36 protein-coding genes, 1 tRNA gene and 1 pseudogene are annotated in these 42,165 nt (G+C 70.7%); 21 read left to right on the top strand and 17 right to left on the bottom strand.

The features are described from left to right. The first annotated feature begins 264 nt into the window (after positions 1-264). The 3 genes from JL475_RS30000 to JL475_RS30010 all read left to right on the top strand — a co-directional run bounded on the left by JL475_RS30000 (position 265) and on the right by JL475_RS30010 (position 2,021). Positions 265-462, top strand: a complete 198-nt coding sequence (locus tag JL475_RS30000; RefSeq protein WP_202281116.1) for a hypothetical protein — start codon at positions 265-267, stop codon at positions 460-462. Between the two features lie 285 nt (positions 463-747). Next, positions 748-1,011 carry a hypothetical protein gene (locus JL475_RS30005; RefSeq protein WP_202281117.1) on the top strand — a complete coding sequence of 88 codons (264 nt, stop codon included), beginning with the start codon at positions 748-750 and terminating at the stop codon, positions 1,009-1,011. Beyond that, positions 1,011-2,021 (top strand): hypothetical protein, encoded by a 1,011-nt coding sequence (locus JL475_RS30010; protein WP_202281118.1) that lies wholly within the window; start codon positions 1,011-1,013, stop codon positions 2,019-2,021. The genes JL475_RS30005 and JL475_RS30010 overlap by 1 nt, the downstream gene beginning before the upstream one ends. 203 nt (positions 2,022-2,224) lie before the next feature. Here the strand turns inward: JL475_RS30010 and JL475_RS30015 are convergent. After that, positions 2,225-2,845 (bottom strand): annotated as a pseudogene (locus JL475_RS30015) (ATPase, T2SS/T4P/T4SS family); the annotation flags it as partial. A 131-nt stretch (positions 2,846-2,976) separates the two neighbouring features. Then, positions 2,977-4,083 carry a septum site-determining protein Ssd gene (gene ssd, locus JL475_RS30020; protein WP_202281119.1) on the bottom strand — a complete coding sequence of 369 codons (1,107 nt, stop codon included), beginning with the start codon at positions 4,081-4,083 and terminating at the stop codon, positions 2,977-2,979. 565 nt (positions 4,084-4,648) lie between these two features. On the opposite strand from ssd, the gene JL475_RS30025 reads away from it, so the two are divergent. Next, the gene (locus tag JL475_RS30025) at positions 4,649-5,494 is read left to right on the top strand and encodes an HAD family phosphatase (RefSeq protein WP_202281120.1); all 846 of its coding nucleotides are present in this window, start codon (positions 4,649-4,651) and stop codon (positions 5,492-5,494) included. A gap of 378 nt (positions 5,495-5,872) precedes the next feature. Here the strand turns inward: JL475_RS30025 and JL475_RS30030 are convergent, their stop codons facing one another. Further along, positions 5,873-6,736 carry an oxidoreductase gene (locus JL475_RS30030; RefSeq protein WP_237408689.1) on the bottom strand — a complete coding sequence of 288 codons (864 nt, stop codon included), beginning with the start codon at positions 6,734-6,736 and terminating at the stop codon, positions 5,873-5,875. A 94-nt stretch (positions 6,737-6,830) separates the two neighbouring features. Continuing rightward, the gene (locus JL475_RS30035; RefSeq protein WP_202281121.1) at positions 6,831-8,096 is read right to left on the bottom strand and encodes a hypothetical protein; all 1,266 of its coding nucleotides are present in this window, start codon (positions 8,094-8,096) and stop codon (positions 6,831-6,833) included. A gap of 367 nt (positions 8,097-8,463) precedes the next feature. On the opposite strand from JL475_RS30035, the gene JL475_RS30040 reads away from it, so the two are divergent. The 6 genes from JL475_RS30040 to JL475_RS40440 all read left to right on the top strand — a co-directional run bounded on the left by JL475_RS30040 (position 8,464) and on the right by JL475_RS40440 (position 16,842). Beyond that, positions 8,464-10,992, top strand: coding sequence for a bifunctional SulP family inorganic anion transporter/carbonic anhydrase (locus tag JL475_RS30040; protein ID WP_202281122.1), 2,529 nt, complete (start codon positions 8,464-8,466; stop codon positions 10,990-10,992). Positions 10,993-11,211: 219 nt separating this feature from the next. Further along, on the top strand, positions 11,212-13,167 hold the full coding sequence (acs, locus tag JL475_RS30045) for an acetate--CoA ligase (protein WP_202281123.1): 1,956 nt from the start codon (positions 11,212-11,214) through the stop codon (positions 13,165-13,167). A 255-nt stretch (positions 13,168-13,422) separates the two neighbouring features. Further along, complete coding sequence (gene nhaA, locus JL475_RS30050) at positions 13,423-14,859, top strand: Na+/H+ antiporter NhaA (protein ID WP_202281124.1); 1,437 nt, start codon at positions 13,423-13,425, stop codon at positions 14,857-14,859. A 220-nt stretch (positions 14,860-15,079) separates the two neighbouring features. Further along, entirely contained in the window at positions 15,080-15,574 is a 495-nt protein-coding gene (locus tag JL475_RS30055) for a phage holin family protein (RefSeq protein ID WP_202281125.1), read from the top strand. Further along, positions 15,571-16,536, top strand: a complete 966-nt coding sequence (locus JL475_RS30060; RefSeq protein WP_202281126.1) for an alpha/beta fold hydrolase — start codon at positions 15,571-15,573, stop codon at positions 16,534-16,536. Before JL475_RS30055 ends, JL475_RS30060 begins: the two co-directional genes overlap by 4 nt. A 123-nt stretch (positions 16,537-16,659) precedes the next feature. Beyond that, positions 16,660-16,842: a hypothetical protein gene (locus JL475_RS40440; protein WP_237408690.1), complete on the top strand. Its 183-nt coding sequence runs from the start codon at positions 16,660-16,662 to the stop codon at positions 16,840-16,842. Positions 16,843-16,879: 37 nt separating this feature from the next. On the opposite strand, the gene JL475_RS30065 is transcribed toward JL475_RS40440, so the two are convergent. The 3 genes from JL475_RS30065 to nth form a co-directional block, all read right to left on the bottom strand. Further along, entirely contained in the window at positions 16,880-18,079 is a 1,200-nt protein-coding gene (locus JL475_RS30065) for a MarP family serine protease (RefSeq protein ID WP_202281127.1), read from the bottom strand. Between the two features lie 117 nt (positions 18,080-18,196). Beyond that, a complete protein-coding gene (locus JL475_RS30070; RefSeq protein WP_202281145.1) occupies positions 18,197-18,892 on the bottom strand; it encodes a CoA pyrophosphatase in 696 nt (231 codons plus the stop codon). A gap of 118 nt (positions 18,893-19,010) precedes the next feature. Beyond that, positions 19,011-19,946, bottom strand: a complete 936-nt coding sequence (gene nth, locus JL475_RS30075; protein ID WP_202281128.1) for an endonuclease III — start codon at positions 19,944-19,946, stop codon at positions 19,011-19,013. A gap of 334 nt (positions 19,947-20,280) precedes the next feature. Between nth and JL475_RS30080 the strand changes: the two genes are divergently transcribed. Then, a complete protein-coding gene (locus tag JL475_RS30080; protein WP_109377225.1) occupies positions 20,281-20,955 on the top strand; it encodes a Crp/Fnr family transcriptional regulator in 675 nt (224 codons plus the stop codon). Positions 20,956-21,089: 134 nt separating this feature from the next. On the opposite strand, the gene JL475_RS30085 is transcribed toward JL475_RS30080, so the two are convergent. From JL475_RS30085 to JL475_RS30100, 4 genes are all read right to left on the bottom strand, one after another. Then, positions 21,090-21,920 (bottom strand): MBL fold metallo-hydrolase, encoded by an 831-nt coding sequence (locus JL475_RS30085; protein WP_202281129.1) that lies wholly within the window; start codon positions 21,918-21,920, stop codon positions 21,090-21,092. Beyond that, positions 21,917-22,798: an NUDIX domain-containing protein gene (locus JL475_RS30090; protein WP_202281130.1), complete on the bottom strand. Its 882-nt coding sequence runs from the start codon at positions 22,796-22,798 to the stop codon at positions 21,917-21,919. Before JL475_RS30090 ends, JL475_RS30085 begins: the two co-directional genes overlap by 4 nt. 273 nt (positions 22,799-23,071) lie before the next feature. Next, on the bottom strand, positions 23,072-23,542 hold the full coding sequence (locus JL475_RS30095; protein ID WP_202281131.1) for a RidA family protein: 471 nt from the start codon (positions 23,540-23,542) through the stop codon (positions 23,072-23,074). Next, positions 23,539-23,700 carry a DUF4177 domain-containing protein gene (locus JL475_RS30100; protein WP_019355547.1) on the bottom strand — a complete coding sequence of 54 codons (162 nt, stop codon included), beginning with the start codon at positions 23,698-23,700 and terminating at the stop codon, positions 23,539-23,541. The genes JL475_RS30095 and JL475_RS30100 overlap by 4 nt, the downstream gene beginning before the upstream one ends. Positions 23,701-23,857: 157 nt before the next feature. Here JL475_RS30100 and JL475_RS30105 point away from each other — a divergent pair, with 157 nt between their 5' ends. Both JL475_RS30105 and JL475_RS30110 read left to right on the top strand, forming a co-directional pair. Next, positions 23,858-24,835: an ArsA-related P-loop ATPase gene (locus JL475_RS30105; RefSeq protein WP_202281132.1), complete on the top strand. Its 978-nt coding sequence runs from the start codon at positions 23,858-23,860 to the stop codon at positions 24,833-24,835. A 145-nt stretch (positions 24,836-24,980) separates the two neighbouring features. After that, positions 24,981-26,396, top strand: a complete 1,416-nt coding sequence (locus JL475_RS30110; protein ID WP_202281133.1) for an ArsA family ATPase — start codon at positions 24,981-24,983, stop codon at positions 26,394-26,396. An 89-nt stretch (positions 26,397-26,485) separates the two neighbouring features. On the opposite strand, the gene wblA is transcribed toward JL475_RS30110, so the two are convergent. Beyond that, entirely contained in the window at positions 26,486-26,824 is a 339-nt protein-coding gene (wblA, locus tag JL475_RS30115; RefSeq protein ID WP_202281134.1) for a transcriptional regulator WblA, read from the bottom strand. Between the two features lie 428 nt (positions 26,825-27,252). Between wblA and JL475_RS30120 the strand changes: the two genes are divergently transcribed. Next, positions 27,253-29,574 (top strand): transglycosylase domain-containing protein, encoded by a 2,322-nt coding sequence (locus JL475_RS30120; protein ID WP_202281135.1) that lies wholly within the window; start codon positions 27,253-27,255, stop codon positions 29,572-29,574. Between the two features lie 107 nt (positions 29,575-29,681). On the opposite strand, the gene JL475_RS30125 is transcribed toward JL475_RS30120, so the two are convergent. Then, positions 29,682-30,146, bottom strand: a complete 465-nt coding sequence (locus JL475_RS30125; RefSeq protein WP_109377217.1) for a GatB/YqeY domain-containing protein — start codon at positions 30,144-30,146, stop codon at positions 29,682-29,684. A gap of 153 nt (positions 30,147-30,299) precedes the next feature. Here JL475_RS30125 and JL475_RS30130 point away from each other — a divergent pair, with 153 nt between their 5' ends. The 3 genes from JL475_RS30130 to JL475_RS30140 all read left to right on the top strand — a co-directional run bounded on the left by JL475_RS30130 (position 30,300) and on the right by JL475_RS30140 (position 33,253). Then, positions 30,300-31,226 (top strand): metallophosphoesterase, encoded by a 927-nt coding sequence (locus JL475_RS30130; RefSeq protein WP_202281136.1) that lies wholly within the window; start codon positions 30,300-30,302, stop codon positions 31,224-31,226. A 148-nt stretch (positions 31,227-31,374) separates the two neighbouring features. Next, positions 31,375-31,448, top strand: a tRNA-Pro gene (locus tag JL475_RS30135). A 188-nt stretch (positions 31,449-31,636) separates the two neighbouring features. Next, positions 31,637-33,253 (top strand): PE-PGRS family protein, encoded by a 1,617-nt coding sequence (locus JL475_RS30140; RefSeq protein ID WP_237408691.1) that lies wholly within the window; start codon positions 31,637-31,639, stop codon positions 33,251-33,253. On the opposite strand, the gene JL475_RS30145 is transcribed toward JL475_RS30140, so the two are convergent. From JL475_RS30145 to JL475_RS30155, 4 genes are all read right to left on the bottom strand, one after another. Beyond that, a complete protein-coding gene (locus tag JL475_RS30145; RefSeq protein ID WP_202281138.1) occupies positions 33,183-34,025 on the bottom strand; it encodes a PE-PGRS family protein in 843 nt (280 codons plus the stop codon). The two genes, JL475_RS30140 and JL475_RS30145, sit on opposite strands and share 71 nt — an antisense overlap. A 150-nt stretch (positions 34,026-34,175) precedes the next feature. Continuing rightward, positions 34,176-35,711 (bottom strand): LacI family DNA-binding transcriptional regulator, encoded by a 1,536-nt coding sequence (locus tag JL475_RS30150; protein ID WP_202281139.1) that lies wholly within the window; start codon positions 35,709-35,711, stop codon positions 34,176-34,178. A 27-nt stretch (positions 35,712-35,738) separates the two neighbouring features. Further along, on the bottom strand, positions 35,739-36,113 hold the full coding sequence (locus JL475_RS40445; RefSeq protein ID WP_237408692.1) for a helix-turn-helix domain-containing protein: 375 nt from the start codon (positions 36,111-36,113) through the stop codon (positions 35,739-35,741). Positions 36,114-36,241: 128 nt separating this feature from the next. After that, on the bottom strand, positions 36,242-36,796 hold the full coding sequence (locus JL475_RS30155) for a helix-turn-helix transcriptional regulator (RefSeq protein WP_202281140.1): 555 nt from the start codon (positions 36,794-36,796) through the stop codon (positions 36,242-36,244). 301 nt (positions 36,797-37,097) lie between these two features. Between JL475_RS30155 and JL475_RS30160 the strand changes: the two genes are divergently transcribed. From JL475_RS30160 to JL475_RS30175, 4 genes are all read left to right on the top strand, one after another. Further along, positions 37,098-38,585, top strand: coding sequence for a DnaB-like helicase N-terminal domain-containing protein (locus JL475_RS30160; RefSeq protein ID WP_307825196.1), 1,488 nt, complete (start codon positions 37,098-37,100; stop codon positions 38,583-38,585). 395 nt (positions 38,586-38,980) lie between these two features. Then, on the top strand, positions 38,981-40,198 hold the full coding sequence (locus tag JL475_RS30165) for a hypothetical protein (protein WP_202281146.1): 1,218 nt from the start codon (positions 38,981-38,983) through the stop codon (positions 40,196-40,198). A gap of 47 nt (positions 40,199-40,245) precedes the next feature. After that, the gene (mobC, locus tag JL475_RS30170; protein WP_237408693.1) at positions 40,246-40,872 is read left to right on the top strand and encodes a plasmid mobilization relaxosome protein MobC; all 627 of its coding nucleotides are present in this window, start codon (positions 40,246-40,248) and stop codon (positions 40,870-40,872) included. Next, positions 40,869-42,165, top strand: a 1,297-nt coding sequence (locus JL475_RS30175) for a relaxase/mobilization nuclease domain-containing protein (protein WP_202281142.1), incomplete at its 3' end; no start/stop codon positions are given. The genes mobC and JL475_RS30175, both read left to right, overlap by 4 nt.

Raw genomic sequence — 42,165 nt, forward strand, 5'->3', positions numbered from 1 at the left:
TCCTCCGGTGTCACACCCGAAAGAAGATCACACCCTATCCGACAAGGATCAGCCGGGGCACCTAACAAAGCCCTACTAGGCGCGTTGTCCGCAAACTCGATCATGTATCCCACGGTGGCACTGGATAGTGCGTCACGCGATGTACAGGAATGCGTCCACTTCTGTAGCGCGCTACCCCGCGCTATGGCTACTCTGCGGGCAGAGAAGACCCCCGCAGCCTGGCCGGGCTCGGGGGCGTGGACGGCACTTCGAAGGAGCACCGTCATGACGCAGACTATGCAGCCCACCACTGAGACCACCACCCCGCGCGCGTTCGGCTGGTGCCACTGGCACGAGGAGAACGTGGAGGGCGTCCGGCTCATCACCGTCATCGAGCAGGGCAGCGGCTCGGGCATCACCCACTTCGCCTGCCCGCCCTGCATGGCCGCCCACCGCCTGGTCCCGTTCGCCAACCGGCCGTGAACGCGCTGCCGTCCGCCGACGACCTCACCCACGCCCAACACCAGGGCTGGGCCTGCGTCTGGTGCGGCGCCTCCCTCTGCACCGCCCTGGGTGGCGTCAGCGCCGGCCGCGCCCAAGGCGCAGGCGGCTTCAGCATCGAGGTCTACGCCTGCCCCGACGCCGCTGGCTGCGCCCCCTCAGCACCTGCCCGCTCCGAACCTCGTGAGCACACCGGAGCGGGCGGGTTCCACCACCAAGGGGCCAGCCCCCGCTAGGGCGGCCCCACTACACGCAAAGGATGCCGCCATGACCGCTCCGTTCGCCCTCCTCGCCGAGGTTCCCGCACCGCCCGTCACCGACCGGACGCCGATGCACACGTTCGACCGGCTCCGCCAGCTCAACGTGACCCAGACCGGTGACGCGGTGGTCGACGTCGCCGACGTCCAGGCCCCCTCGCACACGCACAACTCCGAGGGCTGGAAGAAGGACGACGACTGGAGCACCCCGTACCTGCTGTTCGGGCCGTCCTACACCCACAACTCCGAGGGCCGTAAGAAGGACGACGACTGATGCCGCTCCCACCCACGGTGCTGGTCGTCACCGCACCGGACGACCTCGGCGCCGACCTCGTGATACGGCAGATCCAGGACCACGGGGTCGCCGTCCACCGCATCGACCCCGCTGACCTCGCGCGCCCGGGGGTCCTGCGGATGACCGGTGTCTCGGATGGGGAGCCGCTGCGGTTCACGATCGAGGACGACCACCGCTGCACGCTCTCGCAGTCGATCGTCTCCGTCTTCTGGTGGCACCCGGGACCGCCCGTCGGGTGGGAGCAGCAGGAGTCCAGGACCATCCTGGAGGAATACCTCTACGGCCTGGACGGAGTGCTGTGGGTCAACCACCCCCTCCGGGCCGTACAGGCCAGGCCGGGTCCGAGGCAACTGAAGCTCGCTTCCTCGCTCGGGCTGCGGACCCCGCCCGCCCTGTTCACCAACGACCCGAACCGGGCCGCCGAGTTCGCCCGCAAGCAGGGCGGCAAGGTCGTATGCAAGACACTCGTCGCGCACCCCAACCGGTTCATTCAGGCTCGGTTGGTGACCGCCGAGGAGATCCGGGCGTCCGCCGACCACGTGCGTCAGGCTCTCTGTTACCTCCAGCGGCCGGTGGACAAGACGCACGACATCCGGCTGACGGTGATCGGCGACCGGATGTTCCCGTGCAAGGTCACGGCGAACGGCGCATTCGACTGGCGGGTCGTTCCCGAGGGCGAGCTGGGGTTCGAGGCCGTAGCAGCCGGCCGACCGCTGACGCACAAGGTCCAGCAGCTCATGAACGCGCTGGGGCTGGAGTACGCGGCCCTGGACTTCGCCGTCGACCGGGGCGGCACCTGGTGGTTCCTGGAGGCGAATCCGGCCGGGCAGTTCGGATTCATCCAGGCCGCCACCGGAATGGTCATCTCGCGCGCCATCGCAGACCACCTCACCCAGGCCGCCATGGCGCCGCGCACATTCACCCCGGACGGCGGCCATCGCGCCTCCTCCAGACCCGGACCTGGGCGCCGTAAGACCGCCGGGGCGTAACCCTCCCCAAGCCGGCCCCGTCTGTCCGCTCCCCCCGTGGCGGATGGGCGGGGCCGCTTTTTGCCCTCACCTTGGATTCGAAGGCGATCACGCGAGCCGCCGAATCGGACCGCAAAGTCGCAGGTCAGAGGCAGGGGTCCTCGCCAGTGAGGACCCTTCCGAGCAAGATCGTTCGAGAGGCGTCACAGCGGTACATTGGGGTTCCCGGTCCCGGTGCCGCCGCTGACCAGGAAGGACAGTCGCGCGTCGAGCAGTGCGCGCAGGATCCGGTCGCCGCCCGGTGGCACCGTTCCCGCCGCGGTGAGTTCGTCCAGGGTGAAGGCGCGGGGCCGTACGACCCGCAGCGACAGGCAGGTGCAGCCGACGGCCACCGGGGGGAGCACCGCGTGGAGCCGTGTCCCGTCGGGCAGCCGCGCGTCCACCCACGGCCGGGCGTCGTCCAGGCGCCGGCCGGCCACGGCGGCGAGCCGCTGGGCGAGCCGCCGTACGGCGACCGCGTCCGGGAAGGAGACGCGGGTGAGCTCCAGTCCGCCGCCGCGGTCCACCCAGACCCGGTCCGGTGCCGACACGAGCACATCGGTCACCGACCGGTCGGCGAGGAGCGCATCCAGCGGGCCGCTGCCGATCAGCTCGGACCGCAGGTGTTCGGCGGCCCCCAGCACTTCGGCGTCGCCGAGGACTCGCCCCTGCTCCCGCGGCGCCTGCGCCACCCGCGCGGGCGTCGGCTCGGACCCGCTCTCCGCGAGCCACCGCCGTACCCCGTCGAGCAGGCCTAGAGGCGTCCCCGGCCCGCCCACCGGCGTGCCGGGCGTCTCTCCCCTCATCGGCGCCCCGACCGAGGTCACGCCCCGCAGGCCCGTCGACGGCACACCGTGTGTCCCGTCGAGCGCCGCGCTCTTCGGGCCGCCCACCGGCGCGTGACGCGGCCTCTCCGCCCTCCTGACGCTCCGGATGCTCATGCCGCCCTCGCCTCCACCAGCGCCCGCTCCCAGAACTCCTTGCAGAAGCGGGCCAGCGGGCCCCGGCCGGATGCCGCGGGTGGTTGTCCCGACCCGGACGGACGCTGCAGGGCGGGCTCGACGGGTACGTCGCCGGCGAGGGGCAGTCCGAGCAGCCGGGCGACCTCCCGGTCGTCGAGGCCGGGCATGTACGGGCCGCGCACCGCCACCCGCAGGTCGCGCAGGACCATGCCGACGGCGGAGGCGACCCGTCCGGCCGCCGCGACGGCACGCAGCTCGGCGGGGACGACCAGGAGCCCGAGGTCGAGTTGTGCGAGGGCCTCGGCCACCCCGCTGTCGACGCGGCGGGGCAGGTCGACCACGACCGTGCCGCCCCCGCGCCGGGCCGCGGCGAGCACCGCCCGTACGGCCTGGGGCGGTACGGCGACGCAGTCGCCCCGGTCCCAGCTGAGCACCCGCAGCGAGTGCAGTTCGGGCAGCGACTCCTCCAGGGCTCCACCGCCGACCCGCCCCCGTGAGGCGGCGAACGCGGGCCAGCGCAGCCCTTCCGCCGTTTCGCCCCCGAGGACCACGTCGAGTCCGCCGCCCAGCGGATCCGCGTCCACCAGGAGGGTGCGCAGTCCCTCCCGCGCCGAGGTGACGGCGAGCGCGCATGCCAGGGTGGAGGCTCCGGCCCCGCCCCGGCCGCCGAGGACGCCGACGGTCAGGGCCGGCCTGCCGACGCCCTCGGCCACGTCGGCGATACGGTCGACCAGCCACTGCTCGCCGTCGGGCAGCATCAGCACATGGTCGGCGCCGATCTCCACGGCCCTGCGCCAGACCCCGGAGTCGTCCTGGTCGCGGCCGACCAGCACCACTCCTCGCCGGCGCGCGGCACCGCGTACGCGCCGAGCGGCGTCGTCGCCGACGAGGACGAGCGGCGCGGCCTCCCAGCTGCCCCTCGGCTCCGGAACTCCGTGGTGGACCTCCGGGGTGGCGCCGGCCGCGGCGCACAGACGCAGCAGATCGTCGAGAAGTCCGGGGTCTTCGGTGACGATCAGCGGTCCGCCCTGTCCGCCTCCTCCGACGGCGGGCGGCGGATCGTGTGTGACGGTTCCTGCCATTTTCGTCCCCCTTCGCTGCATCTCACGGCGCCCCTGCGGCCCCGCGATTCCCAAACGTGTGAAGAACCGGCAAGCGGTCTCCATATGAACGGCCGCCAGAAACCGGCCATACGCGACTCGACAAAACAGAACCGGCGATGAACTCGCCGCGAGCGGGACGCGCTGGAATCACGGTGCAGCGATCCGGAAAACCGTGTGGATCTTGGTCAAAAACTGTGGACGGACCAACGGTTGTGAATATCGCCGTCACCCATACCGGCGAGCCCGGCACACCCCCGCACGGCCTCCGCAGAGCAGTTCGACGACTACGCAGAGTTGAAGGTCATGCTCATGCCAAATCTTGACCGGTCCTGGTCGACCGATCACGTCCCGGCCGTGGAGAGAAGAGGAAAACCCACCCGGACATGCGACGACCCCCGCCGGGGGGGAGAGCGGGGGTCGTCCCCACGGCCGACTCGGGGGGGGAGGAGTCGGACCGGGTTAGCACGGTCGCGAACGATCCGTGACTTCCATGGTGTACCCGAGAGGCCTCTCAGGCAAACCCACGCGCCACACCTTACGCCGAATGGGCTGCGCCTATGCTCAAGGCGTGGAAAACCACTCACTGCCCCGTGCGGCAGCCTTCTTCGATCTGGACAAGACGGTCATCGCGAAGTCGAGCACGCTCACGTTCAGCAAGTCGTTCTACCAAGGCGGCCTGATCAACCGCAGGGCAGCCTTGCGCACCGCATATGCCCAGTTCGTCTTCCTGGCCGGCGGCGCGGACCACGACCAGATGGAACGGATGCGCAAGTACCTGTCCGCGCTGTGCCGCGGCTGGAACGTCCAACAGGTCAAGGAGATCGTCGCGGAGACCCTGCACGACCTGATCGACCCGATCATCTACGACGAGGCCGCCACTCTCATCGAGCAGCACCACACCGCCGGCCGCGACGTGGTGATCGTGTCCACCTCGGGCGCCGAGGTGGTCGAGCCGATCGGAGAGCTGCTCGGCGCGGACCGGGTCGTGGCCACCCGCATGGTCGTGGGCGACGACGGGTGCTTCACCGGGGAGGTGGAGTACTACGCGTACGGCCCCACCAAGGCCGAGGCGATCAGGGAACTGGCCGAATCCGAGGGCTACGACCTCGCCCGCTGCTACGCCTACAGCGACTCGGCGACCGACCTGCCGATGCTGGAGTCCGTGGGCCATCCGCACGCCGTGAACCCGGATCGGACACTGCGCCGCGAAGCGGTCGCGCGCGAGTGGCCGGTCCTGGACTTCCACCGGCCCGTCCGGCTCAAGCAGCGCCTGCCCGCACTCTCCGTACCTCCTCGCCCGGCCCTCGTGGCGGCTGCCGCCATAGGCGCCGCCGCGGCCACCGCGGGTCTGGTCTGGTACGCGAGCCGACGCCGGGCGACGGTGGCCTGACCTGTCACCCCGTACGACGCGCCGACAGGCCGGCTCCCCTTCGCCGGACGAGTGCCCGATTGACGCCTATTTGAACATAAAAGTAAAGAAGCGGGTCCAGCACTTCCGCTTGCTTCGAACCTGGAGTACAAAGGATTCAACGGCCCGCGAGACCAAGGACATCCGAGAGGATCCCCTTTAGAACGCATTTGGCCCCACGGACCGAGCATGGCCACAGGGCACCCACGCGACGTCGACCCGTCGATTACGGGCCAGCCGCACCAGGGACGGGCAGATGTTCCCGACCTGATGGGCATATATCGAGGACGCTTGGTAACCAGGTGGGCGTGCCAGCGGCGGTACGAGTTCTCGTACCGCCGCATCTCTGCGCGACCGCGGCTACGCCGCCCCGCGCTGCAGCGCCTCGCACACCGCCGTGGATTCACGCGCCCCCAGTTCGACCGCGCGTCCGCAGTGGGCGATCCAGGAGGCCACACCCTCGGGGGTGCCCGAGACATAACCCTCCAGAGCGGCCAGATAAGCCTCCTGCCCCAGTTCGGCATGGCCGACCTCGGCCGGGCAGACCGACTTCGGGTCCAGCCCGCTGCCGACCAGCACGATGCGTTCGGCCGTACGCGCGAGAAGGCCGTTGTGGGAGGTGAAGGGGCGCAGTGCGAGCAGTTCACCGTGCACGACGGCGGCCGTCACCAGCGCCGGGGCGGAACTGCCCGCGATGATCAGTTCCGCCAGGCCCTCCAGCCGGCCGTGTGCCTCCGCCGCGGCGGGCAGCGGAAGCCCGACCAAGGGCTCGTCGACCGGCTCGCCCTCCTTCCGCGGCCGCCCGACCTGGTCGGCCTGGTCGGCCGCCGCGACCAGATGCAGCCGGGCGAGCACCCTCAGCGGCGACTGACGCCAGATGGACAGCAGTTGCCCCGCCTCGGCGGACAGCCGCAGGGCCGCACCCATCGTGCGCGCCTCGTCGCCGCTGCCGAAGTCGGTGCGCCGGCGCACCTCCTCCAGGGCCCAGTCCGCCCCGGACAGCGCCGCCGAGCCGCGGGCGCCGCGCAGGGCCGCCTCGGAGGTGATCTCGTTGCTGCGCCGCCGCATGACCCGGTGCTTGTAGACCCGGTCCACGGCCTTGCGGACGGATTCCACGGAGTCGGACACGCCGGGCAGCGAGCCCAGGGCCGCGAGGGGGTCCCCGCTGCTCGAACTCTTCCGAGAGCCCGGGGGTGGATCGGCGGTCGCGCCTGTCGTACTCATGAGTACGACATTACGCACCCGGGGCGCCCGCCCTGCGCAGGAGTGGCCTTCCTCACTCCGGACCGACCGCCAAAGCCGCGGCGGAGGCCGCAGCTCACCCCTTCGCCGCGGACGCCCCGGGCGCGCCCTTGGGAGCCGGGGCCGAGAGGTCGGACAGGAAGGACTTCCAGCCCTGCTTCGGGGCCTCGCCCACGGTCAGGGTGCGCAGTTTCGCCAGGGTCCTCGGGTTTTGGACGTCCAGCCAGTCCACGAGCTGCCGGAAGGAGACACAGCGCACGTCGGACTTGGTGCACACCTCCTTGACCACCTCCTCGACGGCCCGCATGTAGGTGCCTCCGTTCCAGGACTCGAAGTGGTTGCCGACGATCAGAGGTGCCCGGTTGCCGTGGTAGGCCCGCTCGAAGCCCGCGAGCAGGCCGTCCCGCATCTCGTCACCCCACTGTCCGTGCTTGGCGGGGTCGCCCTGGGTTTTGGTGCCGGACTGGTTGACCATGAAGTTGTAGTCCATGGCGAGCTGTTCGAAGGAGTGCCCGGGGAACGGGACGAGCTGCAGCGACAGGTCCCACAGCCCCTGCTTCCTCTCCGGCCACACCTGGTTGTTGACACCACTGGTGTCGTAGCGGAAGCCGAGCTCTCTCGCCGCCTTCGTGAAGTTCTCCTGACCCTCCAGACAGGGGGTGCGGGCGCCGATGAGCTCCTTGTCGTAATCGAAGGGGAGAGGGGCCCCGTTCTTCATGCCGGTGTGGGTCTTCCATGCCTTCACGAACGATTTGGCCTGGGCGATCTCGTCCTTCCACTCCGCCACCGACCACTCGCCGACCCCGCCGTCGGGGCCGCAGAAGTGACCGTTGAAGTGGGTGCCGATCTCGTTGCCCTCGAGCCACGCCAGGCGCAGCTGCTCCACGGTGGCGGCGATGCCCTCGGCGTCGTTGAAGCCGATGTCGGACCGGCCCGGTGAGTGTTGCGGCGGGCGGTACAGGTCGCGCTTCTCCTCCGGGAGCATGTACACGCCGCTCAGGAAGTACGTCATGGTCGCGTCGTTCTCCTTGGCGACCCTGCGGAAGTGGGAGAAGAGCTTCTGGCTGTCCTCACCCGCGCCGTCCCACGAGAAGACGACGAACTGCGGGGGCTGCTCGCCCGGCTCCAGCCGCTCGGGCTCGGGCAGGTGCGGCTGGGCCCCGGTGTACGCGGTGGAGCCGTCGCCGATCAGCCGGATCACGTTCTTCGGTGCCGGCGCCTCCTTCTTCGGATCCTGAGATCCCTTGCCGAAACCGTCGATGCCGGCCCCGCAGCCGGCGAGCGGGACGGCACAGGCCGCGGCGATCACGGTGCCCACGGCGATCCTTCGGGTGGCGGCCATGCCCGCCCACCTTCTTCCTTCTCTCGGGCCGGCCCTGTGGCGGCGATGTCGGGTGCCTGCCGGTCCGCGCCGACAACGCCGCCAAAGTCGCATGGGAGTGAGAAGGAATTAATACGACAAGCCGATAAAACATCTAATTCACCCGCAAGGAGTATTCATTAGACCGTTTGCCCGAAAAGCAAAGACTCGTCCTTTACTCTGAATTACGATTCGTTTACTGATGGTTGGGGTTCTTGCCGTCGAGGCTCCTCGCCGCCGTTGACCGATCCCGCCGTCCTGACACCGTGCCCCACGGCCGCGACCGCCCCGCCGCCGAGCGAGTCACCCCCACTTCCGCGACCGCGCAGCCCCGGAGGAGACGGGAAGCATGCCAACCTGTGTTCCCACCACCCACGCCAGCGACCCGAACCGGACCGGGCGTGCCCACCCACCCCACAGCCCTCCGCCGACCGGGCCCCGGCGGCTCCGTATCGCGGGCGCCGATCTGTCGGCCGCCGTCGCGGTCTTCCTGATCGCTCTGCCCCTGTCCCTCGGCATCGCTCTCGCCACCGGAGCTCCGCTTCAGGCCGGTCTGGTCGCCGCCGCCGTGGGCGGCCTCGTCGCCGGACGGCTCGGCGGCTCCCCGCTCCAGGTCAGCGGTCCGGCCGCCGGACTCACCGTCGTCACCGCCGACATCATCCAGCAGTACGGCTGGCGGACGACCTGCGCCATCACCGTCCTCGCCGGACTCTCCCAACTCGGCCTGGGCTGCCTGCGGGTGGCGCGCGGCGCACTCGCCGTCAGCCCCGCCATCGTGCACGGGATGCTCGCCGGTATCGGCGTCACCATCGCCGTCGCCCAGGTGCACATCGTCCTCGGCGGCACCCCGCAGAGCTCCGTCCCCGACAACCTCCGGGCGCTTCCCGCCCAGTTGGCGAACCTGGACCCCGCCGCCGTCGCGGTGAGCGTGCTCACCCTGGCCCTGCTCCTGCTGTGGCCCCGGATCCCCGGTGGAGCGGGGCGCGTTCTGCGCAGGGTCCCGGCCGCGCTCGTCGCCGTCACCGGGGCCACCGCGGTCGCGGCCGCGTCCGGTCTCGTCCTGGCCGAGGTCGACCTGCCGTCCTGGCGCAGCCACGCGCTGGCCGGACTGCCCGACGGGCCCGCACTCGGTCTCGTCGCCGCTGTGCTCACCACCACGCTGGTGTGCAGCGTGCAGTCGCTGCTGGGCGCGGTCGCCGTGGACAAACTGGTCTCCCGCCGCCCCGGTCCGGGCCACGGCCCACGCTCCGACCTGGACCGTGAACTGCTCGGTCAGGGCACCGCGAACATCGCCTCCGGCTGCCTCGGCGGACTGCCCGTGGCCGGGGTGGCCGTGCGCAGTTCCGCGAATGTGAACGCGGGTGCCGTGAGCCGGAACTCCACGATGCTGCACGGCGTTCTCGTAGTGATCGCCGCCTTGCTGATGGTTCCGATCCTGGAGTTCATCCCGCTCGCCTCGCTCGCCGCCCTGGTGATGGCCGTCGGCATCCAGATGGTGTCCCTGCACCACATTCGTACGGTGACCCGGCACCGTGAAGTCCTCGTCTACGCGGCGACCGCCCTCGGCGTGGTGTCCGTGGGGGTCCTGGCGGGGGTCGCCCTCGGCATCGCCGCGGCCGTCGGCGTGGCCCTGCACCGCCTCACCCGCACCCGGATCACGCATGAGGAGAAGAAAGGAGTCCATCACGTACATGTCCGAGGGCAGTTGACGTTCCTCGCCGTACCCCGGCTCAGCCGGTCCCTGCATCTCGTGCCCCAGGGGGCCACCGCCGTCGTGGCGCTGGGCGGGTCGTTCATGGACCACGCGGCGTACGAGACCTTGCAGGACTGGCAGAACACGCACACCGCCCGGGGTGGTGCGGTCGAGATCACCGGCCGCCGGCCCGGAGCCGGAGTCCGGATCGCCGAGCCCGCGGTCCTCGCCGCCGCACCCTCTTCGGACGGCACCGACGTGGCGGACCCGGCCACCGGCGCCGGGTGCCGTTGCCGGCCCTGGACCGCCTGGCGCAACCACCGGTGCGAGCCCCCACGATCCGTGCCCACCGGCGACTCCGTACCGAACGACGACCGCAGCGTCCACGATGTCCCCGAAGTGCCCGGGGCTCCCGGCGCCCCCTGCGCCCCGGTGCTCCACAGCGGCTCGGACACACGGACGATCCGCTCCGGCACAGGAGGCCCGCCCGGTGAGGGCGACGCGTCCCGTGCGGCCGGCACGTCCGGTGCGGGCGGGCCGGAGTCGTCCCGCGCCGAGGTCGGCCGGGAACTGGTGCGCGGTGAACCGGCGCGGCCGACACGCGAGGGACAGCGGCCGGCCCAGCTCTTCCTCACCTGTGCCGACTCACGACTGGTCACACCGACGGGCACCTCCAGCGATCCGGGAGACCTCTTCGTGGTCCGCAACGTCGGCAACCTCGTGCCGCCGCCCGGCGAGGAGAGCGGTGACGACTCGGTGGCGGCCGCCCTCGAGTACGCCGTGGAGGTGCTAGCGGTGCGGTCCATCACGGTCTGCGGGCACTCGGAGTGCGGTGCCGTGCAAGCCCTGCTCGACCCGGAGCCGGACGGTGCCCGGACTCCGCTGAGACGGTGGCTGCGGCACGGGCTGCCGAGCCTGGAGCGGGTCGGTGACGGGCGCGGGCCCTGGGCGCGCCTCGGCGGACGGGCGCCGGCCGACCCGGCCGAGCGGCTCTGCCTGGCCAACGTCGTCCAGCAGCTCGACCATCTGCGCGCCCACGAGTCGGTGGCCCGTGCTCTGAAGAACGGGAACCTGACGCTCCACGGCATGTACTTCCATGTGGGTGAGGCGCAGGCGTATCTCCTCACCGAGACGGCGGGAGAGGGCAGGTTCGACCGGGTGAGGGCGGCGGACCTGGCGCGGTGAGGGACCGTCGCGGGTATGAGTGGTGTGACAGGGGCTGAACCGCGTGCCCTCGGTGTCCGTGGGTACGGGTGACCCCGGGCCACGGAAGCGATCGGTTGACCTCAGAGAGCTGACCTCAAAAGGTCTAAACCACTTTGCCGTCGGCCCTTGTCAGCCCGCCCCCGGGTCTGATGAGCTGTGCCCCGGGACACAACGGACACTCCGGGAAAGGCAGATGCCGTGAGCAACGAAAGCCTGGCCAACCTGCTCAAGGAAGAACGCAGGTTCGCACCCCCCGCCGACCTGGCCGCCAACGCCAACGTCACCGCGGAGACGTACGAACAGGCCAAGGCTGACAGGCTCGGCTTCTGGGCCGAGCAGGCCCGCCGACTGACCTGGGCCAAGGAGCCCACCGAAACGCTCGACTGGTCGAACCCGCCGTTCGCCAAGTGGTTCAAGGACGGCGAGCTCAACGTCGCCTACAACTGCGTGGACCGGCACGTGGAGGCCGGGCACGGCGACCGGGTCGCCATCCACTTCGAGGGCGAGCCCGGCGACAGCCGCACGATCACCTACGCCCAGCTCAAGGACGAGGTCTCCCAGGCCGCCAACGCCCTGCTGGAACTGGGCGTCCAAAAGGGCGACCGGGTGGCGATCTACATGCCGATGATCCCCGAGACGGCGGTCGCCATGCTGGCCTGCGCCCGTATCGGCGCCGCGCACTCCGTCGTCTTCGGCGGTTTCTCGGCGGACGCGCTCGCGACCCGTATCCAGGACGCCGACGCCAAGGTCGTCATCACCGCCGACGGCGGCTACCGGCGCGGCAAGCCGTCCGCGCTCAAGCCCGCCGTGGACGAGGCGGCCGACCGCGTCGACACCGTGCGGCACGTCCTCGTCGTCCGCCGCACCGGCCAGGACGTCGCCTGGACCGAGGGCCGCGACCTGTGGTGGCACGAGACGGTGGGCCGCCAGAGCACCGAGCACACCCCGGAGGCGTTCGAGGCCGAGCAGCCGCTGTTCATCCTCTACACCTCCGGCACCACGGGTAAGCCGAAGGGCATCCTGCACACCTCCGGCGGCTACCTCACCCAGACCGCTTACACACACTGGGCGGTCTTCGACCTCAAGCCGGAGACGGACGTGTTCTGGTGCACGGCCGACGTCGGCTGGGTCACCGGACACTCGTACATCGTCTACGGGCCGCTCGCCAACGGCGCGACCCAGGTCATGTACGAGGGCACGCCCGACACCCCGCACCAGGGTCGCTTCTGGGAGATCGTGCAGAAGTACGGCGTGACGATCCTCTACACGGCGCCCACCGCGATCCGGACGTTCATGAAGTGGGGCGACGACATCCCCGCGAAGTTCGACCTGTCCTCGCTGCGGGTCCTCGGTTCCGTCGGTGAGCCGATCAACCCCGAGGCGTGGATCTGGTACCGCAAGAACATCGGCGCGGACCGCACCCCCGTGGTGGACACCTGGTGGCAGACCGAGACCGGCAGCATCATGATCTCGCCGCTGCCCGGCGTGACCGGCGCCAAGCCGGGATCCGCCCAGACCCCGTTGCCCGGCATCGCCGCGACCGTCGTCGACGACGAGGCGCGCGAGGTGCCCGACGGCGGTGGTGGCTACCTGGTCCTCACCGAGCCGTGGCCGTCGATGCTGCGCACCGTCTGGGGCGACGACCAGCGGTACATCGACACGTACTGGTCGCGGTTCGAGGGCAAATATTTCGCCGGCGACGGCGCCAAGAAGGACGACGACGGCGACATCTGGCTGCTCGGCCGGGTCGACGACGTGATGCTGGTCTCCGGGCACAACATCTCCACCACCGAGGTGGAGTCGGCGCTCGTCTCCCACCCGTCGGTCGCCGAGGCGGCCGTGGTCGGCGCGGCGGACGAGACGACCGGGCAGGCCATCGTCGCCTTCGTGATCCTGCGCGGTACGGCGGCGGAGACCGAGCAACTGGTCGCCGAGCTGCGCGACCACGTGGGCGCCACACTCGGCCCGATCACCAAGCCCAAGCGGATCCTGCCGGTCAACGAGCTGCCGAAGACCCGCTCCGGCAAGATCATGCGCCGGCTGCTGCGGGACGTCGCGGAGAACCGCCAGCTCGGTGACGTGACCACGCTGACCGACTCCACCGTGATGGACCTGATCCAGGCGAAGCTGCCCCAGTCGCCCGGCGAGGACTGAGCACGGGACGGCCGGCCGCTGAACACGGGGGACGGCCGGCCGCAGGAACACGGGGGTGCCCGGCGCCACGCACGCGCCGGGCACCCTCCCCGTGACATCCGTCACGAAAGCCCTCGGTGCGCCCCGGAAGCACGTTGGTTAGAGTGGACACGAAGGTGGCCGCAGCAGGCCACCCGCACACATGCTGTCTCATGGAGCGCCGGGAAGTCTGGTCGGCACACGATTCGTGCTGCCCGACGACCAGAGGACCACCCCGTGACCGCGCCCCGCACCCCCAGCCCCCGCAAGGCCCTCGGCCGCCTCTCCCTGCCCGAGCGGAACTTCGTCGCGGACGCACTGCGCACCGAGACCGTCGGCGGCGTGCTGCTGCTCATCGCCGCGATCACCGCGCTGATCTGGGCGAACGTGCCCGCCCTGCACGACAGCTACGAGAGCGTCAGCCACTTCCGCTTCGGCCCCGAGTCGCTCGGCCTGAATCTGTCCGTCGCGCACTGGGCCGCCGACGGACTGCTCGCGGTCTTCTTCTTCGTCGCCGGAGTGGAGCTCAAGCGCGAACTCGTCGCCGGTGATCTGCGCGACCCCCGGGCCGCCGCGCTCCCCGTCGTCGCCGCCCTGTGCGGCATGGCCGTACCCGCGCTCGTCTACACGCTCACCAGCGGCATCGGCGGCGGCTCACTGGCCGGCTGGGCCGTGCCCACCGCCACCGACATCGCCTTCGCGCTCGCCGTGCTCGCCGTCATCGGCACCTCCCTGCCGAGTGCGCTGCGCGCCTTCCTGCTCACCCTCGCCGTCGTCGACGACCTCTTCGCGATTCTGATCATCGCGGTCTTCTTCACCGCCGACCTGAACCTCGTCGCGCTCGGCGGTGCCGTGGTGGGCCTGGCCGTCTTCTGGCTGCTGCTCCGCAAGGGCGTGCGCGGCTGGTACGTGTATGTGCCGCTCGCCCTCGTCGTCTGGGGCCTGATGTACAACAGCGGCATCCACGCCACCATCGCCGGTGTCGCCATGGGCCTGATGGTGCGCTGCCACCGCCACGAGGGTGAGGAGCAGTCTCCGGGTGAGCGCATCGAGCATCTCGTCCGGCCCCTCTCCTCGGGCCTCGCCGTCCCGCTGTTCGCCCTGTTCAGCGCGGGCGTGGCGGTCTCCGGCGGCGCGCTCGCGAACGTGTTCACCACGCCCGAGACGCTCGGCGTCGTCCTCGGCCTCGTCGTCGGCAAGACGGTCGGCATCTTCGGCGGTACGTGGCTGACCACACGCTTCACCAGGGCCTCGCTCAGCGAGGACCTCGCCTGGGCGGACGTGTTCGCGGTGGCGACGCTGGCCGGGATCGGGTTCACCGTCTCCCTGCTCATCGGTGAACTCGCCTTCGAGGGCGACGCGGCGATGACGGACAGCGTCAAGGCCGCCGTGCTGACCGGTTCGCTGATCGCGACCGCCGTGGCGACCGTGCTGCTGAAGATCCGGAACGCCAGGTACCGCAGGCTGTCCCAGGAGGAGGAGCGCGACGACGACCTCAGCGGCGTCCCCGACGTGTACGAGGAGGACGACCCGGCCCACCACCTGCGGATGGCGGAGATCCACGACCGCAAGGCCGCCGAGCACCGGCGGCTCGCCCGGGAGAAGGCCGAACAGCGGCGCGGGCTTGCCGAAGTGCCGGGCGGGGCAGGCGAGGACCACGACGGTCCGGCATGATCTGACGAGACGGTACAAAAGTCAGGACAGTCGGACGCCCGCGGACACACATGGACGCCCGCGGACACACACGACCGGTCACGCCACGCCCGGCCCACGAGGTCGGACACACGCGGTCGGACGTGGCGGCCGGCCGGACAGGAACCGTCAGACGGCAGACTGAACCGTACGCAGCGGCACACAGTGGCACGCGATACGTACGCAGGAGAGGGAGACCGCGATGAGCGCACCCGACGGCAGCCCGGTCGGCGCCGAACGCAGCATGGGCGAGCTGTTCGCCTCGGCGACGGAGAACATGTCGGCGCTGGTGCACGACGAGATCGCGCTGGCGAAGGCGCAGCTCAAGCAGGACGCGAAGCGGGGCGCGAGGAGCGGCGGGGTGTTGACCCTGGCCGGCCTCGTCCTGCTGTTCTCCCTGCCGATGCTGAGCTTCGCCCTGGCCTACGGCATCCACACCTGGAGCGACTGGAACCTCGCGCTCTGTTTCCTGCTGTCCTTCCTGGCGAACTGCCTCGTCGCCGGCGTCCTCGCGCTGATCGGCATGGTCTTCGCGAAGAAGGCGAAGAAGAGCCGTGGCCCGCAGAAGGTCGCCGCCTCCATGAAGGAGACCGCGAGCGTGCTGCAGAAGGCCAAGCCGCACCCGCGTCCCGAACTCGAGCTGTCCAAGGACCGGGCCCCCGCGGCGATCGAAGCTGTGGGACGCTCGTCCTCATGACGGGCTCCTCCCTCCCCTCGGGGCAACCTCCCTCGGCGCACCCCCTCTCGGCCGTACGCCTCGACATCCCGGGCGGCGCCGAGGTGACCCACCGGGACGTGGCCGCCAACGGCGCGCGCTTCCACATCGCGGAGCTCGGCGACGGGCCGCTGGTGCTGCTGCTGCACGGCTTTCCGCAGTTCTGGTGGACCTGGCGGCACCAGCTGACGGCACTCGCCGACGCCGGGTTCCGCGCCGTCGCCATGGACCTGCGGGGTGTCGGGGGGAGCGACCGCACACCGCGCGGTTACGACCCGGCCAACCTCGCGCTGGACATCACCGGGGTGGTCCGTTCCCTCGGCGAGCCGGACGCCGCGCTGGTGGGGCACGACCTGGGCGGCTACCTGGCCTGGACGGCGGCGGCGATGCGTCCCAAGCTCGTACGACGGCTCGCGGTCGCGTCCATGCCGCATCCGCGGCGCTGGCGGTCGGCCATGCTCGCGGACGTCAGGCAGTCGTCCGCCATGTCCCACATCTGGGGGTTCCAGCGGCCCTGGGTCCCGGAGCGGCAGCTCGCCGCCGACGACGGGGCGCTGGTGGCCAGACTCATCCAGGACTGGTCCGGGCCGCGCCCGCCCGAGAAGGAGGCGCTGGAGAACTACCGGCGCGCCATGTGCATCCCGTCCACGGCGCATTGCTCGATCGAGCCGTACCGCTGGATGGTGCGCTCCATGGCCCGGCCCGACGGCATCCAGTTCAACCGCCGGATGAAGCGGCCGGTGCGGGTGCCGACGCTGCATCTGCACGGATCGCTGGACCCCGTGGTGCGCACCCGGAGCGCCGCAGGGTCCGGACAGTACGTCGAAGCGCCCTACCGCTGGCGGCTGTTCGACGGGCTCGGGCACTTCCCGCACGAGGAGGACCCGGTCACGTTCTCCACCGAGCTGATCAACTGGCTGAAGGACCCGGAACCCGACCGCTGAGCGGAGACGTCCCGATCATCAAAATTGAACACCTGTCCTATGAACGGCCATTTGCCGCGCGCATAGGCCAATTGGCTCCCCCTGAAGCGGTTATCGACCATGAGGTGGGGGCACGGTCGGGATATGGGCTGGACGCACGACTACAGTGACGCAGGCCGCGACCGCCGCTCGGCGGGCGGCAGAGGACCCCACCAGCGAGGCGGTGCACCGCACATGGCGGGCACGGACCTCAGGGTGGGGATTCCACATATCCTCCGCCGCCGGGCCCGCTGGGTCTCGGCACGGCTACGTCACCCACGCGGGTGACCCGACAGCGGCGCGCCGGCCATGTCCCGCGCGCCGCTCAGAGCGCGCAGCTGTCGCTGTCCACCTGCTGGTTCGCGGCACGGCCCTTGGTGATGTCGTCCTGGATCTCGTCCACGGTGAGCGCGTACCCCGTCTCGGCGTCGTCGAGGGACTTGGCGAACACCACGCCGTAGACCCGCCCCTCGGGCGTGAGCAGCGGGCCGCCGGAGTTGCCCTGACGGACCGTCGCGTACAGGGAGTAGACGTCACGGCGGACCGTGCCCCGGTGATAGATGTCCGGGCCGTTGGCCGTGATCCGCCCGCGGACCCGCGCGGACCTGACGTCGTACGCGCCGTTCTCCGGGAAGCCGGCGACGATCGCGCTGTCGCCGCTGCCCGCGTCCTCGGTCGTGAACCGCAGCGCCGGCGCCTTCAGGTCCGGGACGTCGAGGACCGCGATGTCGCGCTTCCAGTCGTAGAGGACGACCGTCGCGTCGTACTTCCTGCCCTCGCCGCCTATCTGCACGGTCGGTTCGTCGACGCCGCCCACGACATGCGCGTTGGTCATGACGCGGCGTTCGGAGAACACGAAGCCGGTGCCCTCCAGAACCTTGCCGCACCGCGGTGCGGTGCCCATGACCTTGACGATGGACCGCTGGGCCCGGGCGGCCACGGGGCTGCCGACCAGGGCGGGGTCGGGGGGCTGGACATCGGTGATCGGCTCGTTCGCGAACGGGCTGAAGACCTGCGGAAAGCCGTTCTGCGCGAGGACGGAGGAGAAGTCGGCGAACCAGGTGTCGGCCCGATCGGGCAGCGCGCGGGAGACACCGAGCAGGACCTTGGAACCGCGGACCTCCTTGCTGAGCGTCGGCAGCGTCGTACCGGCGAGGGCGGAGCCGATCAGCCAGGCGACCAGGAGCATGGCGACGACGTTGACCAGGACACCGCCGGTCGCGTCGAGCGCCCGGGCCGGGGACCAGGTGATGTGGCGGCGCAGTTTGTTGCCGAGGTGGGTGGTCAGCGCCTGGCCGACGGAGGCGCAGACTATGACGACGACGACCGCGACGACGGCCGCGACCGTGCCGACCTCGGCGTTGTCCGTCAGGACGTCCCAGATGACGGGAAGTACGTAGACGGCGGCGAGACCACCGCCGAGGAACCCGATCACCGACAGGATGCCGACGACGAACCCCTGGCGGTAGCCGACGACCGCGAACCAGACGGCGGCGACCAGCAACAGCATGTCCAGCACGTTCACTGCTTCCAGCCTCGCCTCGTCATTCCGGTCGCTCCCACTCGGCCGGAGTCCGGGGGCGTACGGCACGAACCACCCTCGTCACCAGCCCCCGTACCGCACGGCACGGCGCCCACCCTGTCATGACCTCTGGTCCAGCGGGACCCGCTTGTCCCGGTCCCAGGGACGCTCCCACCCCGCGTAGTGGAGCAGCCGGTCGATGATCCCGGCCGTGAAACCCCAGACGAGAGTCGATTCGACCAGGAATGCCGGACCTTGGTGGCCGCTGGGATGGACCGCGGTCGCCCGGTTGTCCGGATCGGTGAGATCCGCCACCGGGACCGTGAAGACCCGGGCGGTCTCGTTGGGATCCACGACGCCGACCGGGCTGGGGACCTGCCACCAGCCCAGCACCGGGGTGACGACGAAGCCGCTGACGGGGATGTAGAGCTTGGGCAGGACACCGAAGAGCTGGACACCGGCCGGATCGAGCCCGGTCTCCTCCTCGGCCTCGCGCAGCGCTGCCCGCAGCGGCCCGTCGGCCAGCGGGTCGCCGTCCTCGGGGTCGAGGGCGCCGCCGGGGAAGGCCGGCTGCCCGGCATGCGAGCGCAGCGCCGTCGACCGCTCCATGAGCAGCAGTTCCGGGCCGCACGCGCCCTCGCCGAACAGGATCAGGACCGCGGACTGGCGCCCCGAGCCGTTCGCCGGCGGCAGGAAGCGGCTCAGCTGTCCCGGCGCGACCGTCTCCACGGCCCGCACCACCGGGTCCAGCCAGGTGGGCAGGCCCTCCTGACTGAGCGTCGCCCGGTCACCCCGGATGTTGCCCGCCCGCGTCATCGCCACCCCCGTCGTCCTGCCCCCTGCCCGTCCGTTCCCGGCGACAGGTCCAACGCCCGGCGGCCCCCGGAACGTTCCATCAAAGATCGTTCCACCTGCGGCCGCCGGGTACGCCCTGTCATCCGGCGCCCAGCGGCGGGGCCGGCCGGCCGCCCGCGTCGAGGTAGGCCTGCGGGGGGTTCAGACGCTGGCCCGGGAAGCCCCCCTTCTCGTACTTCAGCAGCTTCCGCGCCTTCTCCGGGTCCGTCTCCCCCTCGCCGTACGCCGGGCAGAGCGGGGCGACGGGGCAGGCTCCGCAGGCGGGCTTGCGGGCGTGGCAGATGCGGCGGCCGTGCCAGATCACATGGTGCGAGAGGTCGGTCCAGTCGCTCTTCGGGAAGAGCGCGCCGACGGCCGCCTCGATCTTGTCGGGGTCGGTCTCCTCCGTCCACTTCCAGCGGCGCACCAGGCGCTGGAAGTGCGTGTCCACGGTGATCCCCGGACGGCCGAAGGCGTTGCCGAGGACGACGAAGGCCGTCTTGCGGCCCACACCGGGCAGCTTGACGAGATCCTCCAGCCGACCCGGCACCTCGCCGCCGAACTCCTCCGCCAGCACCTTCGAAAGCCCTGTCACCGACCTGGTCTTGGCCCGGAAGAACCCGGTGGGGCGGAGGATCTCCTCCACCTCCTCCGGGTCGGCGGCGGCCAGGTCCTCGGGGGTGGGGTACTTCGCGAAGAGGGCGGGGGTCGTCTGGTTGACCCGCAGGTCGGTGGTCTGGGCGGACAGGACCGTGGCGACCACCAGTTGGAAGGGGTTCTCGAAGTCCAGCTCGGGGTGGGCGTACGGGTACACCTCGGCGAGCTCCCGGTTGATCCGCCGGGCCCGGCGGACCAGCGCGGTACGCGACTCGGCCCTCGGCTGCCCGACGGCGGTCTTCTTCCCGGGTGCGGGGCTCTTCGCGGGCGCCGCCTTCTTCGCGGGCGCCGCCTTCTTTGCAGGCGCGGAGCCCTTCGCGGACGCGGGCCTCACCTCGGCCGCCGCTTCGCTCGCACTCGCGGTCGAATCCTTCTTCACCGGTGCCTTCTTCGTCGGTTTCGCCGTTCCCCTGCCACTGCCGGAGCCCTGTTCGCCCACAGCGGAATCATGATGTACCGCCGCCCGTGCAACCCCCTGAGCGCGTGCTCTCACCGGCGATTTGGACACCCGACCAGCCTACGGCTCGGCACCGACATCCGCCCCGGACCCTGCGGATCGGCGCCCAATTGGACCCCTGCCGCTTACCCAGGCACGCCTGTGCGGCATCCTTGTGACAGATCACACTGTTTGGACTGTCCGGCAAAATGGGCACCTCGGTCCCCTGGTACGCGGGGAACAAGATCCCCTGAGCAGGTCGACAAGGAGAGAACACGTGGACGACGTTCTGCGGCGGAACCCGCTCTTCGCGGCGCTCGATGACGAGCAGGCCGCGGAGCTTCGCGCCTCGCTGAGCGAGGTGACCCTCGCACGGGGCGACTCCCTGTTCCACGAGGGCGACCCCGGAGACCGGCTCTACGTGGTCACCGAGGGCAAGGTCAAGCTCCACCGGACCTCCCCCGACGGCCGCGAGAACATGCTGGCCGTCGTCGGTCCCGGCGAGCTCATCGGTGAGCTGTCGCTCTTCGACCCGGGCCCGCGCACCGCGACCGCCACGGCGCTGACCGAGGTCAAGCTGCTCGCCCTGGGCCACAGCGACCTCCAGCCCTGGCTGAACGCCCGCCCCGAGGTGGCCACGGCGCTGCTGCGGGCCGTCGCGCGCCGGCTGCGCAAGACCAACGACGCCATGTCGGACCTGGTCTTCTCCGACGTCCCGGGCCGGGTCGCCCGCGCCCTGCTGGACCTCTCCCGCCGCTTCGGGGTGCAGTCCGAGGAGGGCATCCACGTCGTCCACGACCTCACGCAGGAGGAGCTGGCCCAGCTGGTCGGCGCGTCCCGCGAGACGGTCAACAAGGCCCTGGCGGACTTCGCGCAGCGCGGCTGGCTCCGTCTGGAGGCCCGCGCGGTGATCCTCCTGGACGTCGAGCGCCTCGCGAAGCGCTCCCGCTGACGGGATTCCCGGCACGCGTGCCGAAGGCCCCGGTGCCTCGCAGGCCTCAGCGCCTGCCGGGCCCCGGGGCCTTCGGGTGAGCCCGTGCCCCTGCCGGACGAGCCGTTCCCCTGCCGGACGAGCCCGTGCTCCCGCTAGATGAGCCCGTGCTCCCGCAGGTATTCCAGTTGCGCGCGGACCGACAGTTCCGCGGCCGGCCACAGGGAGCGGTCCACGTCGGCGTAGACGTGGGCGACGACCTCGGACGGGGTGAGCCGGCCGTTCTCGACGGCCGTCTCCACCTGGGCGAGGCGGTGGGCCCGGTGCGCCAGGTAGTACTCGACCGCGCCCTGGGCGTCCTCCAGTACGGGGCCGTGACCGGGCAGGACCGTGTGGACGCCGTCGTCGACCGTGAGCGAGCGCAGGCGGCGCAGGGTGGCCAGGTAGTCGCCGAGGCGGCCGTCGGGGTGGGACACCACGGTCGTACCGCGTCCCAGGACGGTGTCGCCGGTGAGGACGGCCCCGTCGGCCGGCAGGTGGAAGGACAGGGAGTCGGCGGTGTGGCCGGGGGTGGGGACGACCCGCAGCTCCAGACCGCCCACGTCGATGACGTCCCCGCCGGACAGGCCCTCGTCCCCCAGCCTCAGCTCCGGGTCCAGCGCCCGTACCTTCGTGCCGGTCAGCTCGGCGAAGCGGGCGGCGCCCTCGGCGTGGTCGGGGTGACCGTGCGTCAGCAGGGTGAGGGCGACGCGCTTGCCGGCCCGCTCGGCCGTGTCGACGACGTTGCGCAGATGCCCCTCGTCCAGCGGGCCGGGGTCGACGACGACCGCCCGCGCGGAGTCGGGTTCCGAGAGGATCCAGGTGTTGGTGCCGTCCAGGGTCATGGCCGAGGCGTTCGGGGCCAGGACGTTGACCGCGCGCGCGGTGGCGGGCCCGGAGAGGACCCCACCGCGCGGTTGGCCGGGAAGGGCTGCCGCGTCCGTCATGCGGGTGCTCCACCGGTCGGGATGTGCTTGGTGAACTCGTCGTGTCCGGGCCAGGACAGCACGATCTCCTCGTCGTCCAGGCGCGCGGTGGCCAGTACCGGCGTGAGATCCCGCGCGGACGCCGCGTCGAGCGCCTGCGCCGCCGCCGGGTACGCCGTCAGCTGGCGCAGGGTCGCGATCGTCGGCGGCATCATCAGCAGCTCGCCCCGGTCGTACGCGGCGGCCGCCTCGCGCGGGGCGATCCACACCGTGCGGTCGGCCTCCGTGGAGGCGTTGCGGGTGCGCTGTCCCTCGGGGAGCGCGGCGACGAAGAACCAGGTGTCGTAGCGGCGGGGCTCGAACTCCGGGGTGATCCACCGGGTCCACGCGCCGAGCAGGTCCGAGCGCAGGACCAGTCCTCGGCGGTCGAGGAACTCCGCGAAGGACGTCTTTCGCGCGACGAGTGCCGCGCGGTCCGCCTCCCAGTCCGCGCCCGTCGTGTCACCGACCACGGAGTCGGACGTCGGACCGGCGAGCAGCACACCGGCTTCCTCGTACGTCTCGCGTACGGCGGCGCAGACGATCGCCTGGGCGGCGGCCTCGTCGACGCCGAGCCGGTCCGCCCACCACGCGCGTGTGGGGCCCGCCCAGCGGACGTGGTGGTCGTCGTCCCGCGGGTCGACGCCACCGCCGGGGTAGGCGTAGGCGCCTCCGGCGAAGGCCATGGAGGCGCTCCGGCGCAGCATGTGGACGACGCAGCCCTCGCCGGCGTCCCTCAGGAGCATCACGGTGGCCGCCCGCTTGGGCGGGACCGGGGTGAGGGTGCCCTCCGCGAGCGCACGGATGCGGGCCGGCCACTCGGATGGGTACCACTGCCCACCAGCCTGCACATTCACCATGGCCGGAGGCTATCCCGGGACGGGCGGATGTTCGAGTGCCCAGCCGGAGAAGAAGGGGGTGAAAGGAGGTGAAAAAGGAGGCGAAAGAGGGCGAAAGGGAGCGAGGGGACGCGCGGCGCCGGGAGGCGGCAGGGGGACGCGGCGAGGAGGAGTGGCGGACCCGGCGGACCGCACGGGCCACGCGGCCCTCCGCCGAACACCGGCCCGCCTCCGCCTCCGCCTCCGTCGGACGCCGGCCGCCTCTGCCTGCCCGCGTCCGTCAGCGCGCGTCCGTCAGCCTGCGTCCGTCAGCTCCACCTGGATCTCGACCTCCACCGGTGCGTCGAGGGGCAGTACCGCGACGCCCACCGCGCTGCGGGCGTGGACGCCCTTGTCGCCGAGGACCTCGACCAGCAGCTCGCTCGCACCGTTGAGGACGCCCGGCTGGCCCGTGAAATCCGCGGCCGAGGCCACGAACCCGACGACCTTCACCACGCGCGCGACGCGGTCCAGATCACCGGCGACGGACTTCACGGCGGCGAGGGCGTTCAGCGCACAGGTGCGCGCCAGCTCCTTCGCCTCCTCGGCCGTGACCTCGGCACCGACCTTTCCGGTCAGCGGAAGCTCACCGCCCACCATGGGAAGCTGGCCGGCGGTGTGGACGTACCGCCCCGACAGCACGGCCGGGCGGTACGCGGCCAGCGGCGGAACGACCTCCGGCAGACTCAGCCCGAGTTCGGCCAGTTTGGCCTCGACCGCGCTCACGCCTGCTTCTCCCGCTTCAGGTAGGCGACCAGCTGCTCGGGGTTGTTCGGGCCCGGCACGACCTGCACGAGCTCCCAGCCGTCCTCGCCCCAGGTGTCCAGAATCTGCTTCGTGGCGTGGACCAGCAGCGGAACCGTGGAGTACTCCCATTTCGTCATGCGGCGACTCTAGCCGCTGCCGCCCTCCGCCCGGGAAGCACGGGAAGCCTCGAAAGCCCGGGAAACCTGGGAAACCCGGGTACCCGGGAGCGCGGGAAGCCCGGCAACTCGCCCCCGGAGCCGCCGGGGCGCACGGGGAGGAATTAGGCTCAAAGGCGTGAGCAGGCTTCAGGTGGTCAGTGGCAAGGGCGGAACCGGCAAGACCACGGTGGCCGCGGCCCTCGCGCTGGCCCTGGCCACGGAGGGGAAGCGGACGCTTCTCGTCGAGGTCGAGGGCCGCCAGGGCATCGCGCAGGTCTTCGAGACGGAGGCGCTGCCGTACGAGGAGCGGAAGATCGCCGTCGCTCCCGGGGGCGGGGAGGTGCACGCCCTCGCCATAGACGCCGAGCGGGCCCTTCTGGACTACCTCCAGATGTTCTACAAGCTGGGCAGTGCCGGGCGGGCGCTGAAGAAGCTCGGCGCGATCGACTTCGCGACCACCATCGCGCCCGGTGTGCGGGACGTCCTGCTGACCGGCAAGGCGTGCGAGGCGGTACGGCGCAAGGACCGGAGCGGGCGGTTCGTCTACGACTACGTCGTGATGGACGCCCCGCCGACCGGGCGCATCACCCGTTTCCTCAACGTCAACGACGAGGTCGCCGGGCTCGCGAAGATCGGCCCGATACACAATCAGGCCCAGGCCGTGATGCGGGTGCTGAAATCGCCGGAGACGGCGGTGCACCTGGTCACCCTGCTGGAGGAGATGCCGGTCCAGGAGACCGTGGACGGCATCGCCGAACTGCGGGGGGCCCGGCTGCCGGTGGGGCGGGTCATCGTGAACATGGTGCGGCCCGAGGTGCTGGACGCGACCGACCTGGAACTCATGGGGACGGTCGAGCGTTCCTCTGTCGCGCGGGCACTGTCGTCCGCCGGTCTCGGCGGCGCGCGGCGCGGCGGGCACGCCGAGCGGCTGGTGGACCCGTTGCTCGCGCAGGCGAAGGAGTACGCCGAGCGGTACACACTGGAAGCCGAACAGCGCGCCGTGCTGGCCGAGGTGGACCTGCCCCTGCACGAGCTGCCCCTGCTCGCGGAGGGCATGGACCTGGCGGGCCTGTACGAACTGGCCGAGGAACTCCGCGCACAGGGTGTGTCATGACCGGCGGAAACCTGCCCGTGTCCGTGCCCATGCCCGTGCCCGGCGGGAACCCTCCCGCCGGGCCCGCCGCCCCCGTCAGGCCCGCCATGCCCGTCACGCCCGTCACGCCCGTCACGAGTCGGAAGTATCGGAAGCAGGGGATGTCATGAGTCGTCATCCGGAACCGGCGCACCCGCGCGCACACGATCCGGCCCACCCGGCCCGCCACCACCTCTCCTCCGTGCGCACGCTCGACATCGACCCACTGATCGAGGACCGGACCACCCGGATCGTGGTGTGCTGCGGCTCGGGCGGGGTCGGCAAGACGACCACCGCCGCGGCCCTGGGACTGCGCGCGGCCGAACGGGGACGCAAGGTGGTCGTCCTCACCATCGACCCCGCCCGCAGGCTCGCCCAGTCCATGGGCATCGACTCGCTCGACAACATCCCCCGCCGGGTGAAGGGCGTCGACGACTCCGCCGGCGGCGAACTGCACGCCATGATGCTCGACATGAAGCGCACCTTCGACGAGATCGTCGAGGCGCACGCGGACCCGGAGCGCGCCTCCGCGATCCTCGGCAACCCCTTCTACCAGTCCCTCTCGGCGGGCTTCGCGGGCACGCAGGAGTACATGGCGATGGAGAAGCTGGGGCAGCTGCGGGCCCGCGACGAGTGGGACCTCATCGTCGTCGACACACCGCCCTCCCGCTCCGCACTGGACTTCCTGGACGCCCCCAAGCGGCTCGGATCCTTCCTCGACGGCAAGCTCATCCGCGTCCTGCTGACCCCGGCGAAGGTCGGCGGCCGTGCGGGGATGAAGTTCCTGAACGTCGGGATGTCCATGATGACCGGCGTCCTGGGGAAGGTGCTCGGGGGGCAACTGCTGCGGGACGTACAGACGTTCGTGGCGGCGATGGACTCCATGTTCGGCGGGTTCCGTACGCGCGCGGACGCCACGTTCAAACTGCTCCAGGCGCCCGGGACGGCGTTCCTGGTGGTCGCGGCCCCGGAGCGGGACGCGCTGCGCGAGGCCGCGTACTTCGTGGAACGGCTGGCCGCGGAGGACATGCCGCTGGCCGGTCTGGTGCTCAACCGGGTCCATGGCAGCGGCGCCGACCGGCTGTCGGCCGAACGGGCACTCGCCGCCGCGGAAAATCTTGAGGACTCCCGCATTGTGGATCAGGAGGACGGGAAAGCTGAAGTTCGTAACTCCCGCGACAAAAAAGCCAGTTCAGACGTCCCCGACGGAGGCTCCCCCGCCACCGCGGACGACACGGACCCACTCACCAGCACCACCGACACAGGCACCGACGGGGTGGACGCGGAGCGGTCCTTCGACCAGCTCACCGCGGGCCTGTTGAGACTGCACGCCGAGCGGATGCGGCTGCTCTCACGCGAGCAGCGCACACGTGACCGCTTCACCGCGCTCCATCCCGAGGTGGCGGTGACGGAAGTGGCCGCGCTGCCCGGCGACGTGCACGACCTCGCGGGCCTGCGGCAGATCGGCGACCGGCTCGCGACCAACAGGCCGGAGCTGCCCGAAACACCCGAGGCGACCGCCTCACCCGAGGCGCCCGCCTGACGCACGCCGACCCGCCCCACTCCGCACCGAGACGGTCCAAGGCGTCCCGGCACAGCCCGAGACGCCCGCCGAGAACCCCCCGAGAGTCCTCAGCTCACCGCCGCGTAGTTCGCGTACACCTCGTCGTCGTCGAGGGGCACGACGCCCGTCCCCCGCTCGTACTCCGTGCGCGCGGTCTCCAGCAGCCGACGCCAGGACGTCACGGTGGGCCGCCGGCGCAGCAGTGCGCGGCGCTCCCGTTCCGTCATGCCTCCCCACACGCCGAACTCGACGCGGTTGTCGAGCGCGTCGGCCAGGCACTCCGTACGCACCGGGCATCCGGTGCACACCGCCTTGGCCCTGTTCTGCGCTGCTCCTTGAACGAACAGTTCATCCGGATCAGTAGTGCGGCAGGCAGCCTGCGCACTCCAGTCGATAACCCAGCCCATACCGGCGCCGTCCTCTCCCGAATCGAGGCTCCCCCACGGCGGCAGCGGCATATTCACCGCCGCCAGTTGAGGACGTTACGGAAGGTGGGCACAGCGCAACACCCCCAGCGGGCCCAATCTTGAATGGCCCGAACGGACTATGCGTAAGCGGCAGATCACCCGGGGGAGTGACCTGACGACATGCGCGACAACCCCGGCGTTTCGGGTCAGTTCCATTGCGCCACAACGGACACCGAATGACACACAAGGCGGATCCGGACACGCACCCACCACACCCCGACAGAAAAAGTCGAGAAGAGCCGAGAAGATCCGGAACGATTCGGGGTCGCCGGACGTATTGATACGTGACCTCACTGCCGTGACAGTTGTGAGCAGCTTAGGCCAAGGCCTGGACGCCTGTCCGGCAAACGAGAACGTAGGCTGCTCCCATGCCAAAGAAGCGCTCGGGCGGTGGTCTGTCGCCAACGCAGCAGGCCGCCAAGTTCCTCGGTGTCAGTGTCCTCGCGGGTGCCGTCCTGGCCGGTATCGCACTGCCCGCCGTGGGTGCGCTGGGCCTGGCCGCCAAGGGTTCGGTGGAGAGTTTCGACGAGCTCCCCGCCAACCTCAAGACGCCCCCGCTGAGCCAGCGCACCACCATCCTGGACGCGAAGGGCGGTCAGATCGCCACCGTCTACTCGCGCGACCGCACGGTGGTCGACCTCAAGGACATCTCGCCGTACCTCCAGAAGGCGATCGTCGCGATCGAGGACTCCCGCTTCTACGAGCACGGAGCGGTCGACCTGAAGGGCGTGCTGCGCGCGCTCAACCGCAACGCGCAGAGCGGCGGTGTCTCCGAGGGCGCGTCCACGCTGACTCAGCAGTACGTGAAGAACGTCTTCGTGGAGGAGGCCGGCGACGACCCGACGAAGGTCGCGCAGGCCACCCAGCAGACGATCGGCCGAAAGATCCGCGAGCTGAAGTTCGCGATCCAGGTCGAGGAGGAGCTGGGCAAGAAGAAGATCCTCGAGAACTACCTGAACATCACGTTCTTCGGCCAGCAGGCCTACGGTGTCGAGGCCGCCGCCCGACGCTACTTCTCCAAGTCCGCCAAGGACCTCGACCTCCAGGAGGCCGCCCTCCTCGCCGGCCTCGTCCAGTCGCCCAGCCGGTACGACCCGGTCAACGACGAGACGGAGGCCACCAAGCGGCGCAATGTCGTCCTGGCGCGGATGGCCCAGGTCGGCGACATCTCCCAGGAGGAGGCCGCCAAGGCGTCGAAGGCACCGCTGGGCCTGAAGGTCAGCAAGCCGAACAACGGCTGCATCACGGCGGTCAGGGGCGCGGGCTTCTTCTGCGACTACGTACGTGAGGTGTTCCTGAGCGACCCGGTCTTCGGCAAGACCAAGGAGGCGCGGGCCAAGATCTGGAACCAGGGCGGCCTGACGATCCGTACGACCCTGGACCCGCAGGCGCAGGAATCCGCCCAGAACTCGGTCAAGCAGCACGTCAACAAGTCCGACGAGGTCGCGACCGCCGCCACCATCGTGGAGCCGGGCACCGGAAAGATCCTCGCGATGGGCCAGTCCCGGCCGTACGGCATCGACACGAAGCAGAACGAGACGACGCTCAACCTCTCGGTCGACAGCGCCATGGGCGGCGGTGCCGGCTTCCAGCCCGGTTCGACGTTCAAGCCGATCGTCGCGGCGGCGGCTCTCGAGGGCGGGATGCCCCCGACCAAGTCGTACGCCTCGCCGTACCAGATGGACTACCCGAGTCCGGTGGCGGCCTGCGACGGCAAGACGTGGAACGAGAAGGGCGTTCCGGTCGAGAACGAGAACGAGGCGGAGGTCGGCCCCTACGCCATGAAGGAGGCGACCGCGAAGTCGGTCAACACCTACTACATCGAGATGATCAGCGAGATCGGCATCTGCCCGGTGACGGAGATGTCCAAGAAGATGGGCGTCGAGCGGGCCGACGGCGGAAAGCTGGCCCAGGCGCCGTCCATCGCGCTCGGCACCCAGGAGGTGTCCCCGCTGACCATGGCGAACGGCTACGCCACCTTCGCCTCACGCGGCATGTACTGCACGCCGATCGCCATCGAGTCCATCAGCCAGCACGTCGGCGACAAGTCGAAGTCGCTCCCGGTCCCGAAGTCGACGTGCTCGCGCGCGATGTCGGAGAAGACCGCCGACACCATCAACACGCTCCTCAGGGGCGTGGTCGAGGACGGTACGGGTACGGAGGCCGGTCTCGGCAGCCGCCCGAGCGCGGGCAAGACCGGTACGACGGACTTCCGCTACGCCGCCTGGTTCGTGGGCTACACGCCGAACATGGCCGGTGCGGTGTGGGTCGGCGACCCCGCGCACAAGCGGAAGATGGTCGACATCTCGATCGGCGGAACCTGGCACGCCAAGGTGTTCGGTGGTCAGGTGCCCGGCCCGATCTGGCGCGACATGATGAGCGGCGCGCTGAACGGCAAGGACGCCCCCGAGTTCAACCTCGTCCACATACCGGACCCCGAAAAGCGCGACAAGGACCGTGACCGTGACGGCGAGGACGGCGACGACCGTGGCGACGGCAACCGGGGCGACGACGGCCGTGGCGGCGGCAACGGCGGCAACGACGGTTTCATCGGCGGTCTGACCGGCGGCAACGACGGCCAGACCGGCAATGGCGGCCAGAACGGCGGCGGAGCCGAACCGGACCCGACCTTCTCCCTCCCGGAGGGCCTCTTCCAGGGCCCGGGCAACGGCCCGGGCGGCCGACGCTGACGGCCTGCGCCCCTGGTCCGACGACAGCGGAGGGCCCCTCGTTCCCGTCACGGGAACAAGGGGCCCTCCGCTGTCGTCCGTCGTATCCGGCTGACCGGACCGGCGGATCAGCCGGCGAGCAGCTTCTTCACCGCGGCGGCCACCCGGCCGCCCTCGGCCTGCCCGGCCACCTTGGGGTTGACGATCTTCATGACCGCCCCCATGGCCCGCGGGCCCTCGGCGCCTGCCGCCTTCGCCTCCTCGACGGCCTGGGCGACGATCGCGTTCAGCTCCTCGTCGGACATCTGCTGGGGCAGGTACCGGGCCAGCAGCTCGCCCTCCGCCTTCTCCCGCTCGGCCTGCTCGGGACGTCCACCCTGCGCGAAGGCGTCCGCCGCCTCACGGCGCTTCTTCGCCTCACGGGTGATCACCTTGAGCACCTCGTCGTCGGAGAGCTGACGCTTCTCCTTCCCCGCGACCTCCTCCTTGGTGATCGCGGTGAGCGTCAGCCGGAGCGTCGAGGAGCTGAGCTCGTCGCGCTCCCTGATCGCAGCGTTGAGGTCGTCCTGCAGCTTCGACTTGAGCGTGGTCATGCCTTGATTGTCGCAGGAACAGGCGCAAAGACGCCCGTACATTTAACCCCCGCCGCTCCGGGGGACGTTCGGACCGACCCGCAAGCCCTGCCGCACCCCCGGGGAGGAGAGACCGCGGGACACACCCGGCCCCGGGTCTGACACGATGGGCGCATGCGCGCGCGATACGGAATCCCCCTGGGAATCACGGCGGCCGGCGCCGCCGGGCTGGTGTACGCGGCGGGCTTCGAGGCCCGCTCCTTCCGGCTGCGACGGGTGACGATCCCCGTCCTGCCCGCCGGGATGCGCCCCCTGCGTGTGCTGCAGGTCTCCGACATCCACCTGGTGAGCGGCCAGCGCAAGAAGCAGCGCTGGCTGCGCTCGCTGGCGGGACTGCGTCCCGACTTCGTGATCAACACGGGCGACAACCTGTCCGACCCCGAGGGCGTACCGGAGGTCCTGGACGCGCTGGGCCCGCTGATGGAGTTCCCTGGCGCGTACGTCTTCGGCTCCAACGACTACTACGGCCCCAAGCTGCGCAACCCCGCCCGCTACCTGATCGAGAAGGCCACGGGCCGGCACGGCCTGAACGGCAACACCCCGGCCGTCGGCGTGATCCACAACCCGTGGGAGGACCTGCGGGACGGCTTCGACGGCGCGGGCTGGCTGAACCTCACGAACACCAGAGGCACCCTGAAGCTCGAGGGCGTCACGGTCGAGCTGACCGGCCTGGACGACCCGCACATCAAGCGGGACCGCTACACGGAGGTGGCGGGCGGCCCGTCGAACGCGGCGGACTTCTCGATGGGCGTCGTCCACGCCCCCTACCTGCGCGTCCTGGACTCCTTCACGGCCGACGGCTACCCCCTGGTCCTGGCCGGTCACACCCACGGCGGCCAGCTCTGCATCCCCTTCTACGGCGCCCTGGTCACCAACTGCGACCTGGACACCGATCGGGTGAAGGGCCTGTCCACCCACACGTCCGAGGGCCGCACGTCCTACCTCCACGTCTCCGCGGGCTGCGGCACCAACCGCTACACCCCGGTCCGCTTCGCCTGCCCCCCGGAGGCGACACTGATGACCCTGGTGGGCCGGGAGTAACGAAGCAGCGCGTCCCGCGGGGGGGCGACGGCACCGACCCGGTCCCGTCGCCCCCCCCGCGCGTGTCCAGCCGCGGCGTCCAAACCGGATTTCGTCTCCAGCCACCGGTGGGCTAAAGTAAACGACGTCGCCGCGAGAGCAGCGACATCGGGGTGTGGCGCAGCTTGGCAGCGCGCTTCGTTCGGGACGAAGAGGTCGTGGGTTCAAATCCCGCCACCCCGACAGAGAAGTACCAGGTCAGGCCCGGTGCTGAGAGATCAGCACCGGGCCTGATTTGTTGTGCGGACCCGTTTTGGGAGCCATTTGGGAGCCGACTGCGGGAAACGGCTCCCGGTGGCTCCCAGCGAGTGGCGTTCCGCCTTCGAGCGCGCTGTGCGCTGTTGCGCCCCGAAAGGGTCACCCCACGGCTTGTGCCGAGGAGACTACAGACGGTACGACGATCGCCATGTACCCATGGGTCTCCGTTAAACGACCGGCAGCTCGCCCTCCTCACCCGCATTGAGGACGGAACCGTCCCTGTCACGTCGGACAGCCCCGAGCTCGCTCTTACCGCCCGCGCGCTCAAGGAGCGGCGCCTGATCACCATGCCCAAGCAGGGCGGGAAGTGGCGGGCGGAGATCACCGATGCGGGACGCTTCTATCTGGAGCACGGCCATCACCCGGACCGGCCGGAGCCAGCTCAGCGCAAGCAGCGTTCGATGGCTCCCGAACCACAGCCACGAGTGGCCCCTCCACCGCAGAAGCAAGCCGCAGCCGCGTCCAAGCCGAAGCCGCAGCGCGCCGCGAAGTCCCCACGGCCGTCGCCGGCGGAAGTCGGAGCCGCTTTGATCGCGGAGGTACAACAGGCTGGGCGGTTCCTTCGAATCCCGAACCCCAGTGAAGAGGAGCGGGCTCGCTACCGCAGGGCGTTCGACGCAGCGCGGCAGTGTGCACCCGAGGGTTACCACCTGAAGTACAGCGGGCGGGCGAAGGGAGACTTCTTCCTCGGCTTGCTCAGGATGTCCGGCGAGGATGACACCGAGTGGAACCGGATCCGGCTGGCGCGCAGCCGTGTGATCACCGACGTCGAAGACGTGATCGCTGCGGTCACCACAGATCACAGCGCCTTCGAGGTATCGGAGGAGGTACTCCCCCGGGTGCTCTCGCTGCTGCGGCTCCTCGCAGAGCAGGCTCTCTCACGACACGGCGAGATCGCGGTGTCCAAAAAGCGCAGGCAGCCCAGGCCGCTCCTCACCGTCCACGGCAGGACGTACGAGATCAGCTTCTGCGAGCGGCAGAAGCAGGTTCGATACGTGCCCAAGCAGCCCGGCCGCCGGACGTACGACTGGCAGCGGTTCAGCGAGCACGCGGGCTACCGGTACGGCTGGAAGAAGGAATGGACCGACACTTCCAAGAAGCCGTTGGAGGAGCAGATCGGCTCTGTTTTCCGGGCCTTGAAGGCGCACGCGGAGGAGCAGGAGCGGGCCCGTCTGGAACGCGAGGCGGAGCAGCGGCGTCTGCGGGAGGAGCGGGAGCGGCAGGAGGCCGAGCGCTGGCGCCTGGAAGCGGAGCGGGAGGAGCGCGAGCGACAGGAGTGGGAGGCCGCCATCAGTGTCGCTTCGATCAAGGCGGTTCACGCGGCACGGAACGAGCACTTCGGCACTGCGCTTGAGCGGTGGCGGGCCGCAGGGGAGATCCGGGCCTTCTGCGCCGCTCTGGATGAGGCCGCCGCTGCTTCGGACAACGCCCTCGAAGCCGAGAGGCTGCGAGAGTGGTCGGCGTGGGGGAAAACGGAGGCTGATCGGCTCGACCCCACCACGAAGGGCAAGGGCCTGGCTTCTCTCAACTTCCACGCGGAGCCGACGGGAGACCAGCTGCGACCGTTTCTCGACGGCTGGCACCCGCACCGGCCGGAGAAGGAGAAGCCTGCGGCAGAACCGGCGCCGCGCAAGGCGGAGCCAGAACCGTGGCGCGGCCTCATCGACGCATATCGGGATCAAGGCTGGCGATATGGACACCAAGGTCGCGCTCAATGGTGGAGGCGATGACACCGTGCCCACGGTCGCGGAGGGCCTTGACGGCCTTCTCGACCAGCTGGCCGAGCCTCATGACCTCTGCGCGCAGAGCAACCAACTCGTCGTAACGTTCGGCCTTGTCCACGCCGCACCACACTCGAACTGTCCGCAGGACGGCCGCTTCCGCGTCCAACTTGCGATCGTCCCGGCGACGGTATGCGTACCAGGAGGATTGTGTGCGCTCCTCCTCGATGTGCTGCTGTTTGCGGTCCACCTCCGGAAGGATCTCGTCGGCAAGGCGGCCGGCAACCTGTCGGGCGATGCGCTCGGTGACCGGCCACCCGGCCAGGCACATGCCGTCGCGGTTCTCGTACACCATCGCGTCCGAGCGGAGTTCGGACGCGTCCATACCGATGAGGGATACCGTCTCGTCGAGTCGGCTCAGCTCCAGCACCCCGGCGTCCGCCACCCCTCGACGCAGACGCAGCTTGTTCTTCGGACGGACGAACCCGAAGATCATCCGCGCGGCCTCGAAGTCCGTGCTGCCGCGTACGTGGCGCGACGCCTCGGCCAGTGCCACCTCTGCCGCGTCATCCGCGCGGAACGTATCGTCGTCCGCCCACGGTGCTACGAGAGAGCCGGGACTGACCCATTCCTGCAGACCGGCGTCGTCACCTCCGAGGAACCGCACGTGGATCCAACCAGACCTGCCAGGGCCGCCCACTCGAACGACCTCCACCTGACGAACCGCGCCGCCCAGTTCCTTCGGCCTCGCGCGGTATGCCCAGTGCTCGCCAATTTCCATGTGCCTATTGAGCCAGCTCTGTTGGACCCGTCACCGGGCATTCGCCATAACTGCCGGAACTAGCGACCACGCCAGGTTGACGTTGCCCCAGCGAGGCATCACGGAAGATGGCTGTGCCCCTGGCAGTGACCGCCAGGGGCACAACAGCATTCACCGTTGGGGCTCTTCGGGCGCATATGACTCCCTGCGTGCCCGCAGGAGATCGCCGAGTACACGGACTGGTGACGTGGGGCTCATCGCCAGCCGGGCGTCGAGCGCCGTCTCCCACTGCTCGGTCAGCCCGATCATGAGGCGCTTGCGCATGCCAGGGGTGACGTGTGCGTAGCGCGCCGACACGGAGCCGTCGATGTGGCCCATGCGGTCGTCCATGAGGACCTTCTCGGTGCCGAGGTCCTCCATCACGGTCCGGTGGGTGTGGCGGAGGCCGTGGGGTGTGAGGCCCTTGGCGATCGGGAGCCAGCAGGCGTCGGCCCGGCCGCTGGCGCCGCGTCCTCGGGCCGGGACGCCGGGCCACGGCTCGCCGAGCAGCGGGACAGGACGGGCCTCCTGCGGCGCCTTCTTCGGGTACCAGCCGGAGACCGCCGGGGTGAACAACCATGTCGCGAAGCCGTTTCGGCGCCAGTGGGCGGCGTGCCCCGGCACCGCGCCGCCCCGCACGAAGCCCAGGTCCGCGATGGCCTGCTCCACCCTCACTCGCTTGGCTTCGGTGACGCGGTCGGGGTGGTTGAGAACGTTGGACACCGTGCCCGTGGAGACTCCGGCACGGCGTGCGACGTCGACGAGCTTCGCGCCCTGGTGGCCGCCGGTGCGGGCCGCGCCCTGCCCCCGGAAGATGTAGGTCTTGCCGTGACACGGGCAGGGTGTCGGCTTCGTACGGGCGACGTGGTTGACGACCAGGGCCGACAGCCAGTCCATCGCGTCGATGGTGCGGTAGCTGTCGTCCTTGGGCGGGCAGCGCACGAGCTCGCCCGTGTCGAGTTCGTACAACTGCCACTCGACGCGGATGGAGCCGGGGCGGGCGAACTCGGTTTCCAGGCCGACGATTTCACCCCAGCGCATGCCGGTGTAGCCCTTGAGGACGACGGCGACGAACTCGTCGTCGCGGCCGGACAGCAGAGCGGCCCGTTCGGCAGTCAGCAGGATGCCGAGCGGGTCGGTGATCACCTTCTCCGGGCCGCGGTCTCGGGAGCGGCCGGCGCGCTTGCCGCGCCCGCGGCGCTTGGCCGCCGGGTTCGAGGTGATCAGACCCTCGTCGATCGCGTCCTCGAAGATCAGGTGGAGCGTCGAGCGCCAGGTCTTGACGCTGGAGGCCGCGTAGACGGCCTTCTCCTTCTTCTCCCACAGGTCGACGTCCGTGCGCAGGATGCCAGCGAGCGCCATGTCCTCGAAGTCCGGGAGCAGGTGCTCCTCGATGTGGCGCTTGTAGTTCTGCATGGTCGAGGCGGCCAGGTCCTGGGCCTCGTACCAGCGGTTCGCGTACTCGCCGAAGGTCTCCTGGCCGAGCGCCGGGTCGCGCCAGTCGCCGCGCCAGTACTTGTTCTCGGCCTCGCTCGCGGCGCGCTGGGCCTCGCCCTTGGTGGCGAACCGGATTGCCTTGCCGTTGTCGTCGGCCACCGTGAGGTGCTTGCCGGGCGCGGTCTTGTACCGGCCGCGCCAGTAGTTTCCGCGCTTCTCCGCGAAACCCACGTGTACTTCCCCTCCCCTGTCGTCGTCCTAAGCGGCGGTCCCGAACTGGCTCTCACGTGCGCGGCGTGGGGACCGCGCACGCAGTCGAGCCGTGGGCACGGCAGGCGGCGGGGAAGGGTGGGGAGTTGGCGGCTTGGGAGCGCGAGCTGTCGCCGGGTGCTGCTGGGGGGAGGCAGGTCGGGCCTCGTGCATGCGGATGATCTCCGCGAGGTGCTCGCCGGTGAAGCGGTAGGCGCGGCCTACGCGCGTGAAGGGGATGAGCCGCCGGCGGGCACGGTCCTTGACCCACCAGGCGGAGCAGCCGAGGACGGCCGCAACCTCCTCCGGGACGTAGAGGCGGGGCAGGGCGGCGTCCGAGTACGGAGTCGGTGCGGAGGCAGGGGGTATCGCGGGTTGGCGCAAGGGGTGGTTCCTCTTCTGGCGGGCGTGGTGCGGCAACACCGGCCCGCCGGTCGATCGCTGGGGATGAGGGTGAGGTGCCCGTGCTGGGGGTTTGCGGGCCCAGGACGGGATTGGATGGAAGCGGGAGGCTATGCCTCGTCGGAGGTGTCGGCCTCGCCGTGGTGCGCGGCGGTCGGCGGCCCGTAAGCCTTCAGCAGATGCTTGGCGGACTCCTCAGCCATGGCGTTGGAGACCATCACATCCGCTTCCTCACGGATGTCGGGGTGCTCGGCGAGGTAGGCGTCCAGGGCGTCGCGCGCCTGGGTGTAGGCGGCGTTGGCGTGCTGGGTCTCGCGGAAGGCGTCCACGACGGCGTCGATGAGCTCCATGGCTCGGGCCTGGGCGGCCAGCTGAGGCGGGCCGACGAGGTTGCGCAGGTCGATGCCAAAGACCTCGGCGAAGCCGATGGCCTCGTCGAGGTTGATGCGGCGCTTGCCGTTCTCGATGCGCCAGACCGCCGATGGGTTCATCTCGAAGCCGGCCTCGTTCAGGCGGTCGGACAGGGCGTTGGTGCTCCAGCCGCGCGCCTCGCGCTCAAGCTTGATGCGCACGGCGACATTCGCCTCGCCGCTGAGCAGCACGCCCTGTGGGGCGTCTTCATCTGCCACAGCCACCTCCTTCCGTTCGTAGCGAGTCACTGCCATTTGCAGCAACCCCTGAACAGTAGCATGCCTTCTGCGAGATGCAGAACACTTCTGCGATCGGCAATTCTTGTGGCATGGTGGTAGCCCCACCCCACCAGCCCGAGGAGCCCCCGCGACCCGCCCCGCGTAGCACCCGCATGCAAAAAGCCCCCGGCTGTCACCGGGGGCCAAGCGCAAACCTCTCAACCGCCATCCCTAGCGATCGACCCGCGTGGCCGGGATTGCCGTCCCGTAGGGCCCGCGAGCAGAGGAGCTGATGCCCAGTATGACCGATGCCCAACCGAATACGCCATCCCGCTCCGTGGACATCCACGCGTCAGCTTCGGAAGGTCCCACACAGCCTTTCAACGTGGAGGCCGAGCGCGCGGTGCTCGGCGCCTGCATGCACCACAGCGACGTCATCGACGCGGTGCGGCCCGTCCTGGGCGACGACGCCTTCTACCGGCCCGCGCACGAGACGGTCTGGCGGGCACTGCTCGCCCAGCACCGCGAGGACAAACCGACCGACCCGATCGTCCTGACCGAGCTGCTCCAGGAGCAGGGCGATCTGCAGCGCGTCGGCGGCCCCGCCTACCTGCACCAGCTCGCCGACGCGCTCTACGGCACCGGCAACGCGGAGTACCACGCGGAGATCATCCGCAAGAAGGCCGACCTGCGCCGGCTGCTCGCCTCCGCCGTACGCACCGTCCAGCGCGCCCAGGAGCCCGGCGCCGATCCTGACGAGATACGCAGCGACATCGAGGCGACGGTGCGTGCCGAACGCGAGCGCGCGCTCGCCTCGGGTCAAGGCCGCCTGTCTCGGTTCGCCGTCGACGGATGGTGCTTCGTCAAGGAGACCGGGGCCGACACCGAACCCCTGTGGGGAACCCGCGACAAGACCGTTTGGGCATCGGGCGAGAGCCTCATGATCGTCGGCGCTCCCGGCGTCGGTAAGACCACCCTGGCCCACCAGGTCGTCTTCGCGCGCCTCGGCCTCCAGGAGACGGTCCTGGAGATGCCGGTCGCGCCCAGCAGGCGGGTGCTCTACCTGGCCATGGACCGCCCCAAGCAGATCGCCAAGGCCATGGACCGCCGTGTCTTCCCCACCGACGAGAAGATCCTGCGGGACCGGCTCGTAGTCTGGCAGGGCCCGCTGCCCGCCAGCCTGGACAAGGAGCCCGACCTCCTCGCCGACCTCGCCGCCGCCCACCGGGCCGACACGATCGTGATCGACAGCCTCAAGGACGCCGTCAGCACGATGGTCGACGACAGCCTCGCGGTCGCCTTCCACAACGCCCGCAACCGCGCGCTGCGCAACGGCGTGGAGATCATGGAGCTGCACCACCAGCGCAAGGCCACCGCCGACGCCCCACGCGGTCAGCGCCCCAGCCTGGACCAGGTCTACGGCTCCACCTGGTACGTCTCCGGCGCGGGCAGCGTCCTGTTCGTCACCGGCAAGGCCGGCGACCCCGCCGTCACCCTCCACCACCTCAAGACCCCCACCGGGGAGATCGGCCCGCTGGATGTCACCCACGACCACGTGCGCGGCACCACCACGGTCGATCCCAGCAAGGACCCCGCCGTCCTGCTCCGCAACGCCCCGAACGGGCTGAGCGCCCGTGACCTGGCAGCGGTCCTGATCGGCGGAGGCGACCCCGACCGCGCCGACGTGGAGAAGGCACGACGCCACCTGGCCCGCCTCGTCGACAGCGGCCTGGCCACCAAGGCCGACGGCATCGCCGGAGGAGCCGGAGGCGGACAGCAGACCCGCTACTACGCCTCCGCCCGCCACCTCACTGCCGTCGGCTGAGCTCCCGCCGGCCCACGCGAAGCGATCACGCGACCGTACACGCGGCCCTCACGCGAACACCCCGCCGTGCACCGCTCACAGCGCACACGCTCACCGCAAAACCGCAGGTCAAGCGATCACGCGAGCGTCCACGCCGTACACGCGCCCGAGCGATCACGCGCGGGGCCCCCTTTAGAAGGGGGCCCGCGTGAACGCCCCCTCCGTGAACGCCGCTCACTATCGCCCCACAAGCCCCACCGCACCCCCTGGAGAGACCTGACTTGCCCTCCCCCGCCTCGACAGCCCAGGCCACGGAACACGGCAGTGCCTCGCTCCTGCCGGACTGGGCTGCCTCGCCGGCACTGACAGCGGTGCTGCTCATCCTGCTCGTGCTACTCGCCCTGTTCACCGGGTGGATGATCCGCCAGCAGCGCCGGCGGCCGCCCGACGCCAACCGGTGGCGCGGGACCGCCGCAGTGCGCGTCGCTGCCGTGGCCGCGATCGGCTGCACCGCCTACAGCGCGGACACCAGCTGGCGGTTCGCCGCCGACTACCTCGACATGGGCAGCACCGCCGAGCGCGTCGCGATGTTCGCCGTCGCCGAGCTGGCCCTGTTCGCCACCGCGCTGATGGCGCGCCAGAACCTGAACGGCCCGAAGCAGGCACCCGGCCTGCCCGGCACCCTCACCTGGGTCATCACCGCCGTCCAAATCCTGCCCGCCTACGCCGAGTCAGGGCTGGTCGGCGGCACGGTGCGAGCCTTCGTCGGCCCGGTCATGGCCGCGATGCTGTGGCACCTGGCCATGGGCATCGAGCTGCGCCACCGCACCCCCGACGCCGCCTCGCGCAGCCTGGCCGCCGTCCTCGTCCGCCAGGCACGCGAACGCCTGCTGGCCCGACTGGGCATCGCCGACCAGGACGCGGATGCCGCCCGGCTCATCCGCGAGCGCGCGCTGAGTGAATCCGTCGCCCTGATCCTCCGCGCCGAGGCGATGACCGACCGGCAGCGCGGCAGGCGACGGGGACGACGCCTGGCAGAGCGCCTGCACCAGGCCCTGGAACAGGCCGACGTCGACGGTGATCCACTCCAGGACGAACTGCTGCTGCGCAAGCTCGCCACCCGCAAGCAGGCCCTCGACCTCGCGTCTGTCACGCTGCCGCCGCGCTGGCACGCCCCGGCCTCGTACACCGCCCGTGGATCCGGGCACAACAGTCTGGGCACCGCCCGCCCGGAACCAGCGCCACGGGCAGAGGACGCTGCCCGCCCGCATTCATCAGACCCGGGCGACGCCGAGGTGCCCCCAGCTGCCCGCCTTGCGCCAGGACTGCCCACACGGGCAGCAACCGACGACTGCCCGCCACTCACGGGCAACACCTCGGGCAGCGCTCCGGGCAGGCCCAAGCGAAAACCGGCTGCCCCGAAGAAACACGAGGCCCGTAAATCTCGCGCCTCCGACGAGGCCATCCTCAGCTTCACCCACCGCATGTACGAGGAGACCGGCAGCGTCGGACGCGACCGGGTCGAGGACGCCCTGCGCGCCGCCGGCCACACCGTCTCCAGCGACGACGTCGGACGGATCGTCCGCGAGTTCAAGGCCCAACTCAAGGCCGCAGCCAGCGATCAACCCCGCTGATCCCCACAGCTTCAGCGCTCCCAACCACGCCCCGACACGGAGGAACAATGCACACCCCGCACCACCACGACCCCACCACCCACGAGGACTTCCTGCCGACCACCCCTGCCCCAGGCGGAGCAAGTTGGAGGTCCGGACACTCCCCCGCAGGGGGTGCGCCCGAACCCGACCCCGCCCCGGGGGTGGCGGGGTCCTCCCGACGCCAGGGGGCGCCGGACAGGAAGGCTGCGACCGAGGGCGGACCGCAGCCGGGCAAGGCCGGCCACAAGGCCAGGGCCGGGAAGGGCAAGTCGCGTCCGCGCGACAAGAAGCAGCGTCCCGCCCACAGCGTCCGTCTCAACGAGCACGAACTCGCCATCATCCGGGCCGGCGCCGACCACGTCGGCATGAGCGTGGCCGGGTTCCTGGCCTACTCCGCCCTGGCCGCCGCCCGCGACCAATCCCGCACCGCGGCCGCCATCGCCACCGAGCGCGATGTCCTGACCGCACTGTTCGGCGTGCGCCGTCAGCTCGGCTGGGCCGGCAGCAACGTCAACCAGATCGCCAAGGCCCTCAACTCTGGTACTGGCGCGCCGCACTTCGCCGCCACTCTCGACGGTCTGCGACGCGCCGCGCAGGCCGTCCAGCGGGCAGCCGACAGGATCACCAACCGGCGGGAGGACGAGGCGGCTTGATCCCCCGGATCCACCAGCAGGGCAGCAACACCCTCGGCCTCCTGCACTACCTGTACGGCAGGGGCGCCCACGAGGAGCACGTCGACCCGCACCTGGTTGCCTCCTTCGACACCATGGCCCCCGACCCCGGCCGCGACCCCTCGGCGGCGAAGAAGGACCTGCAGCACCTCCTCGACCAGCCCCTGTCCCTCCTCGCTGCGGACCAGCGCCCGGACAAGCACGTCTGGCACTGCTCGGTGCGTGCCGCCCCCGACGACCCGATCCTGTCCGACGGGCAGTGGGGCGAGATCGCCCGCCGCATGGTCGCCGCCACCGGCATCGACCCCGGCGACGGCGCTGGCTGCCGCTGGGCCGCTGTCCGGCACGCCGACGACCACATCCACATCATCGCCACCCTGGTCCGCGAGGACGGCCGCCGCCCCGACCACCACCGCTCCGGCAAGCGCGCCCAGGCCGAGGCTCGCCTCATCGAAGCCGAGTACGGCCTGCACCGTGTCACCTCTGGTGACGGCACCGCCGCCAAGCGGCCCACCAGCGCCGAACGCCACAAGGCCGAGCGCCAGGGCAGGGAGCGCACCGTGCGGGAGGAGCTGCGCGAGACCGTCCGCCGCGCGGTGGCCGGCGCCGCCACCGAGGCCGAGTTCTTCGACCGGCTGAAGGCCGCCGGACTTCTGGTCCGCACCAGCGTGCTGCCCTCCGGTGACCTGCGCGGTTACACCGTCGCCCTGCCCGGCGATCGCAACAAGGACGGCGAACCGGTCTTCTACGCAGGCTCGACGCTCGCCCCCGACCTGTCCCTGCCCCGCATCCGGGACCGGTTCGACGCGACTGGCGTTGCAACGGTGCCGGACAGCACCCATCGTCAGGACCATCCCCCGCAGCGGCCCGCACCGTCCGCCGCGCGGCGCACCGCCACACACGCGGCATGGACGGCCCTGCTCGTCATCGACCACGGCGACGACGGAGCCGCGGCAGCGCAGATCGCCGCCACCGGCGAGGTCCTCGACGCCCTCGCCAAGACCTCCGCCCTCCACACCCGCCAGCAGCTACGCGAAGCGGCCTGGGCGTTCGAACGGGCCTCCCGCTCCCACACCCGAGCGGAGTTCCGCCACAGCCAGCAGCTGCGACGCGCAGCCCGGGACCTGGTCCACAGCGGCCCGGCACTCGGCCGGGGCGAGGACGGCGCCACCACCGCCATGGTGATCGACACGCTCTTCCTCCTCGCCCTCGCCGCCGCACACTGGCACGCCCAGCGCCAGCACGCCCAGCAAGCCGCAGCCGCCCGGCAGGCAG

Source organism: Streptomyces sp. M2CJ-2 (genome assembly GCF_016757295.1).
Taxonomy (GTDB): domain Bacteria; phylum Actinomycetota; class Actinomycetes; order Streptomycetales; family Streptomycetaceae; genus Streptomyces.

Bases quoted from the DNA above. Each gene is read 5' to 3' on its own strand.
- JL475_RS30000 (WP_202281116.1), top strand. From the start codon at position 265: ATGACGCAGACTATGCAGCCCACCACTGAGACCACCACCCCGCGCGCG.
- JL475_RS30005 (WP_202281117.1), top strand. From the start codon at position 748: ATGACCGCTCCGTTCGCCCTCCTCGCCGAGGTTCCCGCACCGCCCGTC.
- JL475_RS30010 (WP_202281118.1), top strand. From the start codon at position 1,011: ATGCCGCTCCCACCCACGGTGCTGGTCGTCACCGCACCGGACGACCTC.
- ssd (WP_202281119.1), bottom strand. From the start codon at position 4,083: ATGGCAGGAACCGTCACACACGATCCGCCGCCCGCCGTCGGAGGAGGC.
- JL475_RS30025 (WP_202281120.1), top strand. From the start codon at position 4,649: ATGGGCTGCGCCTATGCTCAAGGCGTGGAAAACCACTCACTGCCCCGT.
- JL475_RS30030 (WP_237408689.1), bottom strand. From the start codon at position 6,736: ATGAGTACGACAGGCGCGACCGCCGATCCACCCCCGGGCTCTCGGAAG.
- JL475_RS30035 (WP_202281121.1), bottom strand. From the start codon at position 8,096: ATGGCCGCCACCCGAAGGATCGCCGTGGGCACCGTGATCGCCGCGGCC.
- JL475_RS30040 (WP_202281122.1), top strand. From the start codon at position 8,464: ATGCCAACCTGTGTTCCCACCACCCACGCCAGCGACCCGAACCGGACC.
- JL475_RS30055 (WP_202281125.1), top strand. From the start codon at position 15,080: ATGAGCGCACCCGACGGCAGCCCGGTCGGCGCCGAACGCAGCATGGGC.
- JL475_RS30060 (WP_202281126.1), top strand. From the start codon at position 15,571: ATGACGGGCTCCTCCCTCCCCTCGGGGCAACCTCCCTCGGCGCACCCC.
- JL475_RS40440 (WP_237408690.1), top strand. From the start codon at position 16,660: ATGGGCTGGACGCACGACTACAGTGACGCAGGCCGCGACCGCCGCTCG.
- JL475_RS30070 (WP_202281145.1), bottom strand. From the start codon at position 18,892: ATGACGCGGGCGGGCAACATCCGGGGTGACCGGGCGACGCTCAGTCAG.
- JL475_RS30085 (WP_202281129.1), bottom strand. From the start codon at position 21,920: ATGACGGACGCGGCAGCCCTTCCCGGCCAACCGCGCGGTGGGGTCCTC.
- JL475_RS30090 (WP_202281130.1), bottom strand. From the start codon at position 22,798: ATGGTGAATGTGCAGGCTGGTGGGCAGTGGTACCCATCCGAGTGGCCG.
- JL475_RS30100 (WP_019355547.1), bottom strand. From the start codon at position 23,700: ATGACGAAATGGGAGTACTCCACGGTTCCGCTGCTGGTCCACGCCACG.
- JL475_RS30110 (WP_202281133.1), top strand. From the start codon at position 24,981: ATGAGTCGTCATCCGGAACCGGCGCACCCGCGCGCACACGATCCGGCC.
- wblA (WP_202281134.1), bottom strand. From the start codon at position 26,824: ATGGGCTGGGTTATCGACTGGAGTGCGCAGGCTGCCTGCCGCACTACT.
- JL475_RS30120 (WP_202281135.1), top strand. From the start codon at position 27,253: ATGCCAAAGAAGCGCTCGGGCGGTGGTCTGTCGCCAACGCAGCAGGCC.
- JL475_RS30125 (WP_109377217.1), bottom strand. From the start codon at position 30,146: ATGACCACGCTCAAGTCGAAGCTGCAGGACGACCTCAACGCTGCGATC.
- JL475_RS30130 (WP_202281136.1), top strand. From the start codon at position 30,300: ATGCGCGCGCGATACGGAATCCCCCTGGGAATCACGGCGGCCGGCGCC.
- JL475_RS30145 (WP_202281138.1), bottom strand. From the start codon at position 34,025: ATGGAAATTGGCGAGCACTGGGCATACCGCGCGAGGCCGAAGGAACTG.
- JL475_RS30155 (WP_202281140.1), bottom strand. From the start codon at position 36,796: ATGGCAGTGACTCGCTACGAACGGAAGGAGGTGGCTGTGGCAGATGAA.
- JL475_RS30165 (WP_202281146.1), top strand. From the start codon at position 38,981: ATGATCCGCCAGCAGCGCCGGCGGCCGCCCGACGCCAACCGGTGGCGC.
- mobC (WP_237408693.1), top strand. From the start codon at position 40,246: ATGCACACCCCGCACCACCACGACCCCACCACCCACGAGGACTTCCTG.